48 protein-coding genes, 2 tRNA genes, 1 pseudogene and 1 riboswitch (1 of these 52 running past the window's edge) are annotated in these 57671 nt (G+C 69.5%); of the genes and pseudogenes, 29 read left to right on the top strand and 22 right to left on the bottom strand.

Translation table 11 applies throughout. The annotated features are described in order from the left end of the window. Positions 1-1981, top strand: the 3' portion of a protein-coding gene (locus tag K9D12_RS00255) for an FtsX-like permease family protein (RefSeq protein WP_223059182.1). 560 nt of this gene lie to the left of the window's left edge; 1981 of the gene's 2541 nt are visible here — the last part of the coding sequence; the start codon falls outside the window, past its left edge; the stop codon is at positions 1979-1981. Beyond that, positions 1908-2195 (top strand): annotated as a pseudogene (locus K9D12_RS15160) (cupin domain-containing protein); the annotation flags it as partial. The gene K9D12_RS00255 and the pseudogene K9D12_RS15160, both read left to right, overlap by 74 nt. A gap of 144 nt (positions 2196-2339) precedes the next feature. Here the strand turns inward: K9D12_RS15160 and K9D12_RS00245 are convergent. The 4 genes from K9D12_RS00245 to K9D12_RS00230 form a co-directional block, all read right to left on the bottom strand. Next, positions 2340-4481 (bottom strand): AAA family ATPase, encoded by a 2142-nt coding sequence (locus K9D12_RS00245; RefSeq protein ID WP_223059181.1) that lies wholly within the window; start codon positions 4479-4481, stop codon positions 2340-2342. Positions 4482-4621: 140 nt separating this feature from the next. Next, positions 4622-6166 carry a S1C family serine protease gene (locus K9D12_RS00240; RefSeq protein ID WP_225910750.1) on the bottom strand — a complete coding sequence of 515 codons (1545 nt, stop codon included), beginning with the start codon at positions 6164-6166 and terminating at the stop codon, positions 4622-4624. A gap of 42 nt (positions 6167-6208) precedes the next feature. Continuing rightward, the gene (locus K9D12_RS00235) at positions 6209-7660 is read right to left on the bottom strand and encodes a cell wall metabolism sensor histidine kinase WalK (protein WP_223059180.1); all 1452 of its coding nucleotides are present in this window, start codon (positions 7658-7660) and stop codon (positions 6209-6211) included. Between the two features lie 166 nt (positions 7661-7826). Next, on the bottom strand, positions 7827-8522 hold the full coding sequence (locus K9D12_RS00230) for a response regulator transcription factor (RefSeq protein WP_193643309.1): 696 nt from the start codon (positions 8520-8522) through the stop codon (positions 7827-7829). A 132-nt stretch (positions 8523-8654) separates the two neighbouring features. On the opposite strand from K9D12_RS00230, the gene K9D12_RS00225 reads away from it, so the two are divergent. Further along, positions 8655-9539 (top strand): hypothetical protein, encoded by an 885-nt coding sequence (locus K9D12_RS00225; RefSeq protein ID WP_223059179.1) that lies wholly within the window; start codon positions 8655-8657, stop codon positions 9537-9539. Positions 9540-9634: 95 nt separating this feature from the next. Then, positions 9635-10975: an MFS transporter gene (locus K9D12_RS00220; protein WP_223059178.1), complete on the top strand. Its 1341-nt coding sequence runs from the start codon at positions 9635-9637 to the stop codon at positions 10973-10975. Between the two features lie 87 nt (positions 10976-11062). Here K9D12_RS00220 and pepN read toward each other — a convergent pair whose 3' ends face one another. Then, positions 11063-13645, bottom strand: a complete 2583-nt coding sequence (gene pepN, locus K9D12_RS00215) for an aminopeptidase N (protein ID WP_223059177.1) — start codon at positions 13643-13645, stop codon at positions 11063-11065. A 74-nt stretch (positions 13646-13719) separates the two neighbouring features. Beyond that, positions 13720-14895, bottom strand: a complete 1176-nt coding sequence (gene serC / locus K9D12_RS00210; protein WP_223059176.1) for a phosphoserine transaminase — start codon at positions 14893-14895, stop codon at positions 13720-13722. On the opposite strand from serC, the gene pdxH reads away from it, so the two are divergent. Next, entirely contained in the window at positions 14894-15571 is a 678-nt protein-coding gene (gene pdxH / locus K9D12_RS00205; RefSeq protein ID WP_223059175.1) for a pyridoxamine 5'-phosphate oxidase, read from the top strand. The two genes, serC and pdxH, sit on opposite strands and share 2 nt — an antisense overlap. Before the next feature lie 241 nt (positions 15572-15812). Here the strand turns inward: pdxH and K9D12_RS00200 are convergent, their stop codons facing one another. Both K9D12_RS00200 and K9D12_RS00195 read right to left on the bottom strand, forming a co-directional pair. After that, a complete protein-coding gene (locus K9D12_RS00200; protein WP_187037482.1) occupies positions 15813-16571 on the bottom strand; it encodes a DUF305 domain-containing protein in 759 nt (252 codons plus the stop codon). Between the two features lie 14 nt (positions 16572-16585). Beyond that, positions 16586-17239, bottom strand: coding sequence for a DUF3105 domain-containing protein (locus tag K9D12_RS00195; protein WP_187037484.1), 654 nt, complete (start codon positions 17237-17239; stop codon positions 16586-16588). Between the two features lie 107 nt (positions 17240-17346). Between K9D12_RS00195 and K9D12_RS00190 the strand changes: the two genes are divergently transcribed. Together K9D12_RS00190 and K9D12_RS14735 are read left to right on the top strand one after the other, a co-directional pair. After that, entirely contained in the window at positions 17347-18048 is a 702-nt protein-coding gene (locus K9D12_RS00190; protein WP_129665643.1) for a metal-dependent transcriptional regulator, read from the top strand. Positions 18049-18264: 216 nt separating this feature from the next. After that, positions 18265-18436, top strand: a riboswitch (cyclic di-AMP (ydaO/yuaA leader). A 3-nt stretch (positions 18437-18439) separates the two neighbouring features. Continuing rightward, the gene (locus K9D12_RS14735; protein WP_225910749.1) at positions 18440-19453 is read left to right on the top strand and encodes a C40 family peptidase; all 1014 of its coding nucleotides are present in this window, start codon (positions 18440-18442) and stop codon (positions 19451-19453) included. A gap of 74 nt (positions 19454-19527) precedes the next feature. Here the strand turns inward: K9D12_RS14735 and K9D12_RS00180 are convergent, their stop codons facing one another. Beyond that, entirely contained in the window at positions 19528-20292 is a 765-nt protein-coding gene (locus K9D12_RS00180; protein ID WP_223059174.1) for a hypothetical protein, read from the bottom strand. A 308-nt stretch (positions 20293-20600) separates the two neighbouring features. On the opposite strand from K9D12_RS00180, the gene K9D12_RS00175 reads away from it, so the two are divergent. Continuing rightward, positions 20601-21176: a hypothetical protein gene (locus K9D12_RS00175; protein WP_118913507.1), complete on the top strand. Its 576-nt coding sequence runs from the start codon at positions 20601-20603 to the stop codon at positions 21174-21176. Here K9D12_RS00175 and K9D12_RS00170 read toward each other — a convergent pair. Together K9D12_RS00170 and K9D12_RS00165 are read right to left on the bottom strand one after the other, a co-directional pair. Beyond that, positions 21160-22365, bottom strand: coding sequence for an MFS transporter (locus tag K9D12_RS00170; protein WP_223059173.1), 1206 nt, complete (start codon positions 22363-22365; stop codon positions 21160-21162). The genes K9D12_RS00175 and K9D12_RS00170 overlap by 17 nt on opposite strands. Positions 22366-22636: 271 nt before the next feature. Then, positions 22637-23146, bottom strand: coding sequence for an FBP domain-containing protein (locus K9D12_RS00165; protein ID WP_223059172.1), 510 nt, complete (start codon positions 23144-23146; stop codon positions 22637-22639). A gap of 257 nt (positions 23147-23403) precedes the next feature. Here K9D12_RS00165 and K9D12_RS00160 point away from each other — a divergent pair. Together K9D12_RS00160 and K9D12_RS00155 are read left to right on the top strand one after the other, a co-directional pair. Further along, a tRNA-Arg gene (locus K9D12_RS00160) sits at positions 23404-23476 on the top strand. Positions 23477-23569: 93 nt separating this feature from the next. Continuing rightward, positions 23570-24547 carry a zinc-binding dehydrogenase gene (locus K9D12_RS00155; protein ID WP_223059171.1) on the top strand — a complete coding sequence of 326 codons (978 nt, stop codon included), beginning with the start codon at positions 23570-23572 and terminating at the stop codon, positions 24545-24547. 22 nt (positions 24548-24569) lie between these two features. On the opposite strand, the gene K9D12_RS00150 is transcribed toward K9D12_RS00155, so the two are convergent. Next, positions 24570-25136 (bottom strand): sugar O-acetyltransferase, encoded by a 567-nt coding sequence (locus K9D12_RS00150; RefSeq protein ID WP_225910748.1) that lies wholly within the window; start codon positions 25134-25136, stop codon positions 24570-24572. A gap of 102 nt (positions 25137-25238) precedes the next feature. On the opposite strand from K9D12_RS00150, the gene K9D12_RS00145 reads away from it, so the two are divergent. Further along, entirely contained in the window at positions 25239-25874 is a 636-nt protein-coding gene (locus tag K9D12_RS00145; RefSeq protein WP_047312286.1) for an endonuclease, read from the top strand. Between the two features lie 15 nt (positions 25875-25889). Here the strand turns inward: K9D12_RS00145 and K9D12_RS00140 are convergent, their stop codons facing one another. Beyond that, positions 25890-26525 carry a hypothetical protein gene (locus tag K9D12_RS00140; protein ID WP_156170356.1) on the bottom strand — a complete coding sequence of 212 codons (636 nt, stop codon included), beginning with the start codon at positions 26523-26525 and terminating at the stop codon, positions 25890-25892. Positions 26526-27088: 563 nt separating this feature from the next. Between K9D12_RS00140 and K9D12_RS00135 the strand changes: the two genes are divergently transcribed. The 10 genes from K9D12_RS00135 to K9D12_RS00090 all read left to right on the top strand — a co-directional run bounded on the left by K9D12_RS00135 (position 27089) and on the right by K9D12_RS00090 (position 42054). Further along, positions 27089-28000 carry a hypothetical protein gene (locus K9D12_RS00135; RefSeq protein WP_223059170.1) on the top strand — a complete coding sequence of 304 codons (912 nt, stop codon included), beginning with the start codon at positions 27089-27091 and terminating at the stop codon, positions 27998-28000. Beyond that, positions 27997-29175, top strand: a complete 1179-nt coding sequence (locus tag K9D12_RS00130) for a GNAT family N-acetyltransferase (RefSeq protein WP_223059169.1) — start codon at positions 27997-27999, stop codon at positions 29173-29175. The genes K9D12_RS00135 and K9D12_RS00130 overlap by 4 nt, the downstream gene beginning before the upstream one ends. A gap of 248 nt (positions 29176-29423) precedes the next feature. Further along, positions 29424-30827, top strand: a complete 1404-nt coding sequence (locus K9D12_RS00125) for a sugar transferase (protein ID WP_223059168.1) — start codon at positions 29424-29426, stop codon at positions 30825-30827. After that, a complete protein-coding gene (locus K9D12_RS00120) occupies positions 30802-32928 on the top strand; it encodes a glycosyltransferase (protein WP_223059167.1) in 2127 nt (708 codons plus the stop codon). The genes K9D12_RS00125 and K9D12_RS00120 overlap by 26 nt, the downstream gene beginning before the upstream one ends. Further along, positions 32925-34370 carry an oligosaccharide flippase family protein gene (locus tag K9D12_RS00115; protein ID WP_047312282.1) on the top strand — a complete coding sequence of 482 codons (1446 nt, stop codon included), beginning with the start codon at positions 32925-32927 and terminating at the stop codon, positions 34368-34370. The genes K9D12_RS00120 and K9D12_RS00115 overlap by 4 nt, the downstream gene beginning before the upstream one ends. Further along, a complete protein-coding gene (locus K9D12_RS00110; protein WP_223059166.1) occupies positions 34367-35632 on the top strand; it encodes an O-antigen ligase in 1266 nt (421 codons plus the stop codon). Before K9D12_RS00115 ends, K9D12_RS00110 begins: the two co-directional genes overlap by 4 nt. Next, positions 35629-36261 carry a hypothetical protein gene (locus tag K9D12_RS00105; RefSeq protein WP_223059165.1) on the top strand — a complete coding sequence of 211 codons (633 nt, stop codon included), beginning with the start codon at positions 35629-35631 and terminating at the stop codon, positions 36259-36261. The genes K9D12_RS00110 and K9D12_RS00105 overlap by 4 nt, the downstream gene beginning before the upstream one ends. After that, positions 36258-37037 (top strand): polysaccharide deacetylase family protein, encoded by a 780-nt coding sequence (locus K9D12_RS00100; RefSeq protein ID WP_223059164.1) that lies wholly within the window; start codon positions 36258-36260, stop codon positions 37035-37037. Before K9D12_RS00105 ends, K9D12_RS00100 begins: the two co-directional genes overlap by 4 nt. After that, on the top strand, positions 37034-38065 hold the full coding sequence (locus tag K9D12_RS00095; protein ID WP_223059163.1) for a glycosyltransferase family 4 protein: 1032 nt from the start codon (positions 37034-37036) through the stop codon (positions 38063-38065). Before K9D12_RS00100 ends, K9D12_RS00095 begins: the two co-directional genes overlap by 4 nt. A gap of 62 nt (positions 38066-38127) precedes the next feature. Continuing rightward, positions 38128-42054: an AAA domain-containing protein gene (locus K9D12_RS00090; protein WP_223059162.1), complete on the top strand. Its 3927-nt coding sequence runs from the start codon at positions 38128-38130 to the stop codon at positions 42052-42054. A 441-nt stretch (positions 42055-42495) separates the two neighbouring features. Here K9D12_RS00090 and K9D12_RS00085 read toward each other — a convergent pair whose 3' ends face one another. The 4 genes from K9D12_RS00085 to K9D12_RS00070 form a co-directional block, all read right to left on the bottom strand. Beyond that, on the bottom strand, positions 42496-42855 hold the full coding sequence (locus K9D12_RS00085) for an MscL family protein (protein WP_047312278.1): 360 nt from the start codon (positions 42853-42855) through the stop codon (positions 42496-42498). 711 nt (positions 42856-43566) lie between these two features. Further along, on the bottom strand, positions 43567-43785 hold the full coding sequence (locus K9D12_RS00080; protein WP_129665682.1) for an FmdB family zinc ribbon protein: 219 nt from the start codon (positions 43783-43785) through the stop codon (positions 43567-43569). Positions 43786-43877: 92 nt separating this feature from the next. Continuing rightward, positions 43878-45437 (bottom strand): potassium/proton antiporter, encoded by a 1560-nt coding sequence (locus tag K9D12_RS00075; protein ID WP_129665684.1) that lies wholly within the window; start codon positions 45435-45437, stop codon positions 43878-43880. Between the two features lie 44 nt (positions 45438-45481). Then, complete coding sequence (locus tag K9D12_RS00070) at positions 45482-46069, bottom strand: 5-formyltetrahydrofolate cyclo-ligase (protein WP_223059161.1); 588 nt, start codon at positions 46067-46069, stop codon at positions 45482-45484. Between the two features lie 19 nt (positions 46070-46088). On the opposite strand from K9D12_RS00070, the gene galU reads away from it, so the two are divergent. From galU to K9D12_RS00035, 7 genes are all read left to right on the top strand, one after another. Then, positions 46089-47036 (top strand): UTP--glucose-1-phosphate uridylyltransferase GalU, encoded by a 948-nt coding sequence (gene galU / locus K9D12_RS00065; protein ID WP_129665688.1) that lies wholly within the window; start codon positions 46089-46091, stop codon positions 47034-47036. A 103-nt stretch (positions 47037-47139) separates the two neighbouring features. Beyond that, positions 47140-48348: a gephyrin-like molybdotransferase Glp gene (gene glp / locus K9D12_RS00060; protein ID WP_129665690.1), complete on the top strand. Its 1209-nt coding sequence runs from the start codon at positions 47140-47142 to the stop codon at positions 48346-48348. 1 nt (position 48349) lies between these two features. Then, positions 48350-48817, top strand: coding sequence for a cyclic pyranopterin monophosphate synthase MoaC (gene moaC / locus K9D12_RS00055; protein ID WP_129665692.1), 468 nt, complete (start codon positions 48350-48352; stop codon positions 48815-48817). Continuing rightward, positions 48810-49304, top strand: coding sequence for a molybdenum cofactor biosynthesis protein B (locus K9D12_RS00050; protein ID WP_129665695.1), 495 nt, complete (start codon positions 48810-48812; stop codon positions 49302-49304). The genes moaC and K9D12_RS00050 overlap by 8 nt, the downstream gene beginning before the upstream one ends. A gap of 17 nt (positions 49305-49321) precedes the next feature. Further along, entirely contained in the window at positions 49322-49903 is a 582-nt protein-coding gene (locus K9D12_RS00045) for a GNAT family N-acetyltransferase (protein ID WP_240730207.1), read from the top strand. Between the two features lie 84 nt (positions 49904-49987). Further along, the gene (locus tag K9D12_RS00040) at positions 49988-50938 is read left to right on the top strand and encodes a hypothetical protein (RefSeq protein ID WP_129665699.1); all 951 of its coding nucleotides are present in this window, start codon (positions 49988-49990) and stop codon (positions 50936-50938) included. 233 nt (positions 50939-51171) lie between these two features. Continuing rightward, positions 51172-51648, top strand: coding sequence for a hypothetical protein (locus K9D12_RS00035; protein WP_129665701.1), 477 nt, complete (start codon positions 51172-51174; stop codon positions 51646-51648). A gap of 388 nt (positions 51649-52036) precedes the next feature. Here K9D12_RS00035 and K9D12_RS00030 read toward each other — a convergent pair. The 3 genes from K9D12_RS00030 to K9D12_RS00020 form a co-directional block, all read right to left on the bottom strand. Further along, a tRNA-Ala gene (locus K9D12_RS00030) sits at positions 52037-52109 on the bottom strand. Between the two features lie 135 nt (positions 52110-52244). Further along, on the bottom strand, positions 52245-53702 hold the full coding sequence (locus tag K9D12_RS00025) for an amino acid permease (RefSeq protein WP_223059160.1): 1458 nt from the start codon (positions 53700-53702) through the stop codon (positions 52245-52247). Between the two features lie 112 nt (positions 53703-53814). Continuing rightward, the gene (locus tag K9D12_RS00020; protein ID WP_129665704.1) at positions 53815-55506 is read right to left on the bottom strand and encodes a dolichyl-phosphate-mannose--protein mannosyltransferase; all 1692 of its coding nucleotides are present in this window, start codon (positions 55504-55506) and stop codon (positions 53815-53817) included. 121 nt (positions 55507-55627) lie between these two features. On the opposite strand from K9D12_RS00020, the gene rsmI reads away from it, so the two are divergent. After that, positions 55628-56464, top strand: coding sequence for a 16S rRNA (cytidine(1402)-2'-O)-methyltransferase (gene rsmI / locus K9D12_RS00015; RefSeq protein ID WP_223059321.1), 837 nt, complete (start codon positions 55628-55630; stop codon positions 56462-56464). Here rsmI and K9D12_RS00010 read toward each other — a convergent pair whose 3' ends face one another. Beyond that, positions 56465-56869 carry a hypothetical protein gene (locus K9D12_RS00010; protein ID WP_129665706.1) on the bottom strand — a complete coding sequence of 135 codons (405 nt, stop codon included), beginning with the start codon at positions 56867-56869 and terminating at the stop codon, positions 56465-56467. A 2-nt stretch (positions 56870-56871) separates the two neighbouring features. After that, complete coding sequence (locus K9D12_RS00005) at positions 56872-57480, bottom strand: DUF4126 domain-containing protein (protein WP_129665708.1); 609 nt, start codon at positions 57478-57480, stop codon at positions 56872-56874. Between the last annotated feature and the right edge of the window lie 191 nt (positions 57481-57671).

Here is a 57671-nt window from a genome sequence, read left to right as displayed (position 1 = left end):
CTACGCCAACGGCTCGATGGTCGGCACGACGCTCGCCGTCGTCGACACGAAGACCTCCCAGAAGCTCTTCCTCGACGGGCGCGACGGCTACACCTCGCTGTGGGTCGAGGCCGAGCCCGGCACGTCCCAGGACGACGTCGTCAAGGCCCTCAAACCCACCGTTCCGGAGGGCTTCGAGGTCGTCACCGGCAAGCAGGCCTCAGACGAGGCGGCCTCCGGAATCCAGGACGCGCTGTCGTTCATCACGACCTTCCTCCTCGTCTTCGCGGGCGTCGCGCTGCTCGTCGGCTCGTTCCTCATCGTTAACACGTTCGGCATCCTCGTCGCGCAGCGCAGCAAGGAATTGGCGCTCATGCGCGCGCTCGGCGCGTCGCGGCGTCAGGTCTTCGGCGGCGTCGTCATCGAAGCGCTCGTCGTCGGTTTCATCGGTTCGGTGCTCGGCATCGGCGTCGGCGTCCTGCTCGCCAAGGGCATCTCGGCCCTGCTCGCTCGTCTCGGCGCCGAGATCGACACCGGTGGCCTCACACTCGAGCCCCGCACCATTATCGTGTCGCTCGTCATCGGCCTCGGCGTCACGACGCTCGCGGCCTGGCTTCCGGCCCGCCGTGCCTCCCTCATCTCACCGATCGCTGCCATGCGCGACGACCAGGTCGAGCCCGAGCAGACGGTCTCCCGTCGCGCGTGGTTCGGTGCGCTCCTGTTCGTCATCGGCGTCGCGCTCGTCGTCGCGCAGCTCATCACCGACTCGAGCATTTGGGTGTTCGTCACCGGCATGGTGCTCATGCTCTTCGGCACCATCGCGGCCACACCCGTGCTGGCGCGCCCGGTGGTACGCGGCATCGGTGCCCTCGCCCGGCGTCAGGGCGTCGTGGCACGCCTCGCCGAGGAGAACTCGCTGCGTAACCCGCGCCGCACCGCGGCCACGACATCGGCGCTCATGATCGGGCTCGCGCTCGTGTCGATGATGACGGTGTTCGGCGCCTCGGCCTCGGGCAGCATCGATGCCCTCATCGCCAAGAGTTTCCGCGGCGACTTCGTCGTGAGCGGCCAGCGCTCGGAGCCGATGTCGCAGAGCATCGCGCCGTCGATGAAGAAGGTCGACGGCGTCCGTGAGGTCTCACGCCAGCGCTACGGCGACGGCACGGCCAACGACGCTCCTGCCACCTTCCTGGCCGTCGACGCGGCATCGCTCGACGACGTTGCGCCGATCACGGTGACGCAGGGTTCGCATGCGCTCGACGACTCGAAGCTCCTCGTCTCGACGGACGTCGCGAAGGCCTTCAGCTGGAAGCCGGGCACTCAGGTGCGCATCACGGTCGACGGCTCGCGCACCCGCACGGTCAACGTCGCGGGTGTCTTCGACAAGGAGGACAACGACCGTCAGGACGACTACGTCGTCACCATCCCGACGTTCGAAGCAATCGGCGGCGCGAAGAAGGACAACATGCTCCACGTCCTCGCAGCCGACAGCGCCGACCGGAAGAAGGTGCAGGCCGGGCTCGAAGGTGTCGTCAAGGACATCCCGACGATCACGGTGAAGGACCAGGAGGGCTACGCGGCCGAGCAGCGCGCGCCGATCGACTCGATGCTCACCCTCATCTACGGCCTGCTCGGTCTCGCCATCGTCATCGCCGTGCTCGGCATCATCAACACGCTCGCGCTGTCCGTCATCGAGCGCACCCGCGAGATCGGGCTGCTACGGGCGGTCGGTCTGAGCCGCCGTCAGCTGCGCTCGATGGTGCGCCTCGAGGCCGTGACGATCTCGCTCATCGGTGCTCTCATCGGCGTTGTCCTCGGCACGATCTTCGGGGTGCTGTTCCAGCGCACGCAGGCCGATTCGGGTGTTGACGTCCTCGTCATTCCGTACGGGCGCCTCGCGCTCTTCCTCGTGCTCGCGGCCCTCGTGGGTGTGCTCGCCGCGTGGTGGCCGGCCCGACGCGCGTCGAAGCTCAACATCCTGTCCGCCATCGCCACAGAGTGATCAATCGAAGGAGAAGGCCGTGAGCGACACCGACCCCAGGATCGATGTTCTGTCCCAGGCGAACGTCGAACACGTGCCCGGCCCCGCAGACGTGACGACGGTGCTCGTCACGCTCCCGCCCGGCAGCGCGGGCAGCCCGCCGCACCGCCACCCCGACCCCGTCTTCGGCTACCTCATCTCCGGTGAGATGCGCTTCGAGGTCGAGGGTGAACCCGAGCGCATCATCCGCGCGGGGGAGGCGTTCTGGGAGCCGGGCGGCGACCTCATCCACTACCAGGACGCGACAACCTCGACGACGCCGAGACCGTCTTCACCGTCACGGCAGTGCTGCCGCCGGGCGCCGACCTGCTCGTTCCCGTCAGCGACGAAGAACTGGCCGAGCGGGCTCACCTGCGGGCGCCGCGCTCGAACTGAGCTGCGGCGGCAGCCCTTGGGCGTGCACGATCGTCAGGGCGCTGACGGCACGCGTCAGGACGACGTAGAGGCGCCGTAGCCCCGTCAGCTCGTCGGCTTCGGCAGCCACGATGTCGGCCGGCTCCACCACGACAACGCGGTCGAACTCGAGGCCCTTCGCCACGTCGGAGGGCACGAGTTCGATCTGGTGATCCTCAGCATCGCCGTGATCGCTGCCCAGTCGTCCGTAGGCCAGCCCTGCCTCACGCAGCGCTGATTCGAGTGCGTCGAGCGTCGATCCGACGGCGATGACGCCAACCGATCCCGGCTCATTGGCCGCGCTGCGGATCGCGTCCAGCGTTCCTGCGGGGAGGGCCTGCGCGCCGTCGACCTTGAGGTGCTCGAGGCGTCCACGGTTGGAACGCACCGACTCCGGCGCTGCGAGCCCCGTCGCGATCGTCGGCAGGAGGAGCGCTGCGAACTCGATGACGGCCGCCGGCACACGGAATCCCTGACGCAGTTCCTCGAGGTGGAACTCGGGCTTGCCGAGGTGACCCATCGAGGCGTCCCACGAGCCGGGCGCCCACGGCGTCGTCGCCTGCGCGATGTCGCCGAGCACGGTGGCCGAGCCCGTCGAACAGCGACGGCCGACGGCGCGCAACTGCATGGCCGAGAGGTCCTGGGCCTCGTCGACGATGACGTGCCCGAGGCTCGTCGTGCGCTCGATCGCGTCCGCGGCTTCGTCGAGCAGCCCGAGGTCCGCGACGCTCCACCGCGCCGAGCCCTTGGCCCGCGGCGGCTTCGCCCACGGGGCGAGAGCCTGCTCGTCGGCGTCGAGGTCCTCGCGCGCGCACTCGCTGAGGAAGTCGGCGTCGGACAGGAGCCGATGGACGACGCCGGCCGCGTCGATCTTGGGCCACAGCGCCTTGACGTACGCCTTCACCGGGGCGCTGCGCGCGATGGCGTCCTGCACCCGGTCGTCCGGCGAGTCGCCCGACGCTTCGAGCTTCACCATGACGGCGTGCGCCAGCCGCTGCGCCAACATCGCGCGGGCCGCTTCGTAACGCACACCCCGCGTGCGCAGTTCGTCGACGATCTCCGCCACTTCGTAGGCGGCCACGCGCCACCGACGGGAGCCGCGCGGCACGACGAGCGCTTCGGTCGGTTCGCCGACGTGTGCCCAGACGGCACGGTGGATCACGGGCGCCCAGCGCGCGTCCCCCTTGAGCACGGCGACAGCCACGTCATCGGTGTCACGCACGACCCAGCGGCGTTCCTTCGGGGTTTCGGGGTCGGCGTCGCCCGAGAGGAGGGTCGCGATCGTCGCGTGGCGTACCCGCGCCTCGCCGAGCGACGGGAGCACGGCGGAGATGTGGTCGAGGAACGCCGCGTTCGGGCCGACGACGAGGACGCCGGCGCGATCGAGCCGTGCCCGGAAGGTGTAGAGCAACCACGCGGCGCGGTGCAGACCGACGGCGGTCTTACCGGTGCCGGGCGCTCCCTGGATGCAGACGGTGGTCGTCACGTCCGCGCGCACGAGAGCGTCCTGCTCGGGCTGGATGGTCGAGACGATGTCGCGCATCGGGCCGGAGCGCGGTCGCTCGATCTCTTCGGCGAGGATCGCGCTGCGCAGGTCGCCGTCGACGCCGTCGCCTTCGTTGGGGCGGCTGAGGTGCTCGTCCTCGTAGGCGGTCAGTTCGCCGCGCTCGACGCCGAATCGTCGCCGCAGGCTGACGCCCATGGGCTCGGCGGGCGAGGCCCGGTAGAACGCCGTCGAAACCGGTGCGCGCCAGTCGATGACGAGCGGGTCGCCGTCCTCGTCGGAGACGTGTCGGCGCCCGACGTAGAGCTGTTCCTCGTGGGCCGTGGCCTGCGTCGGGTCGGTGTAGTCGATGCGACCGAAGAAGAGGGTTGTCGACGGGTCGTCGGTCAGGGCCGCCACGCGCCGGGCAAGCGTCGCTCCGAGGGCCTCACCGCTGACGGCGTCGCTCGCCTTCGACGCATCCAGGGCCAGTGTCGCCTCCCGCATCCGGGCGAGGTTGGCGCGCGCCCGGGCGAGGTGTTCGCGTTCGTGGGTGAGGACGGCGTCCGACGTGGGTGCGGGCATGGGTGACTCACCTCGGGTCGCGAGCGGCGGGGGAGAGCCAACAATAGCGGGCTCGGCCGCACTGCTCGGTGCCGCTGTCGACGCGCACGGCCCACCCCGATGTTGCCGGGATGGGCGCTGCGAACTGACGCGTCCTCGGGTCACTTCTTGGCGGGCTGGGCTCCGAGCGTGACCTGGACGTTCTGCTGCTTGCCGTCGCGGATGATCGTCAGTTTCACCGTGCTGCCCACCGTGCGTGAGCGCACCTGCGCGACGAGCGCGTTCGCCGACGTGATGGGCTGACCGTCGAGCTCGATGATGGCGTCGTTCTCACGCAGGCCGGCCTTCTCGGCGCCGCTGCCCTTGCTCACGGACGAGACCTTCGCCGCGGTGAGCGTGGCCTTTCCGTTGCTCACCTCTGTGGGCTGAGTGGAGATGCCGAGCAGTGCGTGCTCGGCCTCGCCCTTGTCGATGAGCTGGTCGGAGATGTTCTTCACGACGCTCATCGGGATGGCGAAGCCGATGCCGATGTTGCCGCTCTGGCCGGAGCCGCCGCCGGAACTCAGCGACGCGATCGAGGAGTTGATGCCGATGAGACGGCCGCTGCCGTCGACGAGCGCACCACCGGAGTTGCCCGGGTTGATGGCGGCCGAGGTCTGGATCGCGTTCGTCACGACGGTGTCGTTCGACGTCGACGACCCCCCGGAGTTTCCGCCGCTCGTCGTCACAGGACGGTTCATCGCGGAGACGATGCCCGTCGTCACGGTGCCCGCGAGGCCGAGGGGGTTACCGACGGCCATGACGGGCTGGCCGACGACGAGCTTCTTGTCGTCGCCGATCTCCACCGGGGTGAGCGACGGCACGTCCTTGATACGGATGACGGCGAGGTCGGTGGACGGGTCGGTGCCCACGATGTCGGCCTTGTAGGTGCGGTTGTTGTGCAGCGTCACCTGCACCTCGGCGTCGTCCCCGCGGTCGCCGCCCGCGACGACGTGGTTGTTCGTGACGATGTTGCCCTGCTTGTCGAGGATGACGCCCGAGCCCTGCCCGCCGTTGTCGCCGGAACGGACCGAGATCGAGACGACGCTCGGGTTCACCTTGGCCGCCGTCGCCGACCAGTTGACGGTGCCCGCGTCGGCGAAGTCCTTCGGGTCGGCCTTGATGACGGTGGAGTTACCGCTCGTGTAGCCGGTGCCGTCGTCGCCTGCCTTCACGACGCCGTAGGTGCCTGCGGAGGCGAGCGCCGCTGCGAGGACGGCGGTGGCGCCGACCGCAGCGAACAGGCCCTTGCGGCTCTTCGCCTTCTCCTGGTCGGTCGTCGAGAACGCCGAGGCCGCGGGGCCCTGTGCCGCCGGACCGCCGGGGTGGGCGTTCATCGCGGCGTACCCGCCCGCCGGAGCGCCCCAGGGCGCTTGCTGTTGGGGGTTCGGAGCCTGCGCCGGCTGCTGGCGTGGCTGCGGCACGGGGTGTCCGTCCGTGCCCTGGGTGTTCGGGTGGTCACCGGGGCCGTACGGACGTGCCGGTTCGGGACGGATCTCCTGCGTGGCGTCGACGGGGCGCGAGCCTTCCGAGGGAGTGGAGGTGTCACCCTGGCCGGGACGGCCCGAGTCGGAAGCGCCGGTGGCAGGAGCCTGATGCTGACCGGGCAGCGGGCGCCGCATCCCGCCGTCCGGGCGGTCTGGTGTGGCGTTCGGGTGGTCGGGCATGTCGAGACTCCTGCTGTCGCGTGGTCCTTCTTCGAACCGAGGTTAGTGGGTCGTGGGCGGTGGGTGCGCATCGGTTGACCGGGCCTGGTCTGTCTGTGGATCCGCTGTGCGGCCGGAGGGCAGACGGAGAGTGAACGTGGCTCCGCCGCCAGGAGTTTCGTCGACCGACGCGGTGCCGTGGTGGGCCGCTGCGATGGCGGCCACGATGGACAGGCCGAGGCCGGTGCTGCCCTGGGTGCGGCTGCGGGCCGGGTCGGCGCGGTAGAAGCGGTCGAAGACGCGCTCGCGCATCGACTCGGGGATGCCGGGGCCGTGGTCGACCACTTGGAGCACCGCATCGCGCCGTCCGTCCGGGCCGGGCAGGTGCCCGACGCGGACGTCGACCTCGGTGCCCTCGGGCGTGTAGCGCTCGGCGTTCGTCACGAGGTTCGTCACGACCTGCCGCAGGCGCTGCTCGTCTCCGCGCACCGTGACGGGCCCGAGCGGTCCGTCGATGCCGCGCACTCGGAAGCGCTGTGAGGTGACGCGGGCCTCTGCGTCGGCGACGGCGTCCGCAGCGATGACGGTGAGATCCACGTCGGAGACGGGGCGTGCGGTCGCGGCCGAGTCGGAACCGACCGTCGCGGCGCGCTGTTCGGTCTCGAGGCGCGAGAGCAGGAGCAGGTCGTCGACCATGGCGCTCATCCGCTTGGCTTCGTTCTCGATGCGCCCGAATCCGGCGGACACGTCGGCCGGGTCGGTGACGGCGCCGACGCGGTACAACTCCGCATAACCGCGGACGGTCGCGAGGGGAGTGCGCAGCTCGTGGGAGGCATCTGCGACGAAGCGTCGCATGCTCTCCTCACTGCGATCCTTGACGGCCATCGAGCGCTCGATCTGGCTCAGCATGACGTTGAGGGAGTGCGCGAGGCTCTCTACCTCGTCGGTCGTTTCCGGGTCGGGCACGCGGCGCGTGAGGTCACCGGCTGCGATGGCCGCGGCTGTGTCCTCGATGTCGCGCAACGGGCGCAACGCGCGGCGCACGGCCCACAGGCCCGCGCCCGTCGCGATGAGCAGTGCGAGGGAGCTGACGGCGATTGTCATGATCTGCATGCGGCGTACGACCGTGCGCACGTTCGACAGGCTGACGGCGACCGCATAGGGGCGGCCCGAGGCCTCGTCGATGCCTTGCACCATTCGCCACTTCGTCGTCGACGAGCCCTGGGAGCCGATCGTTTGCGGCGTGCCTTCCGACGTGCGGGCCGTTCGGGCCGAGACGACGGGGAAATCGGGGCGCGGGCCGGTGGCCGGAACGTAGTCGTGGGTGCGCTGGGAATCGACGATGCGTGCCGCGTAGACGTTGAGCGGCACCGCGCGCGTCATGTACGGCTCTTCGGATTCCTGCTGGATCGTCGAGGAGACGAGGGTCGGCGCGGCGGCCTGGAGGTCGGCGTCCTCTCGCTGCACGAGGTAGGTCTCGAGCTGCCAGGAGCCGGCCGTGCCGACGACGAACATCGCAGCACCGAGCAGGCTTGCGAGTACCGCGATGATGCGTGCACGAAGAGGCCAGCGGTGAATGCCGCCCCGCAACCTGGCGTACTGCTCGCGGGCCGTGCGGCCGGGAGTTGAGAGCGTCGACGGCGTCGGACGCGGCGACTGGGAGGGCAGAGCGTGGCCTCGTTCAGCGCGGTTCGCGCAGCACGTACCCGACGCCGCGCTTGGTGTGGATGAGCGGCTCGGAGAAGTCGGCGTCGATCTTGCGGCGCAGGTAGGAGATGTACGACTCGACGATGCCCGCCTCGCCGCGGAAGTCGTAGTCCCACACGTGGTCGAGGATCTGGCTCTTGCTCACGACGCGGCCCGCGTTGAGCATGAGGTAGCGCAACAGCTTGAACTCGGTGGGGGAGACGTCGATGACGCGTCCGGCGCGGCGCACCTCGTGGCTGTCGTCGTCGAGTTCGAGGTCGGCGACGCGCACCGTGGGGCCATCGGCGTCGTCGGCCTTCGTGCGACGCAGCACGGCGCGGATGCGGGCGACGACCTCCTCGAGGCTGAACGGCTTGGTGATGTAGTCGTCACCGCCGACGGTGAGGCCCTTGACCGTGTCGTCGACCGAGTCTCGGGCGGTGAGGAACACGATCGGCAGCTCACGGCCGCCGTCACGCAGCTGCTTCGTCACGGCGAAGCCGTCCATGTCGGGCAGCATGACGTCGAGCACGGCGAGGTCGAAATCCTGCGTGGCAGCGAGGCCGAGGCCTTCGCTGCCGCTGCCGGCAACCGCGACGTCGAAACCGGCGAACTTCATGCTCGTGGCGAGAAGGTCGCGGATGTTGGTGTCGTCCTCGACGATGAGGATGCGTGCCTCGGGTGTGCTCATACCGACCATTCTGATCGTCGAGTCTGGAAGTTTTCTGGATGTCTGCTGGATGGGTTTGCGTGCTGGACGCGGCGTCCTGCGGTGCAAGGCGTTCCTAGGATGGGGGACAGGACGAACGAAGGGGGAGGTGTCATGAGCCTGCGGTTCTACGCCGACGATTCGGCTCGGCGGACGCGTCAGCTCGTTGCGGACGCGCTGCTCGCGCTGTGGTGTCTGCTCGCCGTGTGGGCGGGCGTCGTCGTGCACCGCCGCGTGCTCGTGGCCGAGGACGGCGCGACGAAGCTGGAAACCGGCAGCGGTTCGCTCGCTCAGAACATGACGGACGCTGCGAGCGCCGTCGCGAAGATCCCGTTCGTCGGCCAGGAGGTGCGCACCCCCTTCGACAACGCGGCGACGACGGGGCGCAACCTCTCCGCGTCGGGCCACGACCTCGCCGACGGTCTCGGCAGGCTCTCGTTGACGCTCGGAATCCTGACGGCGCTCGTGCCCATCCTGTTCGCACTCATTCCGTGGTGCTTCACCCGCCTTCGCTACGCCCTGCGGGCCGGGCGCGTCGCGCACCTGCGCGCGATGCCGGGCGGTGAACGTCTCCTCGCGCTCGAAGGCCTGACGACGCTGCGTCCCAGCGTCCTCGCATCGCTCGATCCGGACCCCGCTGCCGCGTGGCAGGAGGGCGATCGCACCGTCACCCGGGAGCTCGCGGCGCTCGTTCTGGTCGCGTTCGGGCTGCGCGGGGGAGACGTGAGCCCAGAGAGAAGGCGCGGGGCTGCGCTGCCGACGACGCCGGGTCGCGATGAACCGTCCGACGCAGGGTCGCCGACCACTGAGTCGCTCGATGCTCGGGCGGCCGATGAGCCGGTCGACACCGACCCGCCCTACGACCAGTTGGGCGACGACGATCTCGACGACGACATCACCCTCGTCGACGGGCCTCACGATGACGGGGCCGACGACGGGGCAGAAGACGGGGACGACGGTTTCGACCCCGAGGGCGAGACGCGCGTCACCAAAGCATAGGTACGGAATATTCCGCGGCATTCCGGCGTTGACGGACGTGATCACCCGCCCGTCCCGCGAGCCGAGGAGGTACCACGAGCCCCACATTCGCCTCGTTGTCCATCCGTAACTACCGTCTGTACGCCGCCGGCGCACTCGTGTCGAACGTCGGCACCTGGGTCGGACGCGTCGCCCAGGACTGGGTCGTTCTCACCGAGCTGACCGACCACGACGCCGCTGCCCTCGGCCTCGTCACTGCGCTGCAGTTCGCGCCCGTCGTGCTCCTCGCCCCGCTCGCCGGAGCGTTCGCCGACGCCTACCCGAAGCGTCGCCTCCTCATGCTCAGCCAGAGCGCGCTCGCGCTCACCTCGGCGCTGCTCGCCGTCCTGCTGCTCACCGACACCGCGAGCCTCGGCGCCGTCATGGCCATCGCCTTCGCCCAGGGCATCGCGACCGCGCTCGACAACCCGACGCGTCAGGCCTTCGTCTCCGAGATGGTTCCCGAGAGCCGCCTGACGAACGCCGTCGGTCTCAACTCGGCCTCGTTCAACGCGGCGCGCCTCATCGGCCCCGGCGTCGCCGGCCTGCTCATCGCCAGCATCGGCGCGGGGTGGTCGATGGTCGTCAACACGCTGTCGTTCGTCGCCGTTCTCGTGGCACTCGCCGCGATGAACCCCCGCGAACTACGTCCGGCGCCCCGGCGCAAGGGCCGCGGTGGAGTGCGCGAGGGGCTCGTCTATGTCCAGGGACGGCGCGACCTGCAGCTCATCATGGGGCTCGTCTTCGTGCTCGGCACGTTCGGTATGAACTTCCAGATCACGACGGCCCTCATGGCGACGACGGTCTTCCACGCCGACGCCCGCGCCTACGGCGTCATCTCGTCGGTCATGGCTGTCGGCTCGCTCGCAGCCGCTCTGCTCGCCGCACGCCGCAAGGCGCCGTCGCTGCGCCTTCTCATGCTCGCGCTCGTGTCGTTCACGGTGTTCTCGGCGCTCGCCGCGATCGCTCCGAACGTCTGGCTCTTCGGCATCTTCCTCGTGCCCGTCGGCCTCGCGTCGCTCACGGCGCTGACGACGGCGAACGCCACCGTTCAGCTGAGCGTCGCACCGGCGCTGAGAGGTCGCGTCATGGCGCTCTACATGGCGATCCTCATGGGCGGCACGCCAGTTGGCGCTCCGCTCATCGGCTGGATCGGCAACACGTTCGGCGCCCGCTGGACCATCCTCGTCGGCAGCATCGCCGTCGGCCTTGCAACCCTGGTCGCGGGGGTGGCGCTCATGCACGCCCGCCACTACGACTCGCGTGACGTCATGGCAATGCGTCCGCGTCTGCACCGCAGTGAGCGCGACCTCGACCGCACCGACGACGAGCGCGTCAGCGCTGTGGCGAGCGTCTCTGCCGGCCAGAGCGGCGACGCCGCGGTGCGCGAACCCGCAGTGAGAGAATCGGCGGCATGACCCCGAAGACCCGTCGCCTCATCGTTCTCGTCGCGCTCGCGGCTTTCGTGCTCGTGCCGATCCTCGCCCAGCTCGCGAGCCTCTGACTCAGACGGAGGCTGCGGCGCTCGCGTTCTCGCGGGCACGCTCGGCGCGGCGTAGCTGGTCGACCTCCTCGACGACGATGCGGCGCAACGCTCCCGGCGCCTCGACGTGCCCGTCGAGCCAGGCCTGAGCGGCCTCGGCATCGGTGACGACACCGAACAGCCCACGGGCGAGTTTCGAGGCGATGACCTGGCTGCGTCCGTTCCACCACCGCTCCAGCGAATCGAGGTAACGCGCCTGCAGGACGACGCCCTGAGCGCAGAGCACCGACGCAGGGTACGTGAGGCCGGCGACGAGGGCAGCCACCTCCTCGTTCGTCAGTGACTCGTCATCGGTGCGCTCCCACGCGGTGAGCTTCGCCTGTGGTGTCGCTAGCGCGGCGCGCACGGCAATGGCCTGTGCAATGCCGCGTTTCGTCGTATCGCGCTCGAGTTCGCGATCCAATTCGGCCCGCACCTCGTCGACCTCGTGCTCGCCGGCCTGCGCCGCGCGCGAGACGAGCAAGGCCCAGCGCTCGTCGGCGTCGGGGTGGAAGAGACCGTCGGGGCCGTCGAGCATTGCCCTCACTTCGTGCTGCGCCGCGGGAGCGATGCCGGCAGCCCACGTGAGGACGCGTCGCCACGCCAGCGCGAGATCGAGGCGTGCGGTCGGTTGTGCGAAGGCGTCGTACAGGTCACCGTCGAGGGCCGAGGTGTAGGCATCCCGCGCGACACGCCACAGCGCGTCCCCCCACTCAGCGCGCATCGAGGTGGGGAGATACGCCGTGACGGCCGTGACGTACTTGAGGCACACGCCGTCGACGACGGCGGGGGAGCGCTCTGCCGGGATGTGCCCGAGCACCGTCCGGCAGAACGTCTGCGTCGGAAGGTGCGCGTCGCGGCACGCGTGCCACAGCTGACCCCACGCGACGGCACGCGAGTTCGTCGGCTCGAGCGCCGCGAGATGACCCGTCAACGCGTCGAACGTGGCGGCGTCGGGCACGATGCGCGCATACGTCCAGTCGTGGTCGTCGACGAGCGTGACGGCGCCCGTGTTGGGCAGGGGAGTGCGTGCGTCGGTGACGTCGATCCACTCCGAATCCAGGGGCGTCCAGCCGTCGTCCGTGACGGAGAACGACGTCACCTGGAGGCGGTGCGGGCGTGCAGCCGGGGCGGCGGGCGGTTCGTCGGCGCTCCAGTCGAGGCTTTCGCGCACGAGCTCGCCACCGTTCACCGAGAGGGTGTCCGGGCCGGCCGTGCGCAACCACGCCTCGGCCCACGCGCTCATGTCACGTCCGCTCGCGGTCGACAGGGCGGTGAGGAAGTCGGTGAGCGAGGCGTTGACGAACGCGTGGTCCGCGAAGTACGCCGAGACTCCTGCGTAGAAGGCGTCCTCGCCGACGTAGGCAACGAGCTGTCGCAGCACGGAGGCGCCCTTGGCGTAGGTGATGCCGTCGAAGTTGGCCCGCGCGGCCTCGACGTCGGGGATGTCCGCGACGATCGGGTGCGTCGTCGGCAGTTGGTCGGCGGAGTAGGCCCACATCTTGCGGCCGAGCCCGAAGGTCACCCAGGCGTCGGCGAACTCGGTGACCTCTTCGCTCGCCTGGGTGCCGATGAAGTCGGCGAAGGACTCCTTGAGCCACAGGTCGTCCCACCACGGCATCGTGACGAGGTCGCCGAACCACATGTGCGCCATCTCGTGCAGAAGCGTGTTGGCGAGGGCCTCGCGCTCGCTGCGGGTGGCGTCGCCGCGCTTGAGGTAGCGCTCGTTGAACGTCACGAGGCCGGGGTTCTCCATGGCGCCGATGTTGTACTCGGGCACGAAGATCTGCTCGTACTTGCCCCAGGGGTACTCACGGCCGAACCGCTCCTCGCACCAGGGCAACCCGGCCTTCGTCCAGCGCAGCAGGTCGGCGCTCGGCAGACGTGACGCCATCGCGGGGCGGCACATGAGCGACAGCGGCACGCGGCGGCCGTCGTCACTCACCCACTCGTCCTCGACGAGGTGGTACGGGCCGGCGATGACGCACACGATGTACGTCGAGATCGGCAAAGTCGGGGAGAAGTCGGTCGTCGTGACGGCGCCCTCGCTCGCGCTGTGCTCGGCTTCGGCGTTGGAACGCACGAGCCACCCTGTCGGTGCGCTCACGCTGATGCGGAACGGAGCCTTGAGGTCGGGCTGGTCGAAGCACGCGAAGACCCGGCGGGCGTCAGTCGGCTCGAAGTGCGTGTAGAGGTAGGTCTCGCCGTCCTCGGGGTCGTGGTAGCGGTGCAGGCCCTCACCCGTGTGGCCGTACACGCACTGCGCGGTGATCGTAACGGTGTGTTCGCGCCCCGGCGTGAGCCCTTCGACGCGCACGCGCGAGTCCGCGTACGTCGCTCGGGCGCGCTCACCGTCGAGTTCGACCTGCGGTTCCCCTACCGCGACGAGGTCGATCTCGACACTCGACTCGCTCGAGACGAGCGTGATCGTCGAGGTCGACGTGAAGGTCGACTGCGTCGAATCCGGCGCCCCCGTCAGATCGAGGTGAATGGCGTGGTCGGCGAGTTCGACGGTCGCGGAACGGTGTTCGGCGACGGCGCGAGTGAGGTTCGCGGCCGAGGGCATGAGCGTCCTTCCTGGGAATGCAGCCTGGGAAATGCTAGCGGCGCGGGCTCGGCCCGCCCGCTTGAGCAGTGACGTCAGAGACGTTCGATGACGTGGTCGATGCAACGCGTCAGGGCCTCGACGTCCGAGGGGTCGACGGCCGGGTACATGCCGATGCGCAGCTGGTTGCGGCCCAACTTGCGGTAGGGCTCGACGTCGACGATGCCGTTCGCGCGCAGCGTCGCGGCCAGCTTGGCGGCGTCCACCGTGTCGGCGAAATCGATCGTGCCGATAACGAGTGAGCGGTGCTGGGCTTCGCTGACGAACGGGGAGGCCAGTTCGTGTGCGTCGGCCCAGGTGTAGAGCGCCTGCGACGACGCGGTCGTACGGCCCACTGCGAAGTCCATGCCGCCGCCTGCGAGGAGCCAGTCGAGCTGCTCCTTCATGAGCGCGTACGTCGCGAGGGCCGGCGTGTTGTACGTCTGGTGGGCGCGACTGTTCGTCACCGCGGTGTCGAGGTCGAGGAACGGAGGAATCCAACGTCCGCTCGCTTTGATGCGCGCGACGCGTTCGAGCGCAGCGGGGGACATGAAGGCGAACCACAGGCCGCCGTCGCTCGCGAACGACTTCTGGGGAGCGAAGTAGTAGACGTCGGTCTCGGTGAGATCGACGGGCAGGCCTCCGGCCGCCGACGTCGCATCGATGACGACGAGTGCGTCCTCGGCGATGCCGTCGGGGCGCTGCACGGGTGCCATCGCGCCGGTCGAGGTCTCGTTGTGCGCCCAGGCGTAGGTGTCGATTCCGGCCGTCGCGACGGGGGAAGTGACACTGCCCGCAGGTGCCTCGATGACGTGCGGAGCCTCGAGGAAGGGTGCCGCCGCAGCACTGGCGAACTTGGCGGTGAACTCGCCGAAGACGAGGTTCTGCTGACGCGTCTCGATGAGGGAGAACGTCGCGACGTCCCAGAACGCGTTCGAGCCTCCGACGCCCATGACGACCTCGTAGCCCTCGGGCAGGGAGTAGAGCTCGGTGAGGCCCGCCTGCACGTCGGCTACGAGGTTCTTCACCGGTGCCTGACGATGGCTGGTTCCCATGACGGGCGCCCAGCGCGAAGCGAGGGCCTGGAGGGCTTCCGGGCGGATCTTGCTCGGGCCGGAACCGAAACGTCCGTCGCTCGGCTTGAGCGAATCGGGGATGACGACGGTTTCCGCGGCAGAGGTCTCGGCACTCACTCGGAGCAGTCTAGGTGTGCGGGTGCAAGATGGGGGCATGACTGAGGTGCGAATCGACTACGACGGTGAAGGTCTCGACGAGTCGCAGGTGCCCCCGGCGCCCCACGACCTCGTGCGGCAATGGGTGGGCGACGCGCGCCGCCGCCAGGACGCTTCGGGTGACGTGCCGGAGCCTGAGGCCATCAGCATCGCGACGGCGAACGCTCAGGGCGCACCCCACGTGCGCACAGTGCTCATGCGCTACCTCGAGACCGACGGACCCGGTTTCTACACGAATCTCGAGTCGGCGAAGGCATCCGATCTTGCGGTCAACCCTCAGGTGGCGGGCGCGCTGACGTGGCCCATGATGTTCCGCGCGATCCGCTTCACCGGCACGGCTCGGGAGCTGCCGCGTGACGTCGTGCGCACATACTTCGACTCACGCCCGTGGGGTTCGCGCGTCGGTGCGTGGGTCTCGAAGCAGTCGCGCCCGCTCGACTCACGCGCCGAGCTCGAAGCGGCGAACGCCGAGATGGCTGCGCGCTACCCCGACACCGGCAGCCCCGACGACGTTCCGTTGCCCGACTTCTGGGGCGGCTACCGCATCGACTGCGACGAGATCGAGTTCTGGGCGGGTCGCCACTCGCGCCTTCACGACCGTCTTGTTTTCGTGCGAACCGCCGAGGGGAACCTCGACGACCCTTCGGCATGGCGTCTCGAACGTCGTTGGCCGTGAACGAGATTCGCTGACGCGAAATCCCCTGCCGGGACGATGCGACCTACCTCACGCGCGGTGGGTGTTCCTTCGGGAACGAAGTCGACCCGTTGTAGCGTTGACCATGACGAAGCGCGCCGCGTTCCCTCCCCCTGGTGGCGTGCTTCGTTCTGTTCGGCCGCAGCGCCTTCGGGTGCGCGCCGAACGGCGAAGGGCCGGACTCCCACGTGGCGTCCGGCCCTTCGTTCTTGTGTGCTGATGGCTATTTCTGACCTGCTTCGGCATCGCTCCACGGTTTGGCGCCGCGCTTGGCGAGCATGCTCGTCATGAGGTTGATCTCGCTCTTCTGGCCCTCCACCATGGTTCTGGCCAGGCGGACGGTCTGTGAGTCGCTCGCCGCAGCCTGAGCGGCCTCTGCCATCTCCACGCCGGCGCGGTGGTGGACGATCATCAGCCGCAGGTAGAGGATCTCTGCTTGCTTGCCGCGGCTCTCGCGTAGCTTCGACAACTGCTCGCCGGACGCCATGCCCGGCATCCGGCCGTCCGCGAGGAGCATTTGTCCCTTCGGAAGACCAGCGTGCTGGTGGCCGGTCCGCGCCATCCACGCCATGCGCTCACCGGACACCGCGAGGGGCAGCTCCCATTCCTGCAGCCACGCCATCATCTGGCCGCGCTGGTTCTCCTGCGTCGTCGCGATGTCGTAGGACAGCGTCTGGATGTCGGCTGCGGTGCTGCGCGAGCGCACCGTCATCGACATGTCGACAGCCTGCGCGTGGTGCGCCGACATGTCGCGCGCGAACCCGGCGTCGACGCTGTCGGCTCCCGGGTGACGTGGCTGCGCCGACCACATGCCGACGAGTGCGGCGAGCGCGAGGGCCACGAGTGCGACCAGCGTGATGGCCGCCGGGCGGCGTACCTGTGCCCAGGTGAGGTCGTCGCGACGCTCGTCGTCCGACGCGGGCTCCGGGCTTCGATGACGCTCGGGGCCCCCACCGTCGTGCGGTTTCTTTTCGTCCGTCATGGAAGGTCCGAGCGTCACATCTGGCCGGCGAGCTTGCCCGTGTTCGGGTCGTACGCGCCGCTGCAGGCTGCGCCCGGCTCAGGCGTCTGGGGGCCCTGCAGGTAGGCGTCGATGAACTTCTTGATGCGCGGATCCGAAGCGTTGTCGACCTTGAGCTGGTGGCCCCAGGCCGTCAGGACGATCTTCGAGCCCTGACCCGGGTACTGACTCATGAGCATGTAGTCCTGGCCGGCCAGCTTCTTCAGCTTGGAGATGTCACCGCTGCTCGCCTTGTCGGTGGTGATCCACACGGCGCCGTGTTCGAGGCTGTGGACGGCGTACTTGTCCGGGATCTTCTTGTCGTAGACGCCGCAGTTGGCCCAGGCCTGGTTGTGGTTACCGCCTGCGGGCGGCGTCATGGGGAACGTGGGGTCGCCCTCCACGTGGTCGCGGCCCAGGTTGCTCCACGTCTTCATGCCCTTGATGTCGGAGCTGGCGGTGCCGCCGTCGCCTCCGTCGCCAGAGTCGCGCGTCGCGAGGAAACCCACACCTGCACCGAGCGCGACGACCGCGGCGACTCCGCCCGCGATCAGGGCCATGCGCTTCTTCTTCTCCGAGCGGCGCTGCTCGGCCTGCATCTGGGCGAGGCGCTCGCGTCCACTCGCCGTATCGCGATCGCTGCGTGCCATGGGGGTACTCCTCGTGGGGGTCGTGCTGTGCGGTCGGCGCTCATTATGGCCGTACAACCTTTGCGCACGGCTACGCAGGAGGCCGTGGAGGTGGCACTCTTGTCCTCGTGAGTGACCTCATCGATACCACCGAGATGTATCTGCGCACGATCTATGACCTCGAGGAAGAGGGCATCCCTCCGCTGCGCGCACGTATCGCCGAGCGCCTCGGCCACTCCGGCCCGACCGTCTCGCAGACGGTCGCGCGCATGGAGCGTGACGACCTGCTGCACGTCGGTGACGGTCGGCGGATCGAGCTGACGGATAAGGGGCGCACGCTGGCGACCCGCGTCATGCGCAAGCATCGCCTCGCCGAGCGCCTGCTCGTCGACGTCATCGGGCTCGAACTCGAGTTCGTGCACGACGAGGCATGCCGCTGGGAACACGTCATGAGTGAGCGCGTGGAGCGCAAGATTCTCGAACTCATCGCCGACAAGGGCCTGTCGCCCTACGGCAACCCCATTCCAGGTCTCGCAGAGCTGGGATGGGAAGGGGAGGCGATCGGCTTCCGTGACGGCGTGCAGTCGCTGGTCGAGGTCGCCGGCCAGGAGCCCGTCGAGGTCATCGTGCGGCGCATCGGTGAGCCGGCCCAGGCGGACGCCGAGTCGCTCGCTGTTCTGACGAGCGTCGGCCTCGCGCCGCAGGTGGCCCTGATCGTGCGCGCCGAGGGTGAGCGTGTGCACGCTGCGGTGCTCGACCGGCTGGACGACGCGGTGTCGCTTCCGCACGACCTCGCGTCCCACGTTTTCGTGGAGGTTCGTCAGGGCTGACGCGTGTGATGTTTGTCACATAATCGGCCTGTAACGGTTTTGCGGATTTCGGCGGTGGCGGGGAGCGTCATGCCCCCACGGGTGGAGTTCGCGTTTGCCGCGCCGTGACGCGGCGAACACCAACTCCACGTGCCCGTGATCTTTCCGTTACGGTCGGTTGCGGTTCGGTTCGAGAACACTCGTTCGCCCTTCGCGCCCAGCCCTGTCGGGGCGTACGAGTCTTATCCGCGAGATCGCAGTGACAGGGGCGGGGGACCCACTTTTCGTCCGAGGCCATGAGCCACGGACTTGGGGTGAAGTCACGCACGAGACCGCACAGGTCGGCGTGACCGGGCTGAGCAACTGGCCCGAACCCGACAGCTCACCTCGTAGGCGCTCGAGAGGTTGCACATTGTCCACCCAGAAGACCATCGGTCGTCACGCCCAGTCGAAGAACCCCCGTAGCCTGACCCGCGTCTCCGCGGCCGTCACTGTCACCGGTGGTCTCGTCGCAGGCCTCGCCGCGACGGGCTCGTCCGCAGGCGCTGCTCCGACGACGCCGCGTCAGGAGGCCGTGCGGGCCGCCACGACGCCGCTCGAGCTCAAGACGGTCACCCCCGCCAAGTCGCTCGTCGTGAAGCAGGCCAAAAAGGCTGCGGCTACCAAGAAGTCCACTGTCAAGAAGGCCTCGCGCACGCAGGTCCGTCAGGCCCTGACGCAGCGCAACGAGCGCGCCACGCAGGCCCTCGCCGCTCAGCGCAAGGCTGCGCAGGAGCGTCGTGAGGCTCGCGCCGCCGCGAAGGAGCGCGAGGAGCGTCAGCAGCTCAGCCGCACGCAGGTGCGCCGCACCGTCACGCAGCACCGCACGCCGAACCAGCAGAACGCCTACGGCCAGCAGCGTCAGCGTCCGGCCGCTACGGCGACCACGCAGCGTCAGCGTCCGGCCGCTACGGCGACCACGCAGCGCACGCGTCCGGCCGCTACGGCGACCACGCAGCGCACGCGTCCGGCCGCTACGGCGACCACGCAGCGCACGCGTCAGTACACGGTCAACACGGCCGCGACGCGCATGACGAACCAGAAGGCCTCGGCTGCCACGCCGTCGCGCTCCGGTGTCGTCGCCATCGCGTCGCGCTACACGGGCATCCGTTACACGTGGGGCGGCAGCACGCCGGCCACGGGTCTCGACTGCTCCGGTTTCGTCGCCTACGTGTTCAAGCAGATCGGCGTCAACCTTCCGCACCAGTCCGGTGCCATCCGGGCCATGACGACGCCGGTCTCGAACCCGCGTCCGGGTGACCTCGTCTACTCGCCGGGCCACATCGGCATCTACGCCGGTAACGGCATGTCGTACGAAGCCCGCCAGGCGGGCATGCCGTCGGGTCTCTACCCGGTGGTTCGCGGATCCTCCTACGGCCGCCTCTGACCGAACCGGTCGCACGACAAAGGCGCCGCAAGCCCTCGGGCTTGCGGCGCCTTCGCGCGTTGGTGGACCCGGGCTTACTTGAACTCTCGGAAGAACATGGCCGCTGCGCCACCGACGCCGAGGAGGACGACGCCGAGTCCGATGGCGAGCGTGAGGTTGCTCGGGCCGTCGGAGTCGTCGAACGCGGGCGCGGCGAGGCTCGACGCGCTGCTGCTCGGCGTCCGTGACGACGTCTTCGAGCTCGAGGAGGACGTGGAGGACGACGACGAGGAGGACGCGCTGCTGCTCGGCGTGGAGGTGGCCGTCGGGCTCATCTCGTTGGAGCGGGTGGTGGACGGCTCCGTCGGTGCCGGAACGTCGCTCGTCGCGCTCGGCAGGCCGGTTGCGGGCACGTTGTCCGTGGTCGGTGCGGGAGCACTGTGCGTTCGCGTCGGCGTGTAGGTCGGGGTGGACGTCGACGGCTCCGGCGCCGGAGCGCACTGGTCGAGCGGGAGCGAGCCGACGCCGACTCCGCCGGCATTGATGTAGACGGCGCCGGCGCCCGACGGGATGGACAACGTCACCGTCGTCGACGCGTACGGAGCCACGGTGGTGGCCGCCGGGGAGACGGGGGAGCCTCCCGCTGAGGCGGTGAACGTCTGGACGAGTTCGCTGCCGTTGGTCAACGTGACCGTGACGAGCGTTCCGTTCGCGCCGCAGGTCGGCGACTGGAAGATGGCGCTGCTGCCTCCCGGCGCCTTGGGGAGCGCGGACGCGGCGGACGCGCCGGTGACAGCGATGACGCCGAGACCGGCGGCGCCGGCGAGAGCGCGGGCGGAGGAGAAGGGGCGTGCAAGCATCGGGAGCGACCTTCGGAAGACGTCGAGCGGCGTGGTGCCCGTCGATTCTTCCACGAACCGAGCCGAACAGCAGGACGATCGGTCTTCGATGCCCGGCTGGGGTCGACGAATCAGATGAAACTCGAGTGCAACCAAATGCTCCCCTCGTGCGTCTTTCCTCGTGAACGCTCGAAAACAGAGCGGTCCGTCACATTTGCGCCGCAGCGCACATGGGGCAGAAGGCTCGCGGTAGCGGGGTCGGTGGGGTCTTGGGGGCTCGATCGCCCCCGCACCGGCGAGCGGGCGTTAGGTCTGATTGACTTGGCGCCGTGACGATCAACGCAGCTGCTGTGGCCTACCTGCGCCACCACCTGTGCGAATTTCTCCTCTTCGTCGTACTGGCCACGCCGGTGCTCGTCATGCGTCCGTTCCTCGGCAACGTTGTCGTCGTCGTCCTCTTTTTCGTCATGTACTTCGGTTTCTCGTACCAGAGTGAGCGCGCGGTTCGTCTGCGCGTGGACGACGACGGTGTGCAGTACCTCGCGGGCGGGCGGGATCGCTCGTTCATCGCCTGGAGCGAGATCGGAGCGATCGTGCCGCGTCGGTTCCGCGGATGGCCCGCCGAGGATGCTCTCGTCGTCCTCGATCACGCGGACAAGCCGCTTCTCGTGGCTGGTGTCGCGATGTTCGGTGATGCGGACCTGCGGCGGGTGAAGGCCTACGCCGGGCAGCGCGTCGAGGTGCGTGAGCCTGTTGTTCTGTCGGCGCTCACGGGTCGAGCGGGCGGACACCGTCGGCCCGATCTCGTGCCGGAGCGCACGTCGGAGCGGTTCCTCGCGTCGTCGATCGGCGGCATGGTACTCGCCGCGCTCGTGGCGGTGGCGCTGTTCAGCTTCGTGCGCTGAGGCGCTGCTCGCGTCGGTCGGAGAGGACGACGACGGCGAGGCACGCGGCGGCCATCGCGGCGCCGAAGAGGAACATCACGGAGTAGTGGATGCCCGCCTGTTCCGTGACCCACGCCATGATGGCCGGCACCGCGAAGCCGAGGTAGGTCACGGAGTAGAAAACGGCGGTGAGGCCGGCGAGGTCGCGCGGGCCGGCGATGCGCTGCACCTCGAGCAGGCCGCTCACCATGGCGAGGCCGTAGCCGGCGCCGAGGACGAAGCTACCGAGAATCGCGGTGGCGATGGCCAGCTCTGACGCGGCGAGCGCGCCGAGCAGCATTCCGGCGACGAGAACGACGAGCGCCGCTGTCACGGCCCGTGCGGAGCCGGGGCGGTCGATCTTGCGCCCGAGGGATTGCACGAAGAAGCCGCAGGTGAGGCCGACGACGCACAGGAGCGCGGAGAAGGCGATGGGTGCGTTCGTCACGCGGGAGCTCATGAGGGCGGGCAGGACGGCGTACGCGCAGGCGGCTGCGCCGAAGACCCAGGGCGCGACCGGCAGGACGACGGTGAGGAAGCGTCGGTGGCCGAGCGCGGGGATGCGCAGGTCGTCGCGCAGGCGCCCGGTGTTGCGGTTCGTCAGGTCGATGGTTTCCGGGGTGCCGCGCAGGCCGATTGCTGCGCTCAGCGTGACGAGGATGTTGACGACGTACGCGAGTTCGTCGGGGTAGGGCGCCCACTGAGCGAGGCAGCCGGCGACGCCCGCACCGATGCCGAATCCGGCGGTGAGCGACATGGCGGCGCGCTTGGCGCCGGTGCCGTCGGGTACGTCGTCGTGGGGGCGGGAGGAGAGTTCCTTGACCCAGGACGTGCCGACGGCCATGACGAGGCCGAGCGCGATGCCGGACAGGACGCGTCCGGCGAAAAGCGCCGCGACCTGGCCGTGCGCGAGCGCGAGGGTGGCACTGCCGGCCATCGCGATCCAGGGGGCCGGAGCGAGGAGCTTGGCTCGCCCGTACCGGTCGGAGAGCGGGCCGCCGATGAGCAGCGACGGGATGATGCCGAGCACGTAGGCGAAGAGCAGGATGTCGACGGTGACCGCCGGCAGGTGGTGCTGCGACTTGTACATGACGAGCAGGGGAGTGAACTCGTTGCCACCCCAGGCCACGGCGAGCATGGCGTGGGCGGGGCGGGTCCACGGCTTCGTCATGGGGCTTCCTCCAGGTGCTCGGCTACTGGCAGGTACCCATGAAATCACGCGGCTTGGCGCGGGGGTGCGGTGCGTTTCGGGGAGTGAGCGACGTCATCGTGGACGGGGTGTCGTGAGGGGTACAGGCCTCGCGCGGTCGGGCGTGTGTGGTGCCGAACTGACGCGGTGCCCCGTTGTGTTCTGACGGGGCCCGGTTCAGGTGCGAAGGCGGCGTGACGACGCGCTGAGTGCCGGGTGACCGCGAGCCTGCTCGACCCGGTGAACCGGACGACTACGCCGTCTCGCTGACGAGGTCGAGAAAGTGCCGGGAGCGCTCGCGCAGTTGGGCGACGCGCAGTTCTTGCCAGGCCACGCGTTCGGCTTCGTCCTGAACCTCCATGGCGTTGGGGACGCGTCGGGCGTTCCTCGAGCAGGAGAAGTCGGTGCAGATGGACGTGCCGACGGTGTTGCCGACGCGGCCGCTCGCTCCGGCGCGCGGCGCGACGTAGAGGGTGACGTTGTCGGTGGCGGTGATGTCCTGACACCAGGAGCACAGCAGCTTGCGGCGCTCCTTGGGTGGGGTGGCGCGGCGCAGGAGGAGGGTGCGCACTGCGTCGCCGTCCTCGGTCTCGACGACGAAGGTGGCGTACGACTGCTGCTCGCGCTTGGGGTCGATCCAGCCGAAGTAGTCGCGACCGTCCCACTCGATGCCGTCGAGGTCGGGCAGGTTGGCGCGCTTCGCCTCGCCCTTGGAGGCGTTGACGAAGGACGCACGGATCTCTGCTTCGGTGACGACTCGCATGGGTTCCATCCTCTCGGAGCCCTTCTGCGGGCCGCAAACGAATTCAGTCGGGGAGCAGCAGTCGCGCCCGCTCGGGCCAGAACGTGACGGGTCAGTGGCCGCACAAGGGGGCGCCGCGCCGGCGCGGCGCCCCGCGACTACAGCAGCCCGCCCGACAACAGTTAGGCTGACCGCTGCGCGTGCAACCCCTCGGGCGGAGCACGTCGCGACGTTCACGCGAGTGCGTCACCGCCTGGTCGGCGCGATGCGAGGACGACGCTCCCGTAGCTCAGGGGATAGAGCACCGCTCTCCTAAAGCGGGTGTCGCAGGTTCGAATCCTGCCGGGAGCACCGATCGGCCCTCGGGCAAGAATGTGTGGGGCCGGCCAACCTCGGCATCCGGTTCGGCCCACGTCGGGCGTTGGTGATGCCAGGATCGAAGGCATGATCGCTGCTGTTGCCGTGTCCCAGAACGCCGACGACCCGCTCGCGGGCCTCGAAGTGCGTGAGATGCCCAAGCCCGACGTCCCGCAGGGGTGGTCGCTCGTCAAGATCGTCACGAGCTCCATCAACATGCACGACGTGTGGACCCTGCGCGGCGTCGGCCACCCGCCTGAGCTGCTGCCGCGCATCCTCGGTTGTGACGCCGCGGGCTACGACGAGGACGGCAACCGCGTCGTCGTCCACGGGATCATCGGCGACCTCGACCGCGGACGCGGCGACGAGACCCTCGACCCCAAGCGCTCCCTGCTCTCCGAACAGTACGAGGGAACCTTCGCGGAGTACGTCGCGGTGCCCGCCCGAAACCTCGTCCCCCTGCCCGACGGCATCTTCTTCGCGGACGCCGCCTGCCTGCCCGTCGCGTGGGGCACCGCCTACCGGATGCTTGCCACCCAGGCGAAGCTGCGCGCCGGCGACACCGTGCTCGTGCAGGGCTCCGCCGGGGGAGTGAACTCGGCCGCCATCAAACTCGCCGTCGCCATGGGCGCCACCGTGTACGCCACCTCGCGCACCGACGAGAAACTCGCCCTCGCCGAGAGCTGGGGCGCTCGCGGCATCGCCGACGGCGCGCGCCTGCCCGAGCAGGTCGACTACGTCATCGACAACGTCGGCGAAGCCACCTGGTCGCACTCCGTCAAGTCACTGCGACCCGGCGGCGCCATCGTCACGTGCGGCGCCACCACCGGCATGAACCCCTCGGCCGATCTCGGCCGCATCTTCTACCAGCAGAAGCGCGTGCTCGGCTCCACGATGTGCACGCTCACCGAACTCCAGCAGCTCGTGCGGGTCATGGAGAACACCGGCGTCCGCCCGCTCATCGACTCCACCGTCTCGCTCGAGAACATCCGCGACGGCTTCGAGACGATGCTCGGCGGCGACGTGCGCGGCAAGATCGTCGTGCGAGTGGCCGACGGCGACTGACGCGGCGGTCAGGGGAAGCGGCTCAGAGTTCCTTGATGACGCGTGCCGGCGAACCGACGGCGACGACGTTCGCGGGCAGGTCCTTCGTCACGACAGCCCCCGCACCGACGACGGTGTTCTCACCGATCGTCACGCCCGGGCAGACGACGACCCCGCCGCCGAGCCACACGTTGTTCTCCAGCGTGATCGGCTCGGCGGCCTCCCACTTGTCACGCCGCTGATCGGGGTCGAGCGGGTGCGTCGCCGTGAGCAACTGGACGTTCGGGCCGATCTGCACGTCGTCACCGATCGTGACGCGGGCGACGTCGAGCGACGTGAGGTTCCAGTTCGCGAACGTGCGCGCCCCGATCGTCGTGTTGTAGCCGTAGTCGCAATAAAACGGCGGGCGCACCTCGGAATCCTCGCCGAACGCGCCGAGCAGTTCCTCCATGACGGCGCGGCGCCCGGCAGAGTCCGTCGGGTCCATCGTGTTGTAGCGGTGTGCCAGCGACTGGGCGCGCGCCGACTCCTCGCCGAGCACCGGATCGTCCGCGATGTACAGCTCGCCGGCGAGCATCCGCTCGCGCATGGTCCTCGTCGATTCCGTCATGGCGTCCAGGCTAGGGCGCCTCATCGATCGCACGTTGGCCCTGTCCATGCGCAGGGATCGCCCGGCGGCTGCGCGCACCGGGAAGGGGCATAACGTCGAGCTATGAGCTCTACACAGCAGGGGACGGTACGGAAGCTCCTCGAGGCGCACGGCACGACCTTCGCGGCCGACGCCGACATCACACTGCGTGACGAACCGGCATGTCTGTGGCAGCTCCTCGTTCTCGCCCAACTGCTCTCGACCCGGATCAGCTCCGACATCGCCGTGGCCACCGCGCGCGAACTGTGGAAGGCCGAATGGCGCACGCCCGCGAATCTGCGCAGGAGTACCTGGCAGCAGCGCGTCAACGCCCTCGGACGTGGCGGGTACCGCCGTTACGACGAGTCGACGGCGACACGACTCGAGGCCAACGTCGTCCTGCTCGACGAACGGTGGAACGGAGACCTACGCGAGTTGCGCGACGAGGCGGACGGCGACGCCGCAGGCATCGCAGAGCTCCTTCAGACGTTCGACGGCATCGGTCCCACGGGAGCGGACATCTTCCTTCGCGAAGTTCAGGATGTGTGGCCGAGCGTCGCGCCGTACGCGGACAAACTGGTCGTGCGCGGAGCGAAGGCTGCAGGCCTCCCGACGACGCCGGACGAACTCTTCGAGCTCTGCCCGAGCGGCCGCGCAGCCCATCTCGCCGCAGCGCTCGTCCGCGTCGCCCGCAAGCCGAGCATCCTCGAGCGCTTGTAAGACAGGCGGGCGACGTCAGCTGACGCCGTCGTCGGGCCAGGTCCAGCGGATGCCGACGAGGCCCGGCCCGACGTCCTGCACCATGAGTTGGAGCAGTCGGTGCGGGCGGACGTCGAGGCGATAGCCGATCTCGCCCTCGCCGAGGTCGACGTACTCCTCGGCAGTGGCGGGCAGCTCGCCTGCGAACTCAACCTGGATGAGCACCTCGCGCGTACGCCGCGGGACGCTGTAGGTGGCCTCGACCGCGCGTAGCGCGCTCGGGGGCAACTGGATGCGGTGATCGACGACGGCGATGTCACCCCGACGTGCGTCCTCGGCCAGGATCAGTTCTGCGCCCATGAGCCCGTGCTCCGGCCACAGCACCGTCCGTCCGAGTTTGCACCCCGCGACCGCCTCGAAGTGATCCTCGATCGACGTCGAGAACGCGGCCGGGTCAACTTCGTCGACGACATGGATCGACGGCAGTCGGATCGGGCCGGGGGAGAGAGCGCGCACGATGTGACGAAACTCAAGCGTCCGCTCCACGCCGACGGCGTCGACGAAGAGCTTTTCGTGGACCGTCTGCTCGTACGGCAGTTCGTCGTGCTGCATGAACCCCAGCTCGCCCAAGGCCTTGGCCACGAGGCCGGTCTCCGGCATTGCCTGCGACACCGGAACCACCCGGGGATTGCGCCCACGCGGGCGCGGGGGCCCAACGAGATCGGTGAGCTCACCCGACCCCAGGCCCAGCAGGTCTTCGAGAACCGTGAGGGCCTCGATACTTCTGGCCTGCTCAGGCTGTCGCCTGCCCGAAGACCAATGGCTGAGCGCCGACACACTGACAGGAGTGCCGTTGGCGCTCAACTGATGTGACAAGGCCGAGAGCGTGATTCGTCGGGCCGAAATGGCCGATCGCAACGTAGTCGAGAACGGAGTTGCGGTTTCTCCATGGCTGGGCGCCACAATGTCCCCCCTCCTTCCACCCCTTCATGCGGAAACACCGCCAGGCAGGCTAAGCAGTGGTTGTTTACGGATTTGATTTAAATACTGGAAAAGGCGGCTCCTATGGTCAAAAAGCTCCACATATCTGGGCACGGGCGTAAATGTCTGCCCCATTTGTCGCCGCAGAGTATTGGACGGTCGTCCGGTTTCTCGGGTGCCTTGGAATTCACCTCGTGCTGACGAATCGCGTGGAGCGAGACAGACATGATTCTTGCCGAAAGGGTGGGCCGACGATGGCACCTTCACTGATCAACTGGGGCGAGGGCGAGGCACGTGCCTGGGGGGAGCGCACCCACGTTGCCCGCCATGACCTCGACGGCCTCGACCTCTTCGCACGAAAGGGTATCGCCCGCATCATCGATGCGATGCCGCGTTCAGCGGTCCATGCCTACACCATGGGTGACGACCCCTGTGACGGCGCGACGTGGCGTCGTGGTGACGTGGCAGATCTCACGGGTCTCCAACTGCTCGACATAGTCGACCAAGGTCGCCTCTGGCTGAATATCGTCGGGGCGGGCCAGCATGTGCCAGAGCTCGGAGCAATTGTCGACGAACTCTACGGAGAAGTTTCGTCCACTGTCGGTGACGCCTGGAGCACGCTCAAGGCGACCCTCCTCGTGTCTTCTCCGTCCGCGCAGGTTTTCTATCACGCCGACAACCAGCCGAACGCTCTGTGGCATATCCGCGGTGAAAAAAAGGTATTCGTCTATCCCTGTCGCGAGCCGTATGTTTCTGTGCGCCAACTGGATTCAATCGCGGCCGGGTATGCGGACGAGCAACTGCCGTACGACCCTGCGTGGGATGCGTCCGCCGAGGTGATCGACCTGCAGCCGGGCGAGGTTGCGTGGTGGCCGCAGAACAGCCCGCACCGTGTCGTGAACGCGCCCGGCGAGCCGAGTGTCTCGCTCTCCGTCGAGCACCGGACCACTGCCTCCACGCGCACCGAGCGTCGCCAACGGGCCGAATTCCACCTTCGGCGAACCTTCGGGCTCACCCCGCCCCCCGGCAAGTGGCTGGATCCGGTGACTCTCGTGGCCGGCTCCGCCCTCGCGAAGGTGGCACCCAAGCAGCGGGCTCGCAACGAGCGTGCCGTCTCCTTCGTCGTCGATCCTGAGGCGGAAGGCGGGGTGAAGAGCCTCGCATGAGCACACTTCTCGCCGTCCGAGGCCATTACACGGCCCACCGTCTCGACCATGACGAACTCGGCTACACATCCCTGAGCGACGACGTCGACGCCGTTCTCAGGAGCGAAGCTCCCGTCACCCACCTGCCGATCGACGAACTCGCGAAGCAGGCGCGTGCTCGGCACGCGGACCTCGTGGTCATCGTCGTCGGTCGCCAAGGGGAAGAATCGTTCCCCCGGCCACTCGGTTTTGCGCTCCTCGAGCGCCGACCAGCCAGCCCGTGGCGACCGGTCGACATCCGCCTGGCGGGTGAGGGAAAGCTCGACCGTCAGAGTTTCCACCTCGTGGAGCCCGAGGTCGCTGCCACGCTGGCACTCGGTGTCGCCACCTTCGTGCGCCGGCACCGCGTGTGGCGCCTGCACCTCGACCAGGTCTCGCCGAACGATCCGACCCTCGCCTACCTCGTGCGATGCCTACCGCGGCTGCGGGCGCAGGCCGGTGACCCGATCCCACTGCTCCGCTGGCCCGACGAGCGTCGGCCCGGCCGGTGGGCGTCGAAGAAAACCCGTGCCAAGCACCGCACCGCATGCCGGAGGCTCGACGAGTCCGGCTCTGCCTGGCGGGTACACCGGTTGCGGAACGCCGGCGAGATCCGCGCAGCTCTGCCCAGGACGCTCGAGGTGCGCGCAGCTCGCGAGCGTCAGCTCGCCCGGCGCGACGCGTTCGCCGATGCGGCAGGGCAGCGTCACGTGCAGCGCGTTCTCGATCTTGCCGCCGAGGGCAATGCCGAGGTGTGGCTCCTCACTCTCGACGGCACGCTCGTCACCTATGCCGTCGTTGGGTGTGACGACGGCAAGCGCGTCCTCGTCGACAGCAGGATGCGACCGGGCTACGAGCGCCGCTCACCGGGGCTCGTGCTCTTCGGCCACATGCTCGCCACGTGGTACGTCGACGACGCCGTCCGGGTCGTCGACTTCGGACGTGGCATCAACGACTTCAAGCGCGGCCTGCGCAACGAGGTGGAGGAACGCCTGTGCGTGCGTGCGTGGTCGAACCCTGCCCTTGAGTACGCGGACCGCGGCCGGCACGTCGCCGACGCACGTCTTCGAGCGTGCGCCCGATCAGTGCGTGATCGATCACCGCTTGTCGCGGGGGTCGTGCGCCGCTGGCGCGCTCACCCCTTCACGCATCCCTGACCCCGAGGACGACCGGCCGAAGTGCCGTAGGAAAGCAGGAAAGCATGTCCACCCGAGCACCCGAGGAGACGACCACACGGTGCGTCGCCCACGTGTGCGACTCCGTCGCGGCCGCGGAGGAGTGCGCCTCGCGACGGGCGTGCCACGGGCGGAGTGCGCTTCCGGCCGGTCGCCCACCTGCGTCGCGGCGGGCCGCGCGTCATGCCGCAGGCCGACACGACCGCGTCGAACCGAGGCGTCGACCCTCGATGTCGCGCGGCGCCGGCGCTGCAGCCGAGGACGCCCGTGCGGCCCGTGACCGCCGGGCGCGCACGCGCCGGGCCCGGGACGTCAGTGGATTGCTGGCCATCGACCTCGCCGTCCCCGCAGGCATGGGGTTCGCGACCCCGGTCAACCCGTTGGCCGTACTGGGTCTCGCATTCGGGATGGTCACCACCTACCGCTGGGCCGGGTTGTACCGACGCCGATTCAGTCAATCGGTGCTCGACGAACTGCCGTATCTCGTGCTCGGAATCCTCGTCGGTTTCGGCCTCGGTGCCCTCGCGCTTCTCGTCGACGACGCCCCGACGTGCGGCGAGTTGTTCGCGGGGCTCGTGCTGACCGTGACCGTCGTCATCGCCGGACGCACGCTCGTGTACCGCCTACGTCGCCGCCGCGCGCCCCGTCACGCCCAACGTGGCGGCACCCGGGTCCTCATCGTCGGTACGGGCGCCGGAGCCCGCGAGTTGGCCCGCCGCATCACCACAAGCGGTCAAGGCGCGGCGCTCGTGGGATTCCTCGGCGCCGAGCCGGACGACGGTGCGCTCGTCGAGCAGACGATCACCGCTCCCGTCATCGGCGACTACGCCGACTTCGGCGAGGTCGTCGAGACGTTCGGCGTCAACATCGTCGTCTGCGCCTTTCCCGAACTGCAGGAGTGGCAGCTCGCACACCTGCTGCGCCGCGATGCGCCGCCCGACGTCGAGGTGTACACCGTGCCGAACGGGTACAGCATGTGTCGCTGGGGCGGGCCGTGGGCCGACCACATCCGCGGTATCCCGATCATCCCCGTCGCCCCGGCCCAGATGCGGTGGGTGGACGTCGTCAGCAAGCGGGTTCTCGACATCGTTCTGGCGCTCGTCGCGCTCGTTCTTCTCTCGCCGGTACTGCTGGCCGTGGCGCTCGCGGTGCGTATCGAGCTCGGACGCGGAGTCATCTTCCGCCAGGAGCGCATCGGCAAGGGCGGAGCAACGTTCACCATGCTCAAGTTCAGGTCCATGCACCCGGCGCGCGAGGGGGACTCGCAGACCCGCTGGAGCATCGCAGGCGATCAACGCATCGGTGCCGTCGGCCGTTTCATCCGCGCCACGTCGCTCGACGAACTGCCGCAACTGTTCAACATTCTGCGCGGCGACATGAGCTTCGTCGGCCCGCGTCCCGAGCGCCCCTACTTCGTGGAGCGCTACTCGCAGATCTACCCCGACTACGAGGACAGGCACCGCGCGCCGGCCGGGCTCACCGGCTACGCGGCGGTGCAGGGCCTGCGCGGCGACACCGACATCGCCGAGCGGGCGCACTTCGACAACCTCTACATCGACAACTGGTCGATGTGGCAGGACCTCAAGATCATCGTGAGGACGGTGGGCAGTGTTTTCGGACGCCACGGCAGTTGACGACGACGCGCGTTTCCCACGCCCCCTGCGGGTCGGCATCGTGTTGCCGACGCGCACCCGCGGCGGCGCCGAGGTGTGGCAGGAGCGGCTCGTCCGGGAAGAGGCGACGGCGGATGTCACGGTTCTCGCACCGCATGGCAGCGACGCCCTGCGCCGCTGGCAGGAACGGTCGGCGCGCACGCTCGACCTTCGCTCGGGGCGACGCTTCCGCGGTGCTGCGGCGAGCGTCGTCGACCTGCGTGAATACCTGCGCACCTCCCGTCCCGACGTCGTCGTCGCGCACGGCGTGAAGGCCGCGCTGCTCACCCTGACCGCGGCCGCCGGCGCCGGAGCGCGCGTCGCCTGGGTGCGCCACGACGACAGTTTCCCGCGCCTCTCGCGCATCGTGAACACGCTGGCGGACGCTCGGCTCCTGGGCTCCGAGGGGGCCCGGCTCGCAGGTGACACCCGTGCAGTTGCCATCCAGGGGCCGCTTCCCGGTGCGCCACTGACGCGGGCGGCCGCGCGGCGGACCCTCGGGTTCGACGAGGGCTCCAGCGGCATCAGGCGTGCCGTCATGGCCACGCGACTCGCGCCCTACAAGGGGGTCGATGTCGCCATCCGTGCCCTCGCGTGCCTGCCGACGTGGAAGCTGCACGTCTTCGGCGTCGTCGATCACGCCTACCCTCAGGAGGCCGAGCGACTCACCGCACTCGCGGAACAACTCGGCGTGGGGGAACGGTTTGTGCTTCACCCCGCCCGTGACGACGCCTGGTCCCTCCTCGGTGCCTTCGATGCTGCGCTGATGCTCACGCGCACCGACGCGGGAGCCCACCTCAGCCGCGAGGCGTTCGGGTTGACGGCGTACGAGGCGGTGCGCGCGGGAGTGCCGGTCGTCGCGGCGTCACCTGTCGCCGAACAGCTCGGCGCTGCAGGCATTCTCGTCGGCTCCGAGGACGTCGACGCCGTCGTTGCCGCCCTGCGTGACTGCGTGCGACCCGAGCGCCGCCGTGAACTGCTCGCCGCAGGCCCCGGTGTGCTCGCGACCACCGTTCTCGAACCCGACGAAGCCGCCGACCGCTTCACCCGCCTCCTCGCGGGGACCGCCCGCCGACCGGGAGCGGGCGTGCGAGGCGCCGAGCCGATGTCGGTCGTCACGACGGTGCTCGACGAGGCCGAGGCTCTCGCGCGCCTCCTCGACGACGTGGTGCCGCTGCTCGGTCCTGACGACGAACTCGTCGTCGTGGACGGCGGCTCACGCGACGGCACGTTCGAGGTGGCGCAGGAGGCCGGCCGCCGTGATGCACGGGTACACGTGTTGCGGGCCGAGGGCGCCGGAATCTCCGAGGGCAGGAATGCCGGGATCGCCGCCGCCGCCCACGAGCTCATCGCGTGTACCGATGTCGGGTGCACACCGGCCCCGACGTGGCTCGAGGCCTTCCGCAGCGCAGCGAGCGAGCACCCCGAGGCCTACCTCTTCACGGGTGTCTACACCGCGACGGCGAGGAATGCCGTCGATGACGCGTTCGCCGCCTGCGGCTACCCGGACGTCGCTGAACTGCACCACCCGAGCGCCGGTCAGCGCCTCTACGCGCGAGCGTTCGGCCGCGCGTTCCGCCCCGAGATGCCCACGGGGCGTTCCGTCGCCTTCAGGCGAGCCGCCTGGGCCGAGGTCGGCGGTTTCCCCGAGAACCTCCCGACGGGTGAGGACGTCACGTTCGGCATGCGGATCGCGGCCCGCCACCCGGCGCTGCTCGTCGCCGATGCCGCCGTCGAATGGGAGCAACGACCGAGCGTGCGCTCCACCCTGCGCATGTACTACCGGTACGGGCAGGGCTCGGCCGACTCGGGCAACACCCGGCTCGTCGTGCGTGACGGCCTGCGTCTGCTCGCCTACGGGGGTGGCGCCGTTCTCGTGACCAGAGGGCCCCTTGCCCGAACGGCACTCGCCGTCGGTGCGGTGGGCTATCTCGGCGTGCCGGTGCGGCGCGCGCTGCGGCGTCCGCGCGGCGTTCGCGCCGCAGCGCTCGTGCCCTTCGCGACCGCGGCTCGCGATGTCGCGAAGGTGGCCGGAGCACTCGAAGGCATGACGCGCCAGGCAAAGCGGGGCGCTCACTCGTGAATCGTGCACCCGCGACGCGCAGCTCGGCGCGGCGCCTCACCGTCGGAGCGCTCACCCTGAGCGTCGGCGAAGTCGTCGGCAAGCTCGGCACCCTCGGCATGCTCGGGCTGATGGCCCGGCAGCTGGGCGCGGCCGACTTCGGCCTCTTCAGCCTCGGCCTGGGCCTCGGACTGTTGCTCGCGTCGGTCGTGACGCTCGGCTTCGACCAGCGCCTCGTGCAACTCGTCGGCGCGGAACCGGAGTCGCTCGACGCCCGCCTGTCGGCCCTGCTGACACTGCGGATGGCGCTCGCGATCACCGTCGTCACCGTGTCTGCGATCGTCCTCATGACGCTCGACGAACCGGCCGCCTCCCGCGAGGTCATCGCCGTGCTTGTGGTCGCGGGATGTAGCGATACGCTCGTCGAGGCCTTCCGTACGGCTGCGAACGTGCGTGCCGTCCAGGTCGTGCCCGCCGCGGTGCTTGTCGTGCAACGGCTGCTGGCGCTGGGCCTCGTCGCCTGGGTCCTGGCCGAGGGACACGGGGTGGTCGCGGTCGCGTGGGCCTACTGCGCCGCGTCCCTCGGGAGTCTCGTCGTCATGGCGGGGGTGAGCCGTGTCGTGGCCGACGTCCGGCCGCGGGCGGCTCTCGTCACGCGTCACCACCTCGGCGACTTCCTCCGCGCCGTGCGGGTCACCGGGATCAATGACCTCGTCTCCATGACGCTCTTCCGCCTCGACGTCGTGTTGCTGGCCGTCCTGGCCGGTGAGGTCGCCGTCGGCCACTACACTGCGGCCTACCGGCTGCTCGAGACAGTGCTCTTCGTCAGCTGGTCGCTGTGCCGCGTCGTGCAGCCGAGCCTCGCCGACACCTCGGCCCCGATTGCGTCGCGCGCGGGCATCGTGCGCGCCTGCATCGTGCTGGTCGCAGCGGTCTACGTGCCTTACACCGCGCTCCTCGTGGTGCGCGGCGAAGACCTCATGCACCTGCTGTTCGGCGCCGAGTTCGCCTCGGCCCACGTGCTGTGGGGTCTGTGCCTCGCGCCCCTCGCATTCGGACTGGCACAGGTCGGTGCCACCGCGCTACTCGCCCTGCGTCCCGATCCCGCTGTGCTGTGGGCCAGCACCGCAGCCCTCGCGACCAACGTCGGGCTCAACCTCGCGCTCATTCCCGCGTTCGGCGCCGTGGCCGCCGCCGTGACGACGAGCCTGTCCTACGTCGTCCAGGCAGGCGTGACGGTGACGGCGCTGCGCCGTGTCATGCCGGTGCATAGCGCGAGTCGGCCCCTCGCAGTCGTCGCGCTCGCCGCGTTCGTGGCGGCCGCGGTCATGCTCGTCCCCATGGCGCCGCTCGTCGCGATGGCGTTCGGCGTGGGCGTCTACGTCCTCGTGTGGGGCGTCCTGACGTCGGTGTGGGATCGCCCCACGCTCGGTTTCCTCCGCTCTCTGGCGAGGCCGGCATGAGCGCCCAGCTACGAACCCGGCGCGAGGCACGCGAACACCGCACCGCAACCCGCCTGCGTAGCCTGCTTACCGCGGCCGTCGCGACGACCGTCGCCGTCGCTCCCTGGTCGGAGCGGGCCGTGGCGCCCCTCATGGCTCTCGTCTGCGTTTTCGCCGGAGTCGTGGTGCTCTTCGAGCGTCACGTGCACGTGCCCATGACCCTGCGCGCGTGCGCACTCGTGCCGATCGGCCAAACGCTCACGCTGCCGTTCGCCCCCGACCTGCCGTGGTCCTGGCGTCTTGTGGCCATGAGCTGGATGGGGTGGATCTGCGCGCTCGGTGTCGCCCAACTCGACGCGCGTCGCCGTGCCTGGATGCTCGTCGCTGTGAGCGCGTCCGCCGCCGTCGTGGCATTCGGGTCGCTCGCAGATCTCGGCGCGCTCTCGAGCCACGAGGGCGGCGGCGTCATCAACGGCCGCCTCCAGGGACCGCTCGCGCAGCCCAACGAACTCGGTTCGCTCATGCAGATGGCCTTGCCGTTCGTCCTCCTCACGACGTTCGCCGCCTGGGCCCCGCGTGACGGCCGCATTCGTGCCCGGACGTGGCGAGTCACGAGCGTCGTCGGCCTCGCCGGCGTCGTCGCGGCACTCGTCTTCAGCCTCTCGCGCGGTGCTTGGATCGGAACGCTCGTCACGCTCACCCTGGTGGCGCTCGTGCGTCCCGCCGCCCGCCGCGGACTCCTGACGTTCGGGCTCGCGCTCGTCCTCGTGGGGGCGCTCGCAGCCGCAGCGGGGGGATCGTTCGTCAGCGCCGTCAGCGCGCGGTTCGACTCCCTCACCTCGCCGACGCGCAGTGCCTCGGACGAGCGCCCGGCGATCTGGGCGTATGCCGGCGAGCTCGTCGACGGTCGTCCGTTCACCGGGGTCGGCGTCGGTGGCCTACCGGAAACCGCCGGCGACGCAACCTTCGGCATGATGAACGTCGCGCCGCTGCACGCGCACAGCATCGTGCTCACTGCGCTGGCCGAAGGCGGACTACTCGCACTCGCGACCCTCAGCGTGCTGCTCGTCGTCGGCGTGCGCGTACTCGCGCGCATGAACGCGCGTGGTGCGCCGGTGGTCGAGGTGGCCGCCGCAGCCGCGCTCGCCGGCGCCTTCGTGCACGGCGTCATCGACTTCCCTTGGCGCGCACCGGCACTCACCGCCACCACCTGGCTTCTTGTCGGGCTTCTCCCGGTCGGCGTGACGCGCTCGCGCCGTTCCTCGACGAAAGGAAACCCATGACCGACCATCGCGACCCGACGGACCTGCCCGCTGCGGAAACCCGCGGCTCAGGTTCGTCACCGACCTCCAGGGACACTGATGGCGCGTCCCGCACGGGCATCGGACGGTGGCGCCTGCCGCTCGCCATCGTCGTCCTCGGCACTCTGGTCGTCGCTTTGACGGCGCTGCTCCTACCGGGTCGCTACGACGCGACATCCGTCGTCGGGCTGCGCGCCGCATCCGAGGGCGGGAACCAGGCCGACATCGCGGCCAGCGCCGACAGCCTCAAGCAGGTGGCCCAGCAAGAAGCGGTGGCGAGCGGTGCGCCCGGACACGTCGAGAGCATCGGTCGCTCCATCCCCGTGTCGCGTGACGCGAAGGCCACGGCCAACCTCGACCCCGACTCGACGACGATCCGCATCGTCGCGCAGGGCGTGAGCGCGCGTGAGTCCTCGGCTCTGGCCAACGCGCTCGCCGATGACGCCGTCAAGCGCATCGGACGTGACGGCACGGCGCGCGCGGTGGTCCTCGAACGGGCTGATCCGACCTATGCCGAGAAGAAGCCGAACCGCCTGCTCGTGGCCGGGGCGGGGGAGGCGGCCGTCCTTGCAGCGGCCGCGCTCGCCGGTGCAGCGAGGGGGCGGCCATGACGGGCCCCACGCCGCTCGTGCTCATGTACCACGGCGTGGCCCAGGTGCCGCGCTCGCTGGATCCGGCGAACATCTTCGTGACGAAGGAAGCGATCTCCCACCAGATCGCACGCCTCACCGAGCGTCACGGGTTCCGTCCGCTGACCGAGGCGCAGTACCTCGCTGCGCTGGCCGGTGAGCGCAGCGTGCCCTCGAACAGCTGCCTCGTCACCTTCGACGACGGCTACGCCTCCGTGCTCGACGAGGCGGCGCCGTTGCTTGCCGCCGCGCGTGTCCCGGCCATCTGTTACGTCTCACCCGGGTTGCTCGGCGCGCAGCCCGACCGCAGTGAACCGGCCGCCTCGGCCCGCCTCGATCGCGACGGCGTGCAAGCACTGCGCGAGTACGGGATCGAGATCGGTTGCCACAGCGACCTGCACGCGTCCATGCGGGGGATGAGCGCCGAGCGGCTCCGTGCTGCGACGAGCGTCGCGCGTGAGGAGATGAAGGCGCTGTTCGGCCACACCCCGCGCACGTTCGCCTACCCCTACGGCGATCACGACGCGGCGGCGCGAGCTGCTGTGCGCGAAGCCGGCTTCGAGTGCGCCTTCGCGACCTACGAGGGATACGGACGTTTCGCCCTGCCACGGGTCGACATCAACGCCACCGACACCCCGTTCACCTTCGACCTCAAGCTGCGGCGGCTGTACCCGTTCGTCCGTCGTTCGCTGGGGCGCGTTCCCGTGGTGCGACGAGCGACGCACCACGTCGTCGGCTACGCCCCGAGGCAGCCGTGACCCGGATCCTTCACGTCACCGAATGCTTCAGCACCGGAGTTTCGCGCGCCATCCGCACGATCACGCAACTCGCGCCGGAGCACGAACACCACCTGCTGTACACCGGCCTCGACGAGCCGGGCGAGTCCACGTTCGCCTCCTGCCGCGAGCTGCCGGACGGAACCTCGGCGCGCATTCGGGCGGTGCGTGAGGTTGCCGGCGCGCTCGGTGCCGATGTTGTTCACGCACATTCGAGTTGGGCCGGCGTCTACACGCGGGCGCTGCCGTTGTCTGCCCGCGTCGTCTACCAGCCGCACGGGTACAAGCTCTCCGACACGAGTGCGTCACGGCCGGCGCGTTTCGCTGTGGCAGCCGCCGAGAGCCTGCTGGGGCTGAGGAGCGATGCCGTCGTCGTTCTCTCACCGCAGGAGGCACGGCTCGCCCGACGGCTGACGCCGAGGGCGCAGGTCGTCGTCGTGCCGAACGTGCCGACGCTGCCGGTTCGTGAAGGATCACCGGAGAGCTCGGAGGCCCCGCAGGGCGGTGGCGAGATGGCCCATCCGACGATTGTCATGAGTGGCCGGGTCAGCCGGCAGAAGGATCCGGAGTGGTTCGTCGCCGCCGTCGAGCTCGTGCGTCGAGAGCGTCCGGACGTGCGGGCGGTGTGGCTCGGCAGCGACGACGACAAGGGCTTGACCGAGCGCCTCATGGCCGCCGACGTGACGGTGACCGGTTGGGTCGACGCCGACGAGGTGCGGCGCTTGGTGGGTGCGGCGGGCGTCTATCTCCACACGGCGCGGTACGAGGGGTTCCCGCTCAGCGTTCTCGACGCGCTCGCGCTCGGTACGCCGACGCTCGTGCGTGACATCCCCGCGTTCGAGGGAACACCGCTGTGGGCCGTCGACTCACCGACGGCAGCCGCCGGTCGTGCCCTGGCCCTGCTCACCTCGCGTGAACAGCGGGAGGCCAACCGTCGTGCGGGAGCACAGCTGCTGACCACCATGTCGCCGGACGCCCAACAGGCGGCCCTGGCCGAGCTCTATGGGTGAAGTCGCACCCCGTCACGGCGAGGCGAGGCGAAACAGACCCTTCGTCTCGATAGCCTTCCGGGGTGACGAACGACGACCGCAGCGCTCCCGAGGCCCACGCGAGCGTGCTCGACACCGAGCGCGCCCAGGCCGTGCGTGACGCTGCCGCTCTTTGGCAGCGTCACCTCGTCGACCTCGGCGGACGCAACTCGCTTCTGTGGCAGCGCACCGACGACACGGTCGAGCTCGACCTCACGACGGCGCACCCGGCCGGCGTCGCGAAGTTGCTCTCCGGCCGCAACGTGCTCTTGTCCGAGATCGTGCGCGAACCCAGCGCCTACCGTGCCGCGTACGAGCGGGCCATCGCCGTGCGCGATCTCTCGCGTGAGCTGCTCGAGGAGCGCGGCATCATCAGTTGCTTCCTCGCCCTCGGGCGTGCGACCTGGCAGCTCAGCGGCGACGCCGTCCCCGCCGCCCCGATCCTCCTGCGCCAGTGCGACATCCACTTCGGTGGTCGCGACGGTGACGACCTCGTGCTCGAGGTGTCGCGCACCGTCGAACTCAACTCGGCGCTGTCGACCTATTTCGCCTCGCGCGGCATCAACATCGACCAGGACTACCTGACGTCGCTCGCGTCCGGCCCCCACGGCTTCGACCCTGCTCCGACCTACGACATGATGCGCCGGGCCGGCGCGAGCATCCCCGGCTTCCGTGTCGACGAACGTCTCGTCGTCTCGACGTTCAGCTACGCCAAGCTCTCCATGGTCCGCGACGTCTCCGACCAGTCGGCGTGGTTGCACCAACACCCCGTCATCGCTGCCATGGCGGGTGACGAGCAGGCCACCTTCGACGTCGGCGCGCAGATGCCCGAACCCGGCCTCGACGCCGACCCGCGCGAGGAGTTCCTCGTCCTCGATGCCGACGCGCAGCAGCAGGCGGCGATCGACGCCGTCATGGGCGGCCAGCACCTCGTGCTCATGGGCCCGCCCGGTACGGGCAAGAGCCAGACGATCGCCAACCTCGTCGCCACGCTCACCGCACACGGCCGCAGCGCTCTCTTCGTTGCGGAGAAGCGCGCCGCGATCGATGCGGTCATCGGCCGGCTCGAGGGTCTCGGGCTGCGTGACCTCATGCTCGACGCCCACGCGGGCTCCGGCACCGCAGCCGACCTCGTCGACGCTCTCGCGCGCCGCCTCGTCACAGCGCCTGCCTCGGGGGCACCGCACGTCGGTGATGCCCTTCGTTCGAGTCACGACACCGGCCCGGGCCAGGACGCTCCTGACGAGGCCGTCATCGAGACGCTCGAGGAGCACCGCTTCACCCTGCTCGAGCACGTGCGCGCGCTGCACCGCGTGCGTGACCCGTTCGGCGTCAGCGCCAACGACGCGCAGGATCGCATCGCCGAACTCAACGCCCTGCCGGTGGCGCCGCGTTCGCGCGTGCGCCTCGAGGGCGAGCCGTTGCGGCGCCTCGACGAACAGGGCCGTGACGAGGTGGGCCGCCTGCTGAGCGACCTTGCGCGCCGCAACGCCTGGCGTGACGACGGGCAGCCCGACCCCTGGTTCGGCTCGCGCGTGCGCGGGCGTGACCACATGGAGCGCGCGAAGGCACTCGTCACCCGCCTCGCCGGCGAGAACGGGAACGACGGCGATCTCGCCGCTCACCGATCCCAACTCGACGAACTCTTCACGAAGGCGGGCCTCCCGCTGCCGGAATCGGCCACGCGTGCGGCCGAGGTCCTGGATCTCATGGAACAGGTGAACAAGACGCTCGACGTCTTCACCCCCGAAATCTTCGGTGTTCCGCTCGACATCGCCGTCACGGCGAGCGCCACCCGCGCCCAGCGCAAGGAAACGGGCGAGGCTCCCGGCGTCCTCGAACGACGCCGTGTACTCAAGCAGGCCCGTGCCACGCTGCGGCCGGGACGGCCCCCGGCCGATCTGCACGCCGCGCTCGAGCGGGCGTGTGTGCAGCAGACCCGCTGGAAGGAACTCGGCGGTACCGGGCGCCCCAACGTTCCCATCGGTACGGAGGAGGCCCGCAGCGCCCACGCCCGCCTCACCGAGGAGCTCGACTGGCTCGGTGTGCGGCTCGAGGGCACGGCGGGCGCCACCGAACTGCTCACCACACACTTCGACGAGCTCGCGGAGCGAGTTGCCGATCTTGCCGCCAATGTCGATCGACTCGAGATCGTGCCGACCGTCGGAGGCGATCTCGAGCGCCTGCGCGCCCAGGGTCTCGGCGCCGTCATCGACGACTTCGCCGCTCGCGGTCTCGGCCCTGACGCGGTCGGCCCCGAGTGGGAGTTCGTGTGGTGGACGAGCGTTCTCGGTCGTGTGCGCCGTCACGATCCGGCCTACGAGCAGCACCGCGGCAACGAACTGCGTGCGTCTGCGGTGAAGTTCGCCGACGCCGATCGCCAGCACCTTGCCGCAGCCCCCGAGCGTGTGCGCGCCCGCGCCTACCGACGCATCGACGCCGTCGCGGAACACTTCCCCGAGCAGGTCGAGGCGATGGAATCGGCCCTCGTCTTCGGTCATCACGCAGGCAGCGCCGACGCGCTGCGCCACGCGTTCGCTGGCGCCCCCGACCTCATGACGGCGCTCGCTCCCTGCTGGGCCATGAGCCCCCTCGTCGTTGCGCAGACACTCCCGCCGGGGCAGTGGTTCGACGTCGTCATCTTCGACGAGGCGAGCCAGATCCCGCCGGCCGAGGCGATCTCCGCCATCAGCCGTGGTGCACAGGTGGTCGTCGCCGGAGACACCCAGCAGCTTGCGCCGACGAGCTTCTTCCAGCGCACGGCCGCGGGTGAGGACACGGCACACACGGGGGAGTCTGTGCTCGACGTGCTCTCCGCACTCCTGCCGGTGCGCCACCTGCGTTGGCACTACCGCTCGCTCGACGAGCGCCTCATCGCGTTCTCCAACGACGCGGTCTACGACGGTGAACTCGTGACGTTCCCGCGGGCACGTACCGAGAACGTCCTACGCTTGCACGTCGTCGGCGCGAACGCCGTAGCCTCCGACGACCTCCCGGTCGCCGCAGCTCAGGCAGCCTCGGTCGACGAGAACGCACCGGAGGTCGCGGCCGTCGTCGATCTCGTCTCACAGCACGCCCGTCAGCGGCCCGAGGAAAGCCTCGGCGTCATCGCGCTCGGTCTCACGCACGCACGCCGCGTCGAGCGCGCCGTGGCGGCGGCAGCCCGCACCGACGAGGCGCTCGCGGCCTACCTCGAGGCGCACGTCGACGAGCCGTTCTTCGTCAAGAACCTCGAACGCGTCCAGGGTGACGAGCGCGACGCGGTGGTCCTCACCCTGGGTATTGCCCCGACGAGTGGCAGCCTCGTGCGCCGCTTCGGGGCGCTCAACCACGTGGGTGGCGAACGACGCCTCAACGTTGCCATCTCGCGCGCCCGTCGCCGCATGGATGTCGTGAGCACGTTCGCCGGCGAGGACCTGGAACCCACGACTCTGCGCTCGCGCGGGGCGACGCTGCTCCGCGATTTCCTGCTCTACGTCGCCGAGTGCGACGAACGCCTCGAATCTCGTGCCGAGGACGTCGACGGGGTCACCGTGGTCGGCGGCAAGCGTCGCCGTGCTGCAACGTCCGGATCCGTCGCGTTGCGCCGGGTCGGGGCCGACGCGGAGATCGTGCCCGTGCCGTTCGTCGTCGAGGACTTGGCGCGGCGCCTTCGCGCCGAGGGGCTCACGGTGCACACCGGCTACGGCCATTCGCGCATGCGCGTCGACCTCGCGATCGAGCATCCGCGCGAGCCGGGGCAGATGCTGCTCGCCGTCGAGAGCGACGGCGAGCACTACGCGGCGATGAACAGCGTGCGCGAACGCGACCGGCTCCGTCCCGACGCGCTGCAGCGTCTCGGCTGGGCGCACGACAGGGTGTGGACCGTCGACCTCTTCCGTGACCCGGCGCGCGACACCGCCCGCATCGTCGAGTTGGTTCACCGTCGCGCGGCGCAGGTCGACGTCGCAGGTGAAAGCGTGCCGCAGTGACCGACGTGTCAGGGCCCGACGGCGCTGACCGCCCGAAGGCTGCGGGAGGCGAGCGGCAGAGGAGTGGGCGGCCACCGCGTCGCGGTCCTCGTCGCGCCACGGCTGCCCAGACCGGATCGGTCGTGCCCGCCGCCTCCGCCACGCCGGAGGCGGATTGGGCCGAGTGGCTCGCTCGCCGGGAACCCGAGACCCAGACGCCGCCTTCGCCCGTGAGCACGGACGAATCCGAGGCGAAGGGGGCAGCCGGGAAGCCGCGCCTGAACGAGCGGGATCGGTGGTTCCTCGAGCAGCGTCCACCGCACTGGGACTGAGTGGCCCGGGCGTCGCGAACGCGTCGCGAAACGATCCGAGCGCGCGGTCACGAGAAAGGGCGTCGACACCGTGATGGTGTCGACGCCCCTTCGCGTCAGAGGGTCAGTGACCTCGGGATGAGCGTGAAGCTCAGACGCGACGCTGCGCGCGCAGCTCGTCGCGGATCTCGGCGAGGACGGAGATCTCCGTGTCCTCGACGTCGGCCGGCTTCTCGAAGCGGGCCTTGGCAGCCTCGTACGGCTTGACCATGAAGAAGTACACGACGAAAGCGAGGATGAGGAAAGCGACGAGAACCGTGAGGAACGCGCCCACCGGAACGTCGCCCGGCTTCCAGTTGTTGAAGTCCGGCGTGCCGCCGAGCTTGCCGATGAGGCTCATGACGACGTTGACGAAGGCCTCGACGACCTTTGCGAAGGCGCCCGCCATGATGAACGCGACGGCAAGCTCGATGAGGTTGCCGCGCATGATGAAGTCCTTGAAGCCCTTCATGGCTTCTCCTTACTACTCAGTCCAGTGAAAAGGTGCGAGGTGAGCGTACCCATCCAGGTGAGACGCAAAGAAATGCGGGAATCCCCCAGCGTGTCGGAATTCGTGATAAGCGGGCGGGTCAAGGACTGACCGTGACGAACAGATCTGACCAGGACGAGTGTCCATCATTGGTATGACGCGCAATTTTCATCACGTCGGGCGGCGTGAGGGCCACGAGAACAGGTGCTCGATCGACTCGATTCGACACGTCCGCGCTGCGGGACTTTGTCTCGAATGGTGGTACGACTGGCGCCCCCGAGGTGAGGCGCGTGCCGTCCGGTGCCCAGACGTCGACGCGTGAGGTGCGAGTCAGTCGGTCCGCTAGTGCAGCGTCCGCGTCGATCGTCACGAACTGTCGGCCGCGCAGCTCAGGGCGTTCGGAGTTGTCGGTTGTCGACGCGCCGGACGAGGGGGACGAGGAGGCAGGGACGTCGTGGGTTCCACCGCCGGTGGCCACGAGGGCGGCAGCGGCGAGGCAGACGCAGGCGCCGAGTTTGCGGAGTCGACGTCGCCTCGTGGCGGCGGCTCGGGTGGGCGCATTGAGGCGGTGGACGACGTCGAGATCGCGCAGGCTGGGCATATGTCGACGCTAGGCGCGTGGCAGTTGCGCGTCACGCGGGACGCCCCGTGCCCTGTGGAAGAGGCTTACCGGCCGTCAGGGTTGGGGAGAAGTCAGTCGCTGGACGAACTCGACGAACTGCCCTCGCCCGAGCCGGAACGGCTGTCCGTGCGGTAGAAACCGCTGCCCTTGAACGTCACGCCGACGCCGTCGAACACCTTGCGCAGGTCGCCCGAGCACACCGGGCACGTCGTCAACGCCGGGTCGGAGAAGGACTGCCGCTCCTCGAAGCGGTGGCCACAGTTCTTGCAGGCGTAGACATAGGTGGGCATGGTCTCCTCCAACAGGGCGAACGGCGGGCGCTCGTTCTTTCGAGCGTCATCGTAGGGCAGGGGCGGGGGTGGCCGCTCTCGCCCCGCGAAGCTCAGGAGTGACCGGTCCCGGCATGCTCGGTGTCCGGGCCGGTGTCGGTACGCCAACCGGCCAGGCGGCCACCCGCGCTCACCTCACGGATGCGCTGGGCGGCGAGACCACGCACCGACTCCTTCGTCACGACGAGGAGTTGGTCGCCGGCGCGCAGGACGCTGCGCTCGTTCGGGACGTATCCCTCGTCACCGTTGACGACGAGGGTGACGTTGGCTCCGACCGGCAGGCGCAGTTCGTAGACGCGCACGCCGATGAGGCGTGAGGTCGGGCCCACCTTGACCTGGAGCATGTCGGCACCGAGGTCCGTCAGGGGCGTGTTCTCGACCTCCAGCTCGACGGTGTGGGCTTGCTCGTCGATGCCGAGGCGTTTGGCGACGAAGGGCAGGGTCGGGGCCTGCAGCAGGGTGAAGACGATGACGAGCACGAAGACGAGGTCGAAGATCCATCGCGTGTCGGACGCGCCGAGCGTCAGGGGCACGGTCGCGAGAACGACGGGTACCGCGCCGCGCAGTCCGGCCCAGGACAGGAAGACCTGCTCGCGCCACGAGAAACCGAACGGCGTCATCGACACGAGAACAGACGCCGGGCGCGCGATGAGGAGGAGGACGAATCCGACGACGATCGCCGGCACGAGCTGGTCGGCGAGGCGTGACGGCGATGCGAGCAGCCCGAGGAGAACGAACAGACCGATCTGTGCGAGCCACCCGAGGGCCTGACCGAACCCGCGCACCGCCTGACGGTGTGGGATGTTCATGTTCCCCAGAACGAGCGCGGCGAGATAAGTGGCGATGAAGCCGCTCGTGTGGACCGTCGCGGCTGCGGCGTACGCGAAGACGCCACCCGCGACGACGCCGATGGCGAACAGGCCGGACGAGCCCGGCGCGATGCGTTGCGAGAGTGAGCCCAGCACCCAGCCGACGAGCAGGCCGACGAGCGCGCCGCCAGCAAGTTCGAAGACAGCCGTTCCGGCGAGTTCGAGAATGGTGAGGTGCTCGCCGCCGGGTACGACCTCGCTGGCCAGCGCCACCACGAGGAGGACGACGGGGGCGTCGTTGAAGCCCGACTCGGCTTCGAGCACGCCGGTGAGGCGGTGCGGGAGAGGGACCTTGCGCAGTACGGAGAAGACGGCCGCGGCGTCTGTGGAGCTGACGATGGCGCCGAGCAGGAGCGAGGTCGACCACCCCAGGTCGAGCAACCAGTGGGTGAGTGCGCCGACCACGCCGACGGACACGAGGACGCCGAGCGTCGACAGGAGCAGTGCCGGGGCCACGGACGAGCGGATGCTGCGCCATTCCGTCGTCAGGCCGCCCTCGATGAGAATGAGCACGAGTGCGGCGTAGCCGAGAACCTGAGTGAGGTTGTCGTTGGAGAAGTCGATGCCGAAGCCGCCCTCGCCGAGCACGACGCCGATCGCGAGGTAGATCAGCAGGGTCGGCAGCCCGGAGCGGTTGGCCAGGCGCACCGCGGCGACCGCGACGAGGAGAACGAGGGAGCCGACGAGAAGAACGAAGGGAAGGTCGTCGGTACCGAAGCCCGTGCCGGCCGCTGATGCGATCATGCGCCGCCCCCTCCTACCCGCTCACCGTTCGTCGTCGCTCGGCATTATCTCAGGGGCTCGCGCAACCACGTGAGCCCGTTCACGGTGAGCACGGCGTCGACGCGCTCGTCGTGGGCCTGCGTGGGGAAGTCGACGCCGAACTCGTCCGGAAAGACGACGGCGATGACGGGCGTTCCCTCACGGCGCCGGGGGAGCGCTCGGTCGTAGCAGCCGCCTCCTTGCCCGAGCCGCTCCCCGCGCGCTCCGACGGCAAGGGCGGGTGCCACGACGACGTCGGCGAGCGCGATGGCGTCCTTGCCGAGATCCTCACCGGTTGCGAGGTCGCGCCACGACAGATCGAGGTCCTCGAGGGTGATGGGGACGATGACTCGGCCGTTCTCCAACAGGCGCGCGTTGAGCGGTTCGAGATTCGACTCGGTGTCGAGCGGCTCGAAGGTGGCGACGCACGACGCGGTGCGCAACGCCGGTTCCGCGAGACGGAGCAATCGCCGCCCGTCGGCCTCACGCTCGGACGTCTCACCCATGTCACGGCGGGCCCGTCGCGCGGCGCGCAACGTGCGCCGGACGGCACGCTTAGCCTCCCGTGACGCCGCGTTCACCTCCGGCCCCGTGGAAGCGTCGTTGTCACCCATGACGAGTAGCCTAGGAGACATGACTGAATCGACGACGCCCGCCATCCGACGCCGTGCGCGCAAGGCCGTCATCCCGGCCGCCGGCCTCGGTACCCGCTTCCTGCCCGCCACGAAGGCCATCCCGAAGGAGATGCTGCCGGTGGTCGACAAGCCGGCCATCCAGTACGTGGTGGAAGAAGCCGTCCGTGCGGGCGTGCCCGACATCGTGACGATCACCGGCCGTTCCAAGGCCTCCCTGGAAGATCACTTCGACCGCCACTGGGAGCTCGAGCAGGCACTCGAGCGCAAGGGCGACGAGAAGCGCCTCAAGCGCGTGCGCAAGTCCAACGATCTGGGCGACGTGCACTTCGTCCGTCAGGGCGAGCCGAAGGGGTTGGGCCATGCCGTGCTCATCGGCAAGAACCACGTGGGTGACGAGCCGTTCGCCGTGTTGCTCGGTGACGACCTCATCGACGAGGGTGATCACCTCCTCGAGGAGATGATCGAGGCGCAGCTCAAGCACGGCGGTTCCGTCGTGGCCCTCATGGAGGTTCCGGCCGAACAGATCAACCTCTACGGCTGTGCCGAGGTGGAGCAGATCGACGGTGAGACCTCGGGCGTCGTGCGCGTCAAGGGCCTCGTGGAGAAGCCCTCGCCCGAGGAGGCACCGAGCAACCTGGCCATCATCGGCCGGTACGTGCTCGACCCGTCGATCTTCGAGGTGCTCGAGCGCACCGAGCCGGGCCGCGGCGGCGAGATCCAGCTCACCGACGCTCTGCAGGAGCGTGCGAACGCCACGGGTGACGGCGCGGGCGTGGTCGGCGTCGTGTTCAAGGGCAACCGCTACGACACGGGTGACCGTCTCGACTACCTCAAGGCCGTCGTGCGACTCGGCGTTCGTCACCACGACTTCGGTGACGACTTCCGGTCGTGGCTGCAGGAGTGGGTCACCACGGACGAGGGCAAGGGCAACGAGAAGCGCGCCTGACCCCCTGCTTCGAACCGCCCCGGCAGCGCCCCCCGCGAGGGACGCCGCCGGGGCGGATCTCTTCGTGTGGCCGGTTGTCGGTGATGAGCGGCACAATGTCGGGGTGATCTCCCACGACGACCATCTCGCGCGCATCCTCGCGGCGGCGCCTGCGCCGCGGGTGGAGCGTCTCGCTGTGTCCGGCGGATCGCTGCTCGGACGCGTGCTCGCTGCGGACGTGAGGAGTGCCGTCGAGCTCCCGGCGTTCACCAACTCGGCGATGGACGGCTACGCCGTGCACTCCGCCGACGTGAACGAGCCCTGTGAGCTGCCCGTCGTCGGTGACATCGCTGCCGGAGACACTCGCTCCCTGAGCTGTGAGCCCGGCTCGACCTGGCGCATCATGACGGGCGCACCCATGCCCGAGGGAGCGGACGCCGTCGTGCCCGTGGAGCTGACCGACGGTGGCGTGGAGCGTGTGCGGTTCGAGGCGGCGGCCACGCCGGGCAACCACATCCGTCATGCCGGCGAGGACGTACGGGTGGGCGACCTGCTCCTGCCGCGGGGTACGCACGTGGCGCCGCACCACGTGGCGGTGCTCGCATCGAGCGGCGTCACGCAGGTCGATGTCGTCGCGCGGCCGCGCGTTGTCGTCGTCTCCACCGGTGACGAACTGCGGGCGGCCGGAAGCGAACTCGCCCACGGCCAGATCCACGACTCCAACGGCCCGATGCTCGCCGCGCTCGTCGAGGCCGCGGGGGCGCAACTCCTCGAACAGGTTCACCTGCCCGACGATGCCCGGGCTGTCTCGCAACTGCTCGAGCGGGCCGTGGAGAGCGCCGACGTCGTCATCACGACAGGCGGCGTGAGCGCCGGCGCGTTCGACGTCGTCAAGGAGGCACTCATCGACGCCGGCGACGTCACGTTCGACAAGGTTGCGATGCAGCCGGGCAAGCCGCAGGGGTTCGGGCTGCTCGGCGAGCGCCGCGTGCCCGTCTTCACCCTGCCCGGCAACCCGATGAGCACGCTGGTCTCCTTCCACGTCTTCGTCCTTCCGACGCTCGACGCCATGGGTGGGCGCCCTCCCCGCGAGTGCGAGCGCGCCGTGGTCGAGCGCGGGTGGACGTCGCCGCCCGGGCGTGCGCAGTTCGCGCGGGTCGCGGTGCGTCGTGACGATTCGGGGCGCCTCGTCATCCACCCGAACTCACGCCAGGGCTCGCATCACCTCGGCGAACTGGCCGAGGCGAACGCGCTCGCCCTCGTACCGGCCGACGTCGACGTGGTTCAGGCGGACGACGAGCTCGACATCCAGATGCTGCTGACGAAGGAGTGACATGAGCGATCTCACGCACGTGCGGGCCGACGGCAGCGCGCACATGGTCAACGTGGCGGGCAAGGCCGTGACGCAGCGCTCTGCCTCGGCCGCCGGGCGGGTGCTCCTGCACCCCGACGCCATTGCCGCTCTGCGGGACGGCGCAGTGCCCAAGGGTGACGCCATCGCCGTCGCCCGCATCGCGGGCCTTCAGGCGGCCAAGCGCACCCCGGAGCTCATCCCGCTCGCGCACCCCATCGCCGTGCACGGCGTCGAGGTCGATCTGGACGTGGCCGACGACGGCGTCGACATCCGCGCCACCGTGGTCACCGCGGACCGCACCGGCATCGAGATGGAGGCGCTCACGTGCGTCAGCGTCGCGGCGCTCGCGCTCATCGACATGGTCAAGGCGGTCGACAAGCACGCGCGCATCACGGACGTGCGGGTCGTCGCGAAGTCGGGCGGCCGAAGCGGTGACTGGCATGAGTGACGCCCGCGCTGTCGTCGTGACGTGCTCCACGCGCGCCGCGGCTGGGCAGTACGAGGACGAGACGGGGCCGGCCATCGTGAACTGGTTCGAGGACCGGGGATTCGAGGTCGCCTCCCAGGTCGTTCCCGACGGCGACGCGGTGGGCACCGCGATCGGCGCGGCCCTCGGCGTGGGCGCCGACGTCGTCATCACCACGGGTGGCACCGGCGTCGCGCCGAGCGACGCCACCCCGGAGCAGACGCGCCCCCACCTGTTGGCCGACCTTCCCGGTCTCGCCGAGGCGGTGCGCGCTCGCGGTGTTGCGGCGGGCATCCCGACGGCGGTGCTGTCGCGCGGTCTCGCCGGCGTTGCCGCGTCGGCCAACGCGACGGGCCGGGCGCTCGTCGTCAATCTGCCTGGGTCGAAGGGCGGCGTGAAGGACGGTCTCGCCGTGCTCGACGGCGTCCTCGACCACGTTCTCGACCAGTTGCACGGCGGTGCGCATTGAGCCGACGTCCGTGGCCTGTGACGATCGGTGGCGCCTGGAGCGGTTCGCGCATCGAGTTGCGGCCCCTGCATCCTCGTCGTGACCGCGAGGAGTGGAGCGCGTTGCGCCGCGAGAGCAGCGCGTGGACGGGGCCGTGGGATTCGACGAACCCCTATCCGCAGGAGGCGTTGACTTACCGCAAGGCCATCGCCTTCCAGGACGTCGAAGGGCGCGCGGGACGCCTGCTGCCGTGGGTCCTCACCGTCGACGGGCGCCTGGCGGGGCAGGTGCACGTGTTCAGCATCGTGCGCGGCGCCCAGCAAGGCGGCACCATCGGGTACTGGATTGCCGAGCGGTACGCGGGCCGGGGCATCACGCCGGCCGCAGTGGCCATGGCGATCGACCACTGCTTCGGTGTCGAGCGGCTGCACCGCATCGAGATCAACGTGCGCCCCGAGAACGTGAATTCGCTTCGGGTGGTGGAGAAACTCGGCCTCCGCGACGAGGGCGTGCGCCGTTCTTTCCTCCACATCGCGGGGGAGTGGCGTGATCACCGCACCTTCGCGGTGACGGCCGACGAGGTCGGTGCGGGCGGTCTCGTGGGGCGACTTTCGGGCTGATACCCGAAACCCGTCAGGAACGAGGCGCGACACGCCCGGCGTGTCTCACTCGTTGTGATGTGTTCGACCCATAGCCTTTGTGACGTGAGATCCAGCAGCCTGATTTTCTTCGTCATCTTTGCCGTGTGGGCTGCCTACATGCTCCAGCACTGGGTGCGGCGCCGCGAAGACCTCGCAACCGCCCGCACCGTCGACCGATTCTCGGAGGCGATGAGGATGCTCGAACGTCGAACGCCGGTGAAGGCGCAAGCGACTCGTCGCGACGAGGAGGCGAAGCCGACGCTGCTTCGCCCCCAGGTCTCGGTCAAGGGTGCCAAGCCCGCTGCTGACGCTGCTGGCACCGAATCGGTCGCTCCTGCTGCCGCTTCCACGTCGAAGGCGACGGAGCGCGTCGGTGGTCTTTCCCTCTCTTCCCCGGAGGTGAAGGCCGGCGCGCTCCTCGCCGCTCTGGCACTTCTCGTGCTCACGGTCGTGCTCGCGCCGTTCGGTGTCGTGCCGGCGTGGACGCCGCTGCTCGGTCTCGCTGCTGTCGGTGGCGTCGTCGTGTGGCTGCGCCGCAGCGCCATCGCGGCACGTCAGGCTCGCGCGGCCAAGCCGGCCGCTCGTCCGGTGCGCGCGCCCAAGGCGTCCGCCGAGGGTCCGACGAAGTCCGCCACCGTGGCGCCGACCGCGAAGGCTGCCGCTCCGGCTGCCACCTCGACGAAGCGTTCGCCGCTCGTTGCGCAGACGCCGGTCGAGCGTGAGGAAGCTGTCGAGGTCGTCGAGACCGAGACGCACACGGACGCCGTCGCGAAGGCCGAGGCCGAGGTGTTCGACGCCCGCCAGTGGGCGCCGGTCGACGTCCCACGCCCGACGTACACGATGAAGGCCAAGGCCGAGCGCGAGGAGGTCGCTCCTGCGGCCACGGTCGACGAGACCGACACCCGCCCGCTCGCCGCCCGCTACGAGAACGCACCCGTCGACGAGATTCCCTTCGATGGCATGGCCCTCGACGAGGACTACGACGAACTGCCCGAGGTCTACCGCGCCGGCTGACCCCGCCGCAACGTCCTGACGAAGGCGCCCATCGCTGTGAAGCGGTGGGCGCCTTCGTCCGTCGCGGGCTGGCTGCTGCGTGGGTCGCCCTGTGGCGGCGGAAAACTCCCAAGGTTGGGCCTTGTAGGCCTGCCGACGGCCATGCTCGGCGAACAAGGCCCAAGGTTGTGAGTTCTGCAGACGAGGGGTGCCTGAGTCGGGTGTCCGCCTCCAGGATTCGCACGATTTCGGCCATGTCATCGCGCACGACGACCGACCGACCGATGAAGCGATCGGCCGCAGTGTTCCTCATCGGGTTGCTCGCCGTCGCCACCGTGGCGTTCTGCGGCATCGGAGCGATGGCCTGGCGTCAGGCCGTGCAAGACCGCGCCACCGAGCCGGTGAAGGTGCACGGCGTGGTCACGGACCGGTTCTCGGGCGGCGGGGCAGTAAAGTCTCCGCGGCTGGCGATCTATTTCGATGATCGCCGGCTGGGGTTCATCGAGGGTGACAGGCGGATGGGGGAGGAAGTCGAGGTGTACCGCCTCGGCTCCGGCCAATACAGCTGGGACCGGCCGAGTGCGTACGGCCACCTGCTTCATCCCGCTGGCGCTACTCGCCTGGCTGATCCTCGTGACGTTCGCCGTGAGGAGCATCGTGCGCGGCCAGCGCGGGGCGGCGTCCACGCGAAGATGACGCGGGTGTCTCGGAGATGTCGACCGGGTGCCTGACGCTCGCCCTCGCAGCTCCTGCACAGGGCGGGAAGGATCCTTCCCTTGTGGTGTCCAAGGGGCCGGGTTGCGCGCAAGACGGGGAAATTTCGGCCCTTCTTGCGGGAGGCGGCCACTGGGGTGGGTTCCCCTCCGCGAGCTATGGGGACTCCGTCGGGCTCGCTGGCGCTCGCCCTCCTCCTCGAATCACAGAGTTCGATAAACGTCAGAACGGCCAGGACGGCCAGGACGGCCAGGACGAGAAGCGTGTCCTGGCCGTTCTGACGTTGGTGGAGCTATGGGGACTCCGCCGACCTCGCTCCGCTGCGGCGGCTCCTCGAATCGCCATGTCGATGGGTACGCCGAAGGGGCCGGACGAAAAGCGTGTCCGGCCCCTTCGGCGTACAAGTGGAGCTATGGGGATTCGAACCCCAGACCTTCTCATTGCGAACGAGACGCGCTACCAACTGCGCCATAGCCCCTTGAAGCGAGTGACACGTTACCACCGAGGTGAACACTCGGCCAACCGGTGTCGGCGAGCCGAAACCTCGCGCACACAACGGGGCCCGCCCTCCGCGAACGAAGAGCGGGCACGCCCGCACGAGCAACCCCGAGCGTCAGACCCTCGGCGGCCCGGACGGCGCGACGTCGTCGGCCACATCGGCAGTATCGGCCGACTCGACGGCCCTGATGATCTCGTCCTCGCTGCCCCCACGGAAGCCGTGCTTCGCCACACCGACCCCGATGACGACGGCCGCGAGGCCGAGCGTGAGGAACAGGTTGAGCTGCTGGTCCTCGCGCAGCGCCATCGCGCCCAGCGTGAACACGATGAACGCGATCGTCAGGTACGTCAACACCGGGAACGCCCACATGCGGACGGCCGGGCGCGCGCCCGCCTTGTCCATCGCCGCACGTGCGCGCAGCTGCGTCACGGCGATGACGATGTAGACGAACAGTGCGATCGCGCCAGACGTCGACAGCAGGTACGTGAAGATCTTCTCGGCCAGCAGATAGTTGCCGAACACCGCGAGGAAGCCCACCGCCACGGACGCCAGGATGGCCACCTGCGGCACGCCGCGCTTGTTCGTCGAGGCGAAGGCCTTCGGTGCGTCGCCGCGCTGACCGAGGCTGTAGGCCATGCGGCTGGCCGTGTAGAGCGCCGAGTTCAGACACGACGCAACCGCCGTCAGGATGACGAACGCGAGCACCGTCGCCAACTTGCTCAACCCCATGTTGTTGAGCGCCTCCTGGTAGGAACCGTTCTCCTGCAGCGAAGCGCTGTTCCACTTCGTCAGCGCGATGACGACGAAGATCGAGCCCAGGTAGAACAGCGAAATACGCCAGATGACGGAGTTCACGGCCTTGCGGATGCCCTCGACGGGGTTGTTCGACTCCGCCGCGGCGATCGTCACGATCTCCGTGCCCATGAAGGTGAACATCGTTGTGAGCATGGCCGCGAGCACGCCGCTCCAGCCGTCGGCGAAGAAGCCGTAGTCGGTGAAGCCGCTCAAGCCGGATGTGTGTGAACCGGGGAGCAGGCCGAGGATCGCAAACACACCGAGGCCGATGAACCCGACGATGGCGAGCACCTTGACGAGCGCGAACCAGAACTCGAACTCGCCGTAGTTCGCGACGGAGAACAGGTTCGTCACCGTGAGCAACGCCGTGATGATGAACGCGAACACCCACTGGGGCCAGTCGATCCAGCCGGAGAGGATCTTCGCGCCGGCCGTGGCCTCGACCGGGATGACGAGCACCCAGAACCACCAGTACAGCCAGCCGATCGAGAACCCGGCCCAGCGCCCCAGCGCGCGGTCGGCGTAGACGGAGAAGGAACCCGAGTCGGGGTTCGCCGTCGCCATCTCGCCGAGCATGCGCATGACGAGGACGACGAGCGTCCCGGCGAGCGCGTAGGAGATGAGAACGGACGGGCCGGCGAGCTTGATGGCTGCGGCCGAACCGACGAAGAGCCCGGCGCCGATGACGCCCGCAATCGAGATCATCGTGACGTGCCGCGGCTTGAGGCCGCTGCTCAGGGCCGACGGGCCGTCGGAGTCAGGCTGGGGTGCGTTCATGCGTCGCACTCTGCACCCGGCACCTGCCCCACGGCAATATGCACAATCGAAGTTTCGGCGATCGTGCCGGGATCGTGACCTGACGGGCTCGGGCCCCGACGCCGAGGGCCCGTCAGATCCAGGACGGTAGCCACATCCGCCAGCTCCAGTGACTGTGCGGGATGACCTGGGCCGTGTAGATCGGCCATAAGAAGATGAAGACGCCGACGGCCAGCACGACGTACGCGCCGACCACCCCCGCGCCGATACGTCGACGCTTGAGCGAGGCGTGCGCCGGGCCGAGGATGAGGCCGAGACAGTACGTCACCGCGAGGATGACGTAGGGCGCGAAAACGACGGCGTAGAACGTGAAGATCGTGCGCTCCTGGTAGCCGAACCAGGGCAGCCAGCCGGCCGCGATGAGGGCGAGCAGGACGCCGGGGCGCCAGTCGCGGCGCAACGCCCACATGAACAGGCACACGAGGATGGCGCCGATACCGGCCCACCAGATGCTCACGTTGCCGAGCGACGTGATGGCCTTCGAGCACTCGTTGACGCCGCACCCCTCGACGCCCCTGGCCGGGCTCTCGTAGAAGAACGACGTGGGGCGCGTCTGCGCCATCCAGGTCCACGGGTTCGACTGGTAGGTGTGCGGCGAGGTGATGCTCTTCGCCGAGTCGTACATCTGGATGTGGTACTGCCACAGGCTCCGCAGGGCGTCCGGCATCCACCCGAAGAGGCTCGAGTCGGGCGAGAAGCCGGTGTCCTTCGTCGCGGGGTTCTGTTCGGCCCAGTGACGACCCCAACCGTCGGTGGAGCGCAGCCAGCCGGCCCAGGTGACCAGGTACGTCAGGCAGGCCACGGGCACCATGATGAGCGCGCCGGTGAAGCCGTCCTTGACGATCGTGCTCGAGAACCAGCGGCGCGCCCCGATGGCGCGGCGGGCGCCCAGATCCCAGAAGACGCTCACGAGCCCGAGGGCGACGAGGTAGAAGCCGTCCGACCACTTCGTCGCCATGCCGAGGCCCAGGCAGACGGCGGCGACCCAACGCCACGGACGCAGACCGAGCGACGGCCCGCCGAGGCGCAGCCGCTGGCCGATCTTGTCGTCGCCGTCCCACGTGCCGTCGTTCTTGAGCGTGGCGACCTTGTGGGCGAGAAGGCGACGGGTGCGGTCGCGGTCGGCGAGGATCGCGACGAACGCGGCGAGCGCCCAGAAGCTGACGAGCCCGTCGAGCACCGACGTGCGCGACATGACGAACTCCATGCCCTCGAACGCGGTGAGGATCGCGGCGATCGTCGCGAGGGTGGCGGAACGGAACAGGTGCCAGGCGGCACGCCCGACGAGGAGCACCGCAAGCGTGCCGGCGAGCGCGACGGAGATGCGCCACCCGAACGACGATGTGATGCCGAACAGGTGCTCACCGGCGCCGATGACCCACTTGCCGAACGGCGGGTGGACGATGAAGTCCGGCTCCGGCCCGTAGACGGTGGCGACCTGGTTGTGCGTGAAGAACGCGTCGGGCTCGGGCATGTTCTCGGGCACCTTGCGCTCGTGCCCGTAGAGCATCATGGACCAGCCCTGCTTGACGTAATACGTCTCGTCGAACACGAGCTGGTGCGGTCGCCCGAGATCCCACAGGCGTAGGAACCCGGCCAGAACGGTGACGATCAGGGGGCCGATCCAGCCCCACAGCTTCGCCTTCGCGGTGAGCGGTTCGCCGAGCAGACGGCGGCGCAGATCGAGTTCTTCGCGCGAAACGTCGGTGGCGGGCTCGGCAGTCGCCGATTCGTCGTCGGGCTCGACGCTCGTGCTCGCATTCACCGTGGGCCGTCCTCAGAGGTCGTCCGGCGGCGTGCGCCGGGCGTGGAACCTTGCGCCCCGAGCCTAATCGGTGCGACCGGAGCGCGTGCACGAGCCGTGACACGATGGGCCGGTGAAGCAGATCTCGTCGTCCGAGGGCGCCCTCGTCTTGGCCGCCACCCCGATCGGTGACCCCGCAGACGCCGCGCCGCGCCTCGCGCAGGAACTCACCGATGCGCCGGTCGTCCTGGCCGAGGACACGCGCCGCACGAAGCGCCTGTGCGACGCCCTCGGCGTCACGCCGAGCGGCACGATGCTGAGTTACCACGAGCACAACGAGGCCCGCCGCACGCCGGAGATCGTCGAGCGCATCGCCGCGGGCGAGCGCGTCCTGCTCGTCACGGACGCCGGTATGCCGAGCGTCTCCGACCCGGGGTATCGCCTCGTCGCGGCGTGTGTCGAGCGCGACCTCGCGGTGACGTGTGTGCCCGGGCCGTCGGCCGTGCTCATGGCGCTCGCGGTGTCGGGCCTGCCCGTCGACCGGTTCTGCTTCGAGGGGTTCCCGCCGCGCAAGGCGGGGGAGCGTTCGCGCATGCTGGCGGGCCTCGCGGACGAGCAGCGCACGATGGTCTTCTTCGAGGCGCCGCACCGGTTGGCCGCGACGCTAGAGGCGATGGCGGAGGCGTTCGGCGGCGAGCGTCGCGCCGCCGTCTGTCGTGAGCTGACGAAGACCTACGAGGAGGTGCGCCGCGGCGCTCTCGCGGAACTCGCCGAATGGGCCGTCGAGGGGGCGCGGGGTGAGATCACCGTCGTCGTCGAGGGCGGTGCTGTGAAGGAGGTTTCGCTCGAGGACGGCGTCGCCACCGTGCTCGACCTCGCGAGTGGCGGCGTGCGCCTCAAGGACGCGTGTGCCCAGGTCGCGAAGGCCACGGGCCTGTCGAAGAAGGCGCTCTACGACGCGAGCATCGCGGCTCGCTGATCAGTCGAGGTTTGTGACGAAGTTCGTGCAGTCGGGGTCGAGCGGAGTGCGCAGTTCACCGCGGTCGGGGTCGCTCGGCGGGTAGCACGCCCATAGCACCTTCGTCAGGTTCCACGTCGACGCCGGCACGACGCCCTCGAGTTCGTGCGAGGTGCCCGCAGGTGACGGCGCGTCGAGGCGGGCGCGGACGTGAACGTCGTCGCCCTTGCGCTCGGCGGAGATGACGGTGACCGTTTTCGTCGCCACGTGCGCCGTCGACTTCTCGTGGGTGACGTTGCGCCACGTCTGCACGCCGGCAATGACGGTGACCGCCAGGACGGCTCCGATGAGGACGTTGCGGATACGCCGACGGCGTCGGATGCGACCTTCGATGTCCGGGTCGCGGTCGAGTCGGGGGAAGGCCATCGTCAGACCACCCCGGCGGCGCGGCGCCGATCGGCTCGTCGCTCACGCATGCGCACGACGCTGCGCCACGCGCGCCAGAGCATCCACGCGACGAGGAGCAGCAGGACGAGAGCCAGCACCGGCGCGAAGACGGCGGCGAGGCTCAGGGTGACGGCGGCGGCGTCCTCGGCGGTGGACAGGACAGGGGCGGCGAAGCCCGCCGTTCCGGCGTTCGCGACGGGTCGGGCCGCAGCCTTGCCGGTGTGGAAGATGCCGGCGACGATGGCGCCGCCGATGAGGCCGACCCACGGGTGATCGGTCATCCAGGCGGAGCTGTCGAGGTCGGCGGCCGCGGCGGTGGCGGCGAACACGACCGCGCCGGACGCGGGACGCACGACGGTGCCGAGGGCGTCATTGACGGAGTCGAGGGCCGGGATCTTGTCGACGACCACCTCGCCGATGAGAAGGACCGCCCCGATAACGATGGCCCACGTGCTCTCGACCCACTCGAACCCGGCCGGCAGGTTGACGACGTCCGTGAAGCGCGCGAGGAGCGCCACGAGGAGGAACGGGATGTAGGCGTTGAGGCCTGCCGCAGCGGAGAGTCCCGCACCGGTCAGTGCAGCGAACATGGGCGTTCCTTGTCGTCAAAGCGTCAAAACATTGCGACAACTGTGGCACACGCACCCCTATTCCCCGATTCTGTAGTGGGGGGGGGGGGGGGGGGGGGGGGGGGGGCCGGCGCCGGCGGGGGGGGGGGGGGGGGGCGGGCGGCCCGGGGGGGGGCGGGGGGGGGGGGGGGGGGGGGGGGGGGGGGGGGGGG

Origin of the sequence: Dermacoccus sp. Tok2021 (genome assembly GCF_019895135.1) — a bacterium.
Lineage (GTDB): Bacteria > Actinomycetota > Actinomycetes > Actinomycetales > Dermatophilaceae > Dermacoccus > Dermacoccus abyssi.
The sequence above is the reverse complement of the archived record's forward strand: the minus strand, read 5'-3'. Positions and strand labels throughout refer to the sequence as shown.

Excerpts from the sequence above, each read along its gene's own strand:
- K9D12_RS00245 (WP_223059181.1), bottom strand. The coding sequence starts at position 4,481 with ATGCCCGCACCCACGTCGGACGCCGTCCTCACCCACGAACGCGAACAC.
- K9D12_RS00240 (WP_225910750.1), bottom strand. The coding sequence starts at position 6,166 with ATGCCCGACCACCCGAACGCCACACCAGACCGCCCGGACGGCGGGATG.
- K9D12_RS00235 (WP_223059180.1), bottom strand. The coding sequence starts at position 7,660 with ATGTTCGTCGTCGGCACGGCCGGCTCCTGGCAGCTCGAGACCTACCTC.
- K9D12_RS00230 (WP_193643309.1), bottom strand. The coding sequence starts at position 8,522 with ATGAGCACACCCGAGGCACGCATCCTCATCGTCGAGGACGACACCAAC.
- K9D12_RS00225 (WP_223059179.1), top strand. The coding sequence starts at position 8,655 with ATGAGCCTGCGGTTCTACGCCGACGATTCGGCTCGGCGGACGCGTCAG.
- pepN (WP_223059177.1), bottom strand. The coding sequence starts at position 13,645 with ATGCCCTCGGCCGCGAACCTCACTCGCGCCGTCGCCGAACACCGTTCC.
- pdxH (WP_223059175.1), top strand. The coding sequence starts at position 14,894 with ATGACTGAGGTGCGAATCGACTACGACGGTGAAGGTCTCGACGAGTCG.
- serC (WP_223059176.1), bottom strand. The coding sequence starts at position 14,895 with ATGCCCCCATCTTGCACCCGCACACCTAGACTGCTCCGAGTGAGTGCC.
- K9D12_RS00200 (WP_187037482.1), bottom strand. The coding sequence starts at position 16,571 with ATGACGGACGAAAAGAAACCGCACGACGGTGGGGGCCCCGAGCGTCAT.
- K9D12_RS00195 (WP_187037484.1), bottom strand. The coding sequence starts at position 17,239 with ATGGCACGCAGCGATCGCGATACGGCGAGTGGACGCGAGCGCCTCGCC.
- K9D12_RS00180 (WP_223059174.1), bottom strand. The coding sequence starts at position 20,292 with ATGCTTGCACGCCCCTTCTCCTCCGCCCGCGCTCTCGCCGGCGCCGCC.
- K9D12_RS00170 (WP_223059173.1), bottom strand. The coding sequence starts at position 22,365 with ATGACGAAGCCGTGGACCCGCCCCGCCCACGCCATGCTCGCCGTGGCC.
- K9D12_RS00165 (WP_223059172.1), bottom strand. The coding sequence starts at position 23,146 with ATGCGAGTCGTCACCGAAGCAGAGATCCGTGCGTCCTTCGTCAACGCC.
- K9D12_RS00155 (WP_223059171.1), top strand. The coding sequence starts at position 23,570 with ATGATCGCTGCTGTTGCCGTGTCCCAGAACGCCGACGACCCGCTCGCG.
- K9D12_RS00150 (WP_225910748.1), bottom strand. The coding sequence starts at position 25,136 with ATGACGGAATCGACGAGGACCATGCGCGAGCGGATGCTCGCCGGCGAG.
- K9D12_RS00145 (WP_047312286.1), top strand. The coding sequence starts at position 25,239 with ATGAGCTCTACACAGCAGGGGACGGTACGGAAGCTCCTCGAGGCGCAC.
- K9D12_RS00135 (WP_223059170.1), top strand. The coding sequence starts at position 27,089 with ATGGCACCTTCACTGATCAACTGGGGCGAGGGCGAGGCACGTGCCTGG.
- K9D12_RS00130 (WP_223059169.1), top strand. The coding sequence starts at position 27,997 with ATGAGCACACTTCTCGCCGTCCGAGGCCATTACACGGCCCACCGTCTC.
- K9D12_RS00125 (WP_223059168.1), top strand. The coding sequence starts at position 29,424 with ATGTCGCGCGGCGCCGGCGCTGCAGCCGAGGACGCCCGTGCGGCCCGT.
- K9D12_RS00110 (WP_223059166.1), top strand. The coding sequence starts at position 34,367 with ATGAGCGCCCAGCTACGAACCCGGCGCGAGGCACGCGAACACCGCACC.
- K9D12_RS00105 (WP_223059165.1), top strand. The coding sequence starts at position 35,629 with ATGACCGACCATCGCGACCCGACGGACCTGCCCGCTGCGGAAACCCGC.
- K9D12_RS00100 (WP_223059164.1), top strand. The coding sequence starts at position 36,258 with ATGACGGGCCCCACGCCGCTCGTGCTCATGTACCACGGCGTGGCCCAG.
- K9D12_RS00085 (WP_047312278.1), bottom strand. The coding sequence starts at position 42,855 with ATGAAGGGCTTCAAGGACTTCATCATGCGCGGCAACCTCATCGAGCTT.
- K9D12_RS00080 (WP_129665682.1), bottom strand. The coding sequence starts at position 43,785 with ATGCCCACCTATGTCTACGCCTGCAAGAACTGTGGCCACCGCTTCGAG.
- K9D12_RS00075 (WP_129665684.1), bottom strand. The coding sequence starts at position 45,437 with ATGATCGCATCAGCGGCCGGCACGGGCTTCGGTACCGACGACCTTCCC.
- K9D12_RS00070 (WP_223059161.1), bottom strand. The coding sequence starts at position 46,069 with ATGGGTGACAACGACGCTTCCACGGGGCCGGAGGTGAACGCGGCGTCA.
- galU (WP_129665688.1), top strand. The coding sequence starts at position 46,089 with ATGACTGAATCGACGACGCCCGCCATCCGACGCCGTGCGCGCAAGGCC.
- moaC (WP_129665692.1), top strand. The coding sequence starts at position 48,350 with ATGAGCGATCTCACGCACGTGCGGGCCGACGGCAGCGCGCACATGGTC.
- K9D12_RS00050 (WP_129665695.1), top strand. The coding sequence starts at position 48,810 with ATGAGTGACGCCCGCGCTGTCGTCGTGACGTGCTCCACGCGCGCCGCG.
- K9D12_RS00035 (WP_129665701.1), top strand. The coding sequence starts at position 51,172 with ATGTCATCGCGCACGACGACCGACCGACCGATGAAGCGATCGGCCGCA.
- K9D12_RS00025 (WP_223059160.1), bottom strand. The coding sequence starts at position 53,702 with ATGAACGCACCCCAGCCTGACTCCGACGGCCCGTCGGCCCTGAGCAGC.
- K9D12_RS00010 (WP_129665706.1), bottom strand. The coding sequence starts at position 56,869 with ATGGCCTTCCCCCGACTCGACCGCGACCCGGACATCGAAGGTCGCATC.
- K9D12_RS00005 (WP_129665708.1), bottom strand. The coding sequence starts at position 57,480 with ATGTTCGCTGCACTGACCGGTGCGGGACTCTCCGCTGCGGCAGGCCTC.